Origin of the sequence: Pontibacter diazotrophicus (genome assembly GCF_003367245.1) — a bacterium.
Lineage (GTDB): Bacteria > Bacteroidota > Bacteroidia > Cytophagales > Hymenobacteraceae > Pontibacter > Pontibacter diazotrophicus.
Genome location: NZ_QRGR01000012.1, coordinates 1 through 57,120 on the forward strand (window position 1 = coordinate 1; position 57,120 = coordinate 57,120).

General features: G+C 48.2%; 55 protein-coding genes and 1 riboswitch (1 of these 56 only partly in view). Of the genes, 27 read left to right on the top strand and 28 right to left on the bottom strand.

Annotation, left to right across the window (positions count from 1 at the left end):
* Positions 1-215: 215 nt before the first annotated feature.
* Positions 216-2,294: an alpha-ketoacid dehydrogenase subunit alpha/beta gene (locus tag DXT99_RS12220; protein WP_115565847.1), complete on the bottom strand. Its 2,079-nt coding sequence runs from the start codon at positions 2,292-2,294 to the stop codon at positions 216-218.
* A 228-nt stretch (positions 2,295-2,522) separates the two neighbouring features.
* On the opposite strand from DXT99_RS12220, the gene hemF reads away from it, so the two are divergent.
* The 4 genes from hemF to DXT99_RS12240 are packed head-to-tail and all read left to right on the top strand — an operon-like array spanning position 2,523 to position 7,366.
* Complete coding sequence (gene hemF, locus DXT99_RS12225) at positions 2,523-3,422, top strand: oxygen-dependent coproporphyrinogen oxidase (RefSeq protein WP_115565848.1); 900 nt, start codon at positions 2,523-2,525, stop codon at positions 3,420-3,422.
* Between the two features lie 6 nt (positions 3,423-3,428).
* On the top strand, positions 3,429-4,001 hold the full coding sequence (locus DXT99_RS12230; RefSeq protein WP_115565849.1) for a phosphatase PAP2 family protein: 573 nt from the start codon (positions 3,429-3,431) through the stop codon (positions 3,999-4,001).
* Between the two features lie 9 nt (positions 4,002-4,010).
* Positions 4,011-6,428: a TonB-dependent receptor gene (locus tag DXT99_RS12235; RefSeq protein ID WP_115565850.1), complete on the top strand. Its 2,418-nt coding sequence runs from the start codon at positions 4,011-4,013 to the stop codon at positions 6,426-6,428.
* Positions 6,429-6,430: 2 nt separating this feature from the next.
* A complete protein-coding gene (locus DXT99_RS12240) occupies positions 6,431-7,366 on the top strand; it encodes a DUF4249 family protein (RefSeq protein WP_115565851.1) in 936 nt (311 codons plus the stop codon).
* Between the two features lie 77 nt (positions 7,367-7,443).
* Here the strand turns inward: DXT99_RS12240 and DXT99_RS12245 are convergent, their stop codons facing one another.
* Entirely contained in the window at positions 7,444-8,028 is a 585-nt protein-coding gene (locus DXT99_RS12245) for a riboflavin synthase (protein ID WP_115565852.1), read from the bottom strand.
* A 254-nt stretch (positions 8,029-8,282) separates the two neighbouring features.
* Here DXT99_RS12245 and DXT99_RS12250 point away from each other — a divergent pair, with 254 nt between their 5' ends.
* The 4 genes from DXT99_RS12250 (at position 8,283) to DXT99_RS12265 (ending at position 11,439) form a co-directional block, all read left to right on the top strand.
* Positions 8,283-8,942: a protein-L-isoaspartate(D-aspartate) O-methyltransferase gene (locus DXT99_RS12250; protein WP_115565992.1), complete on the top strand. Its 660-nt coding sequence runs from the start codon at positions 8,283-8,285 to the stop codon at positions 8,940-8,942.
* Positions 8,943-9,053: 111 nt separating this feature from the next.
* On the top strand, positions 9,054-9,995 hold the full coding sequence (locus DXT99_RS12255; RefSeq protein ID WP_115565853.1) for a gliding motility protein GldB-related protein: 942 nt from the start codon (positions 9,054-9,056) through the stop codon (positions 9,993-9,995).
* Positions 9,996-10,222: 227 nt separating this feature from the next.
* Complete coding sequence (locus tag DXT99_RS12260) at positions 10,223-10,774, top strand: acyl-CoA thioesterase (protein ID WP_115565854.1); 552 nt, start codon at positions 10,223-10,225, stop codon at positions 10,772-10,774.
* Positions 10,775-10,779: 5 nt separating this feature from the next.
* The gene (locus DXT99_RS12265; RefSeq protein WP_115565855.1) at positions 10,780-11,439 is read left to right on the top strand and encodes a hypothetical protein; all 660 of its coding nucleotides are present in this window, start codon (positions 10,780-10,782) and stop codon (positions 11,437-11,439) included.
* A gap of 352 nt (positions 11,440-11,791) precedes the next feature.
* Here DXT99_RS12265 and DXT99_RS12270 read toward each other — a convergent pair whose 3' ends face one another.
* From DXT99_RS12270 to alaS, 3 genes are read right to left on the bottom strand one after another with little or no spacing between them, the layout of a single operon-like run.
* The gene (locus DXT99_RS12270; RefSeq protein WP_115565856.1) at positions 11,792-12,910 is read right to left on the bottom strand and encodes a TlpA disulfide reductase family protein; all 1,119 of its coding nucleotides are present in this window, start codon (positions 12,908-12,910) and stop codon (positions 11,792-11,794) included.
* A gap of 12 nt (positions 12,911-12,922) precedes the next feature.
* A complete protein-coding gene (gene gatB / locus DXT99_RS12275; protein WP_115565857.1) occupies positions 12,923-14,380 on the bottom strand; it encodes an Asp-tRNA(Asn)/Glu-tRNA(Gln) amidotransferase subunit GatB in 1,458 nt (485 codons plus the stop codon).
* Between the two features lie 15 nt (positions 14,381-14,395).
* On the bottom strand, positions 14,396-17,032 hold the full coding sequence (alaS, locus tag DXT99_RS12280) for an alanine--tRNA ligase (RefSeq protein ID WP_115565858.1): 2,637 nt from the start codon (positions 17,030-17,032) through the stop codon (positions 14,396-14,398).
* Positions 17,033-17,235: 203 nt separating this feature from the next.
* On the opposite strand from alaS, the gene DXT99_RS12285 reads away from it, so the two are divergent.
* The gene (locus DXT99_RS12285) at positions 17,236-17,583 is read left to right on the top strand and encodes a MerR family transcriptional regulator (protein WP_115565859.1); all 348 of its coding nucleotides are present in this window, start codon (positions 17,236-17,238) and stop codon (positions 17,581-17,583) included.
* Between the two features lie 12 nt (positions 17,584-17,595).
* Positions 17,596-18,729 (top strand): DNA-processing protein DprA, encoded by a 1,134-nt coding sequence (gene dprA, locus DXT99_RS12290; protein ID WP_246000684.1) that lies wholly within the window; start codon positions 17,596-17,598, stop codon positions 18,727-18,729.
* 104 nt (positions 18,730-18,833) lie between these two features.
* Here dprA and DXT99_RS12295 read toward each other — a convergent pair whose 3' ends face one another.
* Both DXT99_RS12295 and DXT99_RS12300 read right to left on the bottom strand, forming a co-directional pair.
* Positions 18,834-19,835 carry a cation diffusion facilitator family transporter gene (locus tag DXT99_RS12295; RefSeq protein WP_115565860.1) on the bottom strand — a complete coding sequence of 334 codons (1,002 nt, stop codon included), beginning with the start codon at positions 19,833-19,835 and terminating at the stop codon, positions 18,834-18,836.
* A 282-nt stretch (positions 19,836-20,117) separates the two neighbouring features.
* Positions 20,118-20,414, bottom strand: coding sequence for a GIY-YIG nuclease family protein (locus DXT99_RS12300; protein WP_115565861.1), 297 nt, complete (start codon positions 20,412-20,414; stop codon positions 20,118-20,120).
* Positions 20,415-20,752: 338 nt separating this feature from the next.
* Between DXT99_RS12300 and DXT99_RS12305 the strand changes: the two genes are divergently transcribed.
* A complete protein-coding gene (locus DXT99_RS12305) occupies positions 20,753-21,013 on the top strand; it encodes a hypothetical protein (protein WP_115565862.1) in 261 nt (86 codons plus the stop codon).
* Between the two features lie 9 nt (positions 21,014-21,022).
* Here DXT99_RS12305 and DXT99_RS12310 read toward each other — a convergent pair whose 3' ends face one another.
* Positions 21,023-21,223 carry a hypothetical protein gene (locus tag DXT99_RS12310; RefSeq protein WP_115565994.1) on the bottom strand — a complete coding sequence of 67 codons (201 nt, stop codon included), beginning with the start codon at positions 21,221-21,223 and terminating at the stop codon, positions 21,023-21,025.
* A 158-nt stretch (positions 21,224-21,381) separates the two neighbouring features.
* Here DXT99_RS12310 and DXT99_RS12315 point away from each other — a divergent pair, with 158 nt between their 5' ends.
* A complete protein-coding gene (locus DXT99_RS12315; protein WP_115565863.1) occupies positions 21,382-22,128 on the top strand; it encodes a pseudouridine synthase in 747 nt (248 codons plus the stop codon).
* On the opposite strand, the gene DXT99_RS12320 is transcribed toward DXT99_RS12315, so the two are convergent.
* The 7 genes from DXT99_RS12320 to DXT99_RS12350 form a co-directional block, all read right to left on the bottom strand.
* Complete coding sequence (locus tag DXT99_RS12320; RefSeq protein ID WP_115565864.1) at positions 22,118-22,471, bottom strand: hypothetical protein; 354 nt, start codon at positions 22,469-22,471, stop codon at positions 22,118-22,120. The genes DXT99_RS12315 and DXT99_RS12320 overlap by 11 nt on opposite strands.
* 38 nt (positions 22,472-22,509) lie before the next feature.
* On the bottom strand, positions 22,510-23,436 hold the full coding sequence (locus DXT99_RS12325; protein WP_115565865.1) for a DnaJ C-terminal domain-containing protein: 927 nt from the start codon (positions 23,434-23,436) through the stop codon (positions 22,510-22,512).
* Between the two features lie 150 nt (positions 23,437-23,586).
* Positions 23,587-24,213, bottom strand: coding sequence for a YqaE/Pmp3 family membrane protein (locus DXT99_RS27545; RefSeq protein ID WP_246000686.1), 627 nt, complete (start codon positions 24,211-24,213; stop codon positions 23,587-23,589).
* A gap of 161 nt (positions 24,214-24,374) precedes the next feature.
* Positions 24,375-25,094 (bottom strand): N-formylglutamate amidohydrolase, encoded by a 720-nt coding sequence (locus tag DXT99_RS12335; protein ID WP_115565866.1) that lies wholly within the window; start codon positions 25,092-25,094, stop codon positions 24,375-24,377.
* The gene (locus tag DXT99_RS12340) at positions 25,088-26,344 is read right to left on the bottom strand and encodes a carboxylate-amine ligase (protein ID WP_115565867.1); all 1,257 of its coding nucleotides are present in this window, start codon (positions 26,342-26,344) and stop codon (positions 25,088-25,090) included. The genes DXT99_RS12335 and DXT99_RS12340 overlap by 7 nt, the downstream gene beginning before the upstream one ends.
* Positions 26,337-27,809, bottom strand: a complete 1,473-nt coding sequence (locus DXT99_RS12345; RefSeq protein WP_115565868.1) for a RimK family protein — start codon at positions 27,807-27,809, stop codon at positions 26,337-26,339. Before DXT99_RS12345 ends, DXT99_RS12340 begins: the two co-directional genes overlap by 8 nt.
* A gap of 3 nt (positions 27,810-27,812) precedes the next feature.
* Positions 27,813-28,535 carry a peptidase-C39 like family protein gene (locus DXT99_RS12350; RefSeq protein ID WP_115565869.1) on the bottom strand — a complete coding sequence of 241 codons (723 nt, stop codon included), beginning with the start codon at positions 28,533-28,535 and terminating at the stop codon, positions 27,813-27,815.
* Between the two features lie 180 nt (positions 28,536-28,715).
* Here DXT99_RS12350 and DXT99_RS12355 point away from each other — a divergent pair, with 180 nt between their 5' ends.
* The gene (locus DXT99_RS12355; protein WP_115565870.1) at positions 28,716-29,402 is read left to right on the top strand and encodes an MCP four helix bundle domain-containing protein; all 687 of its coding nucleotides are present in this window, start codon (positions 28,716-28,718) and stop codon (positions 29,400-29,402) included.
* Here DXT99_RS12355 and argH read toward each other — a convergent pair.
* From argH to DXT99_RS12400, 9 genes are all read right to left on the bottom strand, one after another.
* Positions 29,399-30,730: an argininosuccinate lyase gene (gene argH / locus DXT99_RS12360; RefSeq protein WP_115565871.1), complete on the bottom strand. Its 1,332-nt coding sequence runs from the start codon at positions 30,728-30,730 to the stop codon at positions 29,399-29,401. The two genes, DXT99_RS12355 and argH, sit on opposite strands and share 4 nt — an antisense overlap.
* Positions 30,731-30,986: 256 nt before the next feature.
* Entirely contained in the window at positions 30,987-32,048 is a 1,062-nt protein-coding gene (locus tag DXT99_RS12365; protein WP_115565872.1) for a M20 family metallo-hydrolase, read from the bottom strand.
* Between the two features lie 24 nt (positions 32,049-32,072).
* On the bottom strand, positions 32,073-32,897 hold the full coding sequence (proC, locus tag DXT99_RS12370; protein WP_115565873.1) for a pyrroline-5-carboxylate reductase: 825 nt from the start codon (positions 32,895-32,897) through the stop codon (positions 32,073-32,075).
* A 47-nt stretch (positions 32,898-32,944) separates the two neighbouring features.
* On the bottom strand, positions 32,945-33,739 hold the full coding sequence (argB, locus tag DXT99_RS12375) for an acetylglutamate kinase (protein WP_115565874.1): 795 nt from the start codon (positions 33,737-33,739) through the stop codon (positions 32,945-32,947).
* An 83-nt stretch (positions 33,740-33,822) separates the two neighbouring features.
* The gene (locus DXT99_RS12380) at positions 33,823-34,776 is read right to left on the bottom strand and encodes a Rossmann-fold NAD(P)-binding domain-containing protein (protein ID WP_115565875.1); all 954 of its coding nucleotides are present in this window, start codon (positions 34,774-34,776) and stop codon (positions 33,823-33,825) included.
* Complete coding sequence (locus tag DXT99_RS12385) at positions 34,776-35,930, bottom strand: aspartate aminotransferase family protein (protein ID WP_115565876.1); 1,155 nt, start codon at positions 35,928-35,930, stop codon at positions 34,776-34,778. Before DXT99_RS12385 ends, DXT99_RS12380 begins: the two co-directional genes overlap by 1 nt.
* Before the next feature lie 96 nt (positions 35,931-36,026).
* Positions 36,027-37,034 (bottom strand): N-acetyl-gamma-glutamyl-phosphate reductase, encoded by a 1,008-nt coding sequence (argC, locus tag DXT99_RS12390; protein WP_115565877.1) that lies wholly within the window; start codon positions 37,032-37,034, stop codon positions 36,027-36,029.
* On the bottom strand, positions 37,019-38,224 hold the full coding sequence (locus DXT99_RS12395) for an argininosuccinate synthase (RefSeq protein WP_115565878.1): 1,206 nt from the start codon (positions 38,222-38,224) through the stop codon (positions 37,019-37,021). The genes argC and DXT99_RS12395 overlap by 16 nt, the downstream gene beginning before the upstream one ends.
* A 29-nt stretch (positions 38,225-38,253) precedes the next feature.
* Complete coding sequence (locus tag DXT99_RS12400) at positions 38,254-38,931, bottom strand: GNAT family N-acetyltransferase (RefSeq protein ID WP_115565879.1); 678 nt, start codon at positions 38,929-38,931, stop codon at positions 38,254-38,256.
* Positions 38,932-39,512: 581 nt separating this feature from the next.
* Between DXT99_RS12400 and DXT99_RS12405 the strand changes: the two genes are divergently transcribed.
* A complete protein-coding gene (locus DXT99_RS12405) occupies positions 39,513-39,809 on the top strand; it encodes a hypothetical protein (RefSeq protein ID WP_115565880.1) in 297 nt (98 codons plus the stop codon).
* A gap of 6 nt (positions 39,810-39,815) precedes the next feature.
* On the opposite strand, the gene DXT99_RS12410 is transcribed toward DXT99_RS12405, so the two are convergent.
* A complete protein-coding gene (locus tag DXT99_RS12410) occupies positions 39,816-41,072 on the bottom strand; it encodes an aspartyl protease family protein (RefSeq protein WP_246000687.1) in 1,257 nt (418 codons plus the stop codon).
* A gap of 152 nt (positions 41,073-41,224) precedes the next feature.
* The gene (locus tag DXT99_RS12415) at positions 41,225-42,562 is read right to left on the bottom strand and encodes a voltage-gated chloride channel family protein (RefSeq protein ID WP_394851327.1); all 1,338 of its coding nucleotides are present in this window, start codon (positions 42,560-42,562) and stop codon (positions 41,225-41,227) included.
* 45 nt (positions 42,563-42,607) lie between these two features.
* A riboswitch (Fluoride riboswitch) is annotated at positions 42,608-42,680 on the bottom strand.
* A 403-nt stretch (positions 42,681-43,083) separates the two neighbouring features.
* On the opposite strand from DXT99_RS12415, the gene DXT99_RS12420 reads away from it, so the two are divergent.
* Genes DXT99_RS12420 through DXT99_RS12430 form a run of 3 tightly spaced genes read left to right on the top strand, consistent with a single transcriptional unit; the run spans position 43,084 to position 46,297 of the window.
* Positions 43,084-44,820: a sodium:solute symporter family protein gene (locus tag DXT99_RS12420; RefSeq protein WP_115565881.1), complete on the top strand. Its 1,737-nt coding sequence runs from the start codon at positions 43,084-43,086 to the stop codon at positions 44,818-44,820.
* Entirely contained in the window at positions 44,760-45,212 is a 453-nt protein-coding gene (locus DXT99_RS12425; protein WP_115565882.1) for a GNAT family N-acetyltransferase, read from the top strand. The genes DXT99_RS12420 and DXT99_RS12425 overlap by 61 nt, the downstream gene beginning before the upstream one ends.
* A gap of 2 nt (positions 45,213-45,214) precedes the next feature.
* Positions 45,215-46,297, top strand: coding sequence for an alanine racemase (locus DXT99_RS12430; RefSeq protein ID WP_115565883.1), 1,083 nt, complete (start codon positions 45,215-45,217; stop codon positions 46,295-46,297).
* 151 nt (positions 46,298-46,448) lie between these two features.
* Here the strand turns inward: DXT99_RS12430 and DXT99_RS12435 are convergent, their stop codons facing one another.
* Complete coding sequence (locus DXT99_RS12435) at positions 46,449-47,372, bottom strand: universal stress protein (protein WP_115565884.1); 924 nt, start codon at positions 47,370-47,372, stop codon at positions 46,449-46,451.
* A 147-nt stretch (positions 47,373-47,519) separates the two neighbouring features.
* Between DXT99_RS12435 and mbhE the strand changes: the two genes are divergently transcribed.
* The 7 genes from mbhE to mnhG are packed head-to-tail and all read left to right on the top strand — an operon-like array spanning position 47,520 to position 53,490.
* Positions 47,520-49,847 carry a hydrogen gas-evolving membrane-bound hydrogenase subunit E gene (gene mbhE / locus DXT99_RS12440; RefSeq protein WP_115565885.1) on the top strand — a complete coding sequence of 776 codons (2,328 nt, stop codon included), beginning with the start codon at positions 47,520-47,522 and terminating at the stop codon, positions 49,845-49,847.
* The gene (locus DXT99_RS27035) at positions 49,844-50,395 is read left to right on the top strand and encodes an MnhB domain-containing protein (RefSeq protein ID WP_181885117.1); all 552 of its coding nucleotides are present in this window, start codon (positions 49,844-49,846) and stop codon (positions 50,393-50,395) included. The genes mbhE and DXT99_RS27035 overlap by 4 nt, the downstream gene beginning before the upstream one ends.
* Positions 50,396-50,399: 4 nt before the next feature.
* Entirely contained in the window at positions 50,400-50,765 is a 366-nt protein-coding gene (locus DXT99_RS12450) for an NADH-quinone oxidoreductase subunit K (RefSeq protein ID WP_115565886.1), read from the top strand.
* A gap of 5 nt (positions 50,766-50,770) precedes the next feature.
* The gene (locus DXT99_RS12455; RefSeq protein WP_115565887.1) at positions 50,771-52,282 is read left to right on the top strand and encodes a proton-conducting transporter transmembrane domain-containing protein; all 1,512 of its coding nucleotides are present in this window, start codon (positions 50,771-50,773) and stop codon (positions 52,280-52,282) included.
* Positions 52,283-52,297: 15 nt separating this feature from the next.
* Positions 52,298-52,792, top strand: a complete 495-nt coding sequence (locus DXT99_RS12460; RefSeq protein WP_115565888.1) for a Na+/H+ antiporter subunit E — start codon at positions 52,298-52,300, stop codon at positions 52,790-52,792.
* Entirely contained in the window at positions 52,789-53,052 is a 264-nt protein-coding gene (locus DXT99_RS12465) for a monovalent cation/H+ antiporter complex subunit F (protein WP_115565889.1), read from the top strand. Before DXT99_RS12460 ends, DXT99_RS12465 begins: the two co-directional genes overlap by 4 nt.
* Positions 53,053-53,058: 6 nt before the next feature.
* Positions 53,059-53,490 carry a monovalent cation/H(+) antiporter subunit G gene (mnhG, locus tag DXT99_RS12470; RefSeq protein ID WP_115565890.1) on the top strand — a complete coding sequence of 144 codons (432 nt, stop codon included), beginning with the start codon at positions 53,059-53,061 and terminating at the stop codon, positions 53,488-53,490.
* Positions 53,491-53,595: 105 nt separating this feature from the next.
* On the opposite strand, the gene DXT99_RS27040 is transcribed toward mnhG, so the two are convergent.
* Entirely contained in the window at positions 53,596-53,766 is a 171-nt protein-coding gene (locus DXT99_RS27040) for a hypothetical protein (protein ID WP_181885118.1), read from the bottom strand.
* Positions 53,767-54,162: 396 nt separating this feature from the next.
* Here DXT99_RS27040 and DXT99_RS12475 point away from each other — a divergent pair, with 396 nt between their 5' ends.
* The 3 genes in view from DXT99_RS12475 to DXT99_RS12485 are tightly spaced (at most 2 nt apart) and all read left to right on the top strand, a layout consistent with a single transcriptional unit that may run on beyond the window.
* Positions 54,163-56,484, top strand: a complete 2,322-nt coding sequence (locus DXT99_RS12475; protein ID WP_115565891.1) for a putative monovalent cation/H+ antiporter subunit A — start codon at positions 54,163-54,165, stop codon at positions 56,482-56,484.
* Positions 56,481-57,023, top strand: a complete 543-nt coding sequence (locus tag DXT99_RS12480; protein WP_115565892.1) for an MnhB domain-containing protein — start codon at positions 56,481-56,483, stop codon at positions 57,021-57,023. Before DXT99_RS12475 ends, DXT99_RS12480 begins: the two co-directional genes overlap by 4 nt.
* A gap of 2 nt (positions 57,024-57,025) precedes the next feature.
* A protein-coding gene (locus DXT99_RS12485; RefSeq protein ID WP_115565893.1) for an NADH-quinone oxidoreductase subunit K crosses the window boundary here: on the top strand, positions 57,026-57,120 show its 5' portion. It continues 256 nt past the right edge of the window; the window shows 95 of its 351 coding nt (coding positions 1-95); its start codon is at positions 57,026-57,028; its stop codon lies beyond the right edge, outside the window.

Consider the following 57,120-nt stretch of genomic DNA (forward strand, 5'->3'; position numbering starts at 1 on the left):
TATCTTTTCTATACATTGCCATTGGGTGTCGGTTAAATCACTTAGGTAAGTCATAAGTCTGCAAACTTTTCTTACCCAACAACCGGCACCTACTTTTCTATTCAACTAAATCAAAACAGCCTCTAAGGGAAGGCTCTTTTATTTTAATTTTATGATGGCAGTAAAATTTTAAGTGAAATTACTTTAGGTTAACATGCTGATGGTTGACTTTGAACTTAGTAATTCAGCAAATCTTCCATAGCCGCAGCTACTTTATCCGGGTTCGGCAGCATCATCTTTTCCAGATCCACGTTCAACGGAATAGCCGGAAGATTAGCAGCTCCCAACGTATAGACAGGTGCGTCCAGCTTCTGAAAGCAGTCTTTTGACAAGCGCCCTGCCAGCGACTCTGCAAAGGAATTCATCAGCGGCTCCTCAGTCAGCACCAATGCTTTGCCATGCCGTTCTACAGATGCTTTCACAGTCTCATAATCAAGCGGGTTCAACGTACGGAGATCTACAATTTCTACACTTCCGGGATATTGTTTTGAAGCTGCTTTAGCCCAGTACACGCCCATGCCATACGTGATGACGGCCATACTGTTGCCCATGCGCAGCTCCTGCTCATCAGCCTGCTGAACAATGCTGGCCTTACCGAGTGGCAGGATATAGTCAGCGTCAGGTTCAAAGGTTTTCGCGTCCTCGGTGCCTGGCACTTTAGACCAGTAAATGCCCTTGTGCTCCAGCATTACCACGGGGTTCGGGTCCAGGAAAGCTGCTTTCATCAGGCCCTTCATGTCGGCGGCATTGCTCGGGAATACTACTTTAATGCCCCGGATATTGAGCAGGGTCGACTCTATACTGCCGGAATGATAAGGACCGCCGCCTCCGTAAGCACCTATCGGCACCCGGATAAGGGACTGTACAGGAAATTGGCCGTTAGAGAGGTAGCAGCTTTTGGACAGTTCCTCTACTAATTGATTGATGCCCGGCCAGATATAATCGGCAAATTGGATTTCCACTATCGCTTTAGCGCCAACTGCTGACATACCCGCCGTAGAACCAACTATGTAGGCTTCCTGTATCGGCGTATTAAATACGCGGGCATCGCCATATTTCTTCGCCAGCAGGGCTGCCTCCCGGAACACACCTCCCAACTCTCCCCCAACATCCTGCCCATAGAACAATGCTTCCGGATAAGTCTTCAGAATATCATCCACCGCATGCAGGGCTGCATCCACCATCGTTACTTTCTCAGCACCGACCGGTCTGCGCTCGCCCTTTTCTTCTGTAACAGGCGTAGGGGCAAATTCATGCTGATCATATGTAGCCGGATCAGGCGCAGGTGCCTCTAATGCACGTTTGTAATCCTGTGCCACTGTATCCTTTGCTTCCTGCTCCAGCGCCTCTATTTCATCTTCAGAAACTTCCGCATCCAGCAAGGTCTGGCGCATCTGAGGGATAGGATCATTTACTGCATGCTGTTGCAGGTTGTCGCCCCGGTACCACTCGCGGCGCACGCCGGAGGTATGATGGCCCAGGAGCGGCACTTTAGCATGAACGAGTATAGGCCGGCGCACCTTACGGGCATATTCAAAAGCCACACGCATGCCTTCATACGACTCCTCAAAGTCGGAGCCGTTTACGCGCAGGCGCTCCATTCCCTTGAAGCCAGCAGCAAACTCATAGGAATCCATGGCGCGCATTTCCTTTCCGGTAGCGGAGATACCCCAGTCATTGTCCTGCACGAGGTACACTATCGGCAATCCTTTCAGCACTGCCATCTGGAACGCCTCAGAGACTTCGCCCTCCGTTACAGCACCATCTCCAATGGAACATAACGCCACGGGTTTCTCCTCGCCCTGCAGCAGGCCCTGGCCTTCCAGGTAAGAAATAGCGTGTGCCATACCGGTAGCCGGAATTGCCTGCATGCCTGTGGCAGAACTCTGGTGCGGAATAATCGGAAAACCTTCACGCTTCAGTGAAGGATGGCCATAATAGGTGCGCCCGCCTGAGAAAGGGTCATCTGCTTTCGCCATAAGCTGCAGCATGAGCTCGTAAGGCTGCAGACCTATACCCAGCAGCATCGCATCATCCCGGTAGTAGAGAGAGGCGTAATCGTAAGGCTGAAGCTGGAAAGCTGCTGCTAACTGAATGGCTTCGTGTCCGCGCGAGGTACTGTGCACGTACTTGCTGCAGATTGCTTTATTTTCTTCATAGGTGTCTGCCAGCGTTTTGGCAGTTATCATGAGTTGGTAAGCCTTTTTTAACAGATCAACGTCCAGTTTTACAGCTTCCAAAGAATCTTTTACCATAATTTTGTATTGGTTTGCCCAAATTTACGAATTTCCGGCCTCTTCCTAAAATTTGCCACTTGCTTCGGTTGTACGCTTTTCATTTGGTAATTTTACTCCTGATATAGATATATTTTTTAAGTACCTGGTATTCATTCAGGATAAATTCCCCTCTGTTTATGTTTGTTCTTTAGCAAATATGAATACAGGAACAGTAAATAATTGTTTTAACCCCGCAGCCACACAATCATGTTCAGAGAAGAAGTAGAGGCGTTTATGCGCCAGTTTCAGAAAGACCTATTCCAAGCCCTGGAAGCCTGCGATGGCGGCGCTACCTTCAGTGCCGACGAGTGGCAGCATGAGAGTGGTGGAGGCGGCATCTCCCGCGTGATAGAAGGCGGGAATGTGCTGGAGAAAGGCGGCGTGAACTTTTCTGCCGTGGAGGGTGAACTCTCCCCTGCTTTCATGAAAATGCTGCTGATGCCAGACCCTAATTATTTTGCCACAGGTGTATCAGTTGTCATGCACCCGCACAGCCCGATGGTGCCCATCACGCACATGAACGTGCGCTACTTTGAGGCTGGAGACGGACAAGCCTGGTTCGGCGGCGGCATAGACCTCACCCCTATTTACCTGGACCTGAAACAGGCAAAGGAGTTTCATGAGCAGATGAAAGCGGTATGCGACAAGCACCACCCCTCCTACTACCCGGAGTTTAAAAAGTGGGCAGACGATTATTTTTTTAATGAGCACCGGGAAGAAACCCGGGGTGTAGGCGGCATTTTCTTTGACCGCTTATCAGCTAACGAGGAGTTTACTATAGAAGAGCGTTTTGCATTTGTGCGTGATGTGGCCTATGCCTTTATTCCCTTCTATACCTCCATCATGAACCAGAACCGCGACCTGCCTTATGGGGAGCGGGAGAAACAGTGGCAGTTGCTGCGCCGGGGCCGCTATGTGGAGTTTAACTTAGTGTATGACCGGGGTACTAAGTTTGGGCTGCTCACGAAAGGCCGAATCGAATCTATCCTGATGAGCCTACCTACGCACGCCTCCTGGATCTATAATTTTACACCGGAGCCAGGCAGCGCCGAGGAACAGACGCAGGCATACCTGAAAAAGGAGATTGACTGGCTACAGGTGCAATAGGGGAATATGGAAGAACTGGAGCAACTCGATCAAGACCTGTTCGTTTACCTCAACGACATGCAGAATCCTTTCTGGGATGCCGTGATGGTCTTTGTCTCAAATAAGTACGTCTGGATACCTTTTTACCTGGGCCTCATCGTTTACCTCGTGTGGCGCTACCGGAAGCAGAGCATCCCGATGCTGCTGTTGGCTATCGTTGCGGTTGGGCTGGCAGATTTTGTGGCCTCAGGAGTTTTCAAACCTTACTTCGCACGCCTGCGCCCTTGTCACGATCCGGAGCTTTCTGCTGTGGTGAACATTGTGCAAGGCTGTGGCGGCCGGTTTGGCTTTATGTCATCACACGCTTCCACAGGCTTTGCACTTGCTGTGTTCTTTAACCTGATTCTCTCTGACCGCTACCTGATTTTTAAGATTGTGCTGGTGGTCTGGGCGGTGGTGGTATCCTACAGCCGCATCTACCTGGGGGTGCATTATCCCGGCGATACGATTGGAGGGGCTTTACTGGGTTCTTTCTTTGCTTATTGTTGTTCGCTCGGTTATACTATACTTTTAAACAAATATCCCTCTCTTATACGTTAAACCTTTAGGATGAAAAGCTGTTCTTCCATCATCTATAAAACAGCCACTGGTTTGCGCATAAACAGCATCAAATCTCTATTTGCGATATTACTTTTTTTTGCTTTTGCCCCCGCATCAGCACAGGATAACTACAGGCTTTCCGGACGTGTGGTAGATGCCCTAACTGGTGAGGGACTGGCAGGAGCTTCCGTTTCCCTGCAGGAGCGCATTAGCATAGGTGCTATTACAGAAACAAATGGAAGCTTCTCTCTGACTGCTCCAGCCGGTACCTATACCGTTGTGGCCAAATACATCGGCTACGACGACGCAAAGCAGGTGCTTGAGTTAGATCAGAATCGCCAGGTTAACATAAAATTAGCACCAACAGCATATGGGGTTAAGGAGGTGGAAGTGGTGGCGGAACGGCAGCAGCCTATTACCCAAACAGCTACCCTGGGGCAACTGGAACTGCCAATGGAAACCATCAAAACACTTCCGGTTCTTTTTGGAGAGCTGGATATATTAAAAACAATTCAACTGCTACCGGGCGTGCAGTCGGGTGGCGAGGGCAACACGGGCTTTTATGTGCGTGGCGGAGGAGCCGACCAGAATCTGGTGCTGCTCGACAACGCCGTCGTTTATAATCCAGGGCACCTGCTGAACTTCTTTTCAGTGTTCAACAGCGATGCCATAGCAAACACCACCCTGATCAAAGGAAACATGCCTGCCCGTTACGGTGGGCGCCTCTCTTCTGTACTCGACATAGAAATGAGAGAAGGCGACATGTCTGATTTCAGTGCAGAGGGTGGCATTGGTTTGATCTCTTCGCGGCTTACGGTGCAGGGACCAATTGTAGAGGACAAGGCTTCTTTTATCTTTTCCGGTCGCCGTACTTATATTGATGCCATTCTGAACCCGTTCCTGAAAAACACAGAACAAGGCGGCGTGCCATTCCGGTTTTACGACCTGAACGGTAAACTCACTTATGCTTTGTCTGCAAAGGATAAATTGACTCTGAGCGGTTACTATGGGCGGGACATTGGGGACCTGCGCTTATCAGATGGTCGCTTTACCTCTGAGTTTTCATGGGGCAATGCCACGGCCACTGCCAGATGGAATCACCAGTTCAGCGACAAGCTGTTTATGGATGTATCAGGGGTGTTCAGCAACTATCAGTTTGAGTTTAACTGGGACTTTGGAGGCTATAATACTGTGCTGCAGACGGGTGTGGAGGATTATAGCCTGAATGTAGATTTTGATTTCACCCCGAATGTGCGGCATCACCTGCAGTATGGGGTGCAGTATACGTACCATACGCTTCGCCCCCGCACAGGCGAGGCGGAGGGCGAAGATGGAGAAACTTTTGGCACCAGCCAGGTTCTGCCCAAATATGCCCACGAAACGGCCCTCTATGTGTCGGATGATTGGAATGTGACGGACAAGCTGCTTGTTAGCTTGGGTTTGCGCAGCAGCCACTTTATGCAGGTGGGGCCATTCAGCTATTACCACTTTAATGAGAATAACATGGTTACAGACTCCACCAGGTATGGAAGCGGTGAGAAAGTGAAGTCTTTCCAGGCGCTGGAGCCAAGGGCATCTGCAAGGTATACACTCAGTGATCAGTCGTCTGTAAAAACTGGCTTTGCCCGTTCTGCACAATATCTTCATTTGGTCTCTAACGCTTATACTACCCTGCCACTGGATGTGTGGGTGCCGAGTTCTGCTATCGTAGAGCCACAACGCGCGACACAATATGCCCTGGGCTATTTCCGAAGCTTTGCTCAAAACCAGTATGAAGGTTCTGTGGAAGTATACTACAAAGACCTGGAAAACCAGTTAGAGTATAGAGAAGGCTTTGCCCCCGGCCCCAGCAACCGCGACCTGGAATACGAGTTTGTGAGTGGCAGTGGCGAATCGTACGGTGTGGAGCTTTTTATGCGCAAAAACTATGGTGATTTGCAGGGCTGGGTGGGCTATACGCTGTCTAAAACTACACGCCAGTTCCCGGAGCTAAACAATAGCAGAGAGTTTCCTGCCCGTTTCGACCGACGCCACGACCTCTCGCTGGTGGGCAGTTATAAGTATAACAACCGCTGGACCTTTGGTGGCAGCTTTATTTTTGGAACTGGCCAGGCGACTACTTTGCCTTTGCGGCGCTATTACCTGGAAGGCACCATTAATTACCAGTATGGCGACCGTAACAGCTTCAGGATGCAGCCCACGCACCGTCTCGATTTATCGGCAACGTTGGAAGGTAAAGACCGCGAACGCATTAAATCTAACTGGACATTCTCTATTTACAACGTGTATGGTCGGCGGAACCCATTCCTGTACTATGTCGATAACGAGGGCAGCCTGTCAAATCAGAACCTGAAACTGCAGGCGAAGAAAGTATCTATTATCCCGTTCCCGCTGCCTTCTGTTACCTGGAACTTTATCTGGAAATAGATATGAAAATACGACCTTCGATTTTTTGTTTGTTGATGTTTTTGCTACTCACTGGTTGTGAGGAGGACCTGAATTTGATCCTTCCTGAAGGAGAGGAAATGCTTGTGGTGGAGGGGCATATAGAACAAGGTACCCCACCAGTAATAGTGCTAACACGGTCAGTGCCTGTTTTCTCAGATCTATCTGTAGAAGCGCTGGAGCAAAGCTTTGTGCACGATGCACAGGTGACGGTAACAAGCAACGGGCAAGCGTATATGCTGCAGGAAGTAGCCTCACCGGCGTTTTCCGAAGAGCTGCGGCAGATCGTAAGCGTGCAACTAGGGATTCCGGCGGAGCAGCTAAGGCGCAACAGCGGCTTTTTATTCTATGTTTACACAACTGATGAGTTGATGGGTGAAGTGGGGCAAAGCTACCGGCTGCGCATCAGTCAGGAAGGCAGGTTGCTCACCGCAACTACTACCATACCGCAGCTCAACCCGCTCGATTCGCTCTGGACAGTACCCCACCCTGACCCGCAGGAGGATAGCCTGAGGATTCTCTATTATGGTTATACTGACCCGGACACGCTGGGTAACAGCATCCGCTACTTTACCAAGCGTAATAACGAGCCTTTTTTTCCCGGCCTGTTTACCTCTGTCTTCAACGACGAACTGGTCAACGGCAGCTCCATCAGCTTTCCGCTGGACCGTGGAGAGCCAAAGGGACAGGCAGAGATAAACGAGGAATTATATAGTTACTTCGGTGTAGGTGATACAGTTATCGTGCGTTGGTCCGCCATCGATTTGCCGCACTACCGCTTCTGGTATAGCCTGGAGAATGAACAGAACAGCAACGGCAGTCCCATTGGCACTCCTAACATTACACAATCTAACATAGAAGGAGGCCTCGGCATCTGGGGCGGCTACGGCGTTACTTACCACACCATTGTAGTTGAATAATAGAATAACCGAATTTTGAATAACTGAATAAACATAGATAATTTTCTCTGTGCTTAAATGCCGTTATTCAAAATAAATTACTTCCCCAGCAGGCGCGCTACGTACTTGCCAATAATATCAAATTCAAGATTAACCGTGTCGCCGGGCTTTACGTGCTGCAGGTTGGTGTGCTCGTAGGTATAGGGTATGATCGCCACAGAGAAAGAATCTTCTCTGGAGTTCACGACTGTCAGGCTGATACCATTCACACAGATGGAGCCTTTCTCTACTGTAACATTCCCTTTGGAGGCATCATACCGGAAGGTGAATACCCAGCTTCCGTTCTCATCTTCTACTGATTCGCAGACAGCGGTCTGATCTACGTGGCCTTGCACTACGTGCCCGTCGAAACGGCCATTGGCTTGCATGCAGCGCTCCAGGTTCACGATATCCCCCTCCTTCAAATTACTCAGGTTTGTTTTTTGCAGCGTCTCGTCAATGGCTGTCACCGTATAGGCATCACCTTCTATGTTTACCACCGTTAGGCAAACACCATTGTGAGCCACACTCTGGTCAATCTTCAGCTCATTTGTAAATGGGGCACTGAGGGTAAAATGCCTGTTCGTGTTTTCCTCACGGATTTTAGTGATACGTCCTAACGTCTCTATAATTCCTGTAAACATTTTCCTGCTTTATATGTGTAGTAGATGTTTGGCAGCAAACAAAAAGCAGCACGACTGTCTGCTAATACTACCTTCATTTCATTTACCAAAATTAACTTATTTCAACGGCTAATCTTCCAGCAACACCTTTTTAATAACAGTTAAAGTATGAAATAAGAAGCATATTTGAGCAGGTATGCTTAATTTCGCATAGCTACGGTACCTCATAAAGGCATTGTAGCATGTATGGTAATATCATAAAGAACAAACTAGAGATGGAAACAGATTCGTACAGACACAAAGGCATGCGCCGTGCATTAATCAAAATACTGCAGGAGAAAGGCATTCGCGATCCACGCGTGCTGGCTGCCATTGAGGCTGTACCAAGGCATTACTTTTTCGAGAAAGCGTTTCTGGAGCAGGCTTATCAGGACAAAGCATTCCCGATTGGGGAAGGTCAGACTATTTCACAGCCTTACACGGTCGCTTTTCAGACAGAGTTACTGAACCTGAAGCCAACAGACAAGGTACTGGAAATTGGCACCGGCTCTGGCTACCAGTGCTCTGTGCTGCTGCAACTGACACCGCATGTGTATACCATAGAATATAACCGTGTGCTGTATGAGAAGGCGCTTCTGTTCTTTAAGAAGTATGGGCTGAAGCCGCATACCTTTCATGGAGATGGCTCAGAAGGGCTGCCCGCCTATGCCCCCTACGATAAAATTATAGTGACTGCTGGTGCTCCCGGTGTGCCAAAGAGCCTGGTACGGCAGTTAAATGTGGGAGGCTCGCTGGTAATTCCTGTGGGAAATGAAAAGAGCCAGAAAATGATGCGGATTACGCAGGTGGAACAAAATGAATTTACCAAAGAGGCGTTCAGCAGCTTTAAATTTGTGCCGCTTTTAGGAAAATCTGGCTGGGAAAGGGAAATGTAGCGAGTCAGCATTTTTATATCAAAACAGCAGGTTTAAAGAGAGAGAACAATATCCTGCTAAGGATGCAACCCATTGACATAGTACTTCATCTTTGTAGGAAACTAAAAAACTATGAAAATGAGAGCATGTCTTTTGATGGTATTTGTCCTGGCGTATACGACCTGTTTCAGCCAGAACAACTTTGAAGTCATCACTTCTGATGTAGACCTTTTCTGGAAAGCCTTTGCAAAACTTGAAAGCGCTGCAAGCAAAGAAGATTCAATAAATATTCTGGAAGAGGAATATATAGCGAAAGGCTCACCGGGTGTCAGTCAATTTACGCCCGGACGCATTCGTAATGCTGCCTATTTGCAGAAAGTGATCAACACACATCCTGCCTATTATACACAGTTGCGTGAGCACTCCCACAAATTGAAGGAAGCTGTACCCAAAATGGAAGCAAGCTATAAACGCTTACAGCAGATTTACCCAGCCACCAGCATACCGAGGGTCTATTTTGTAATTGGAGCGATGAACTCAGCAGGTACCATTGCAGATGATCCGGTAATTGGGGTAGATATGTTTGGCTTATACCCTACCACACCGACGGAGGAACTTAGTAACTGGCATAAAGCAGTACTAAAGCCAATGGATCAGATAGACCTCGTAGTCATGCATGAAATTGTGCATATTCTGCAAAGTGGCAGTGCTGATAACAGTGAATCTTTATTAAGTAAAATTATCGGTGAGGGGGCAGCTGATTTTGTCTCAGCATTAGCAGCTAGTGGACACATCAACAAGCATTTTCACAGCTATGGAGACAAGCACGAGAAGGAACTGTGGGAAGAATTTAAGGTGCAAATGGCCCAGAAAGATTTAAGCAACTGGTTATACAATGGCGAAAAAATCAAAGACAGACCAGCAGATTTGGGATATTATATGGGCTACAAGATTTGTGAGGCCTACTATAACAGCACGAAGGATAAACAACAGGCAATTTATGACATCCTGAACATAAAGGACTACAACAGCTTTATGGAGAAGAGTGGTTACGCGCTGAAATTTAACCAGTAGTTGATGTTATCTTGCACCAGGGCATACGTTCAGAACCTTTAACTATTTCTGTAACCTATATATTCCCCATTTTTCGGGCACTTGCTGATGAAAGCAGTGCCCTTTTTCATTCTTCTGCGCGTAGGGCACACTGCTGTACTTCGGCTATTAAAGAGCAAGTTTGGAAACTATATTTTACCAATTAGGCACATAAGCGTATCTTTGCGGCATCAAACAAGCATAACAAAATGCGTAAATCCAAAAAAGTACAAGACTCTTACGTCATCATGACGGAGCTGGTGTTGCCAAACGACACAAACACGCTGCATAACCTGATGGGCGGCCGCATGATGCACTGGATGGACATCGTGTCTGCCATCTCAGCTCAAAGGCACTCCAACCGAATTGTAGTAACTGCCTCTGTAGATAATGTTTCTTTCTCTGAAAGTATAAAGCTGGGCAATGTGGTGACACTGGAGGCTAAGGTAACACGCGCCTTTAACTCCTCTATGGAAGTACACATTGTGGTGTATGCCGAGGATATACCAAGTGGCAAAAAGGTAATGTCGAACCAGGCATTTTTCACCTTTGTAGCCGTGGATCAGCTAGGAAACCCTATTGATGTGCCGGAGGCAATACCAGAAACAGAAGAAGAAATCAAGCTTTATGAAGGAGCACTCCGTAGGCGCCAGTTGCGCCTCGTACTGGCGGGCCGCATGAAACCAAGTGAAGCAAAGGAGCTTAAATCCATCTTCGAGATTAAGGAAGACGCACAGGGTGGCGTAGACAAAGTAAAGTAAAAATTATGGCAGGCTTACAGGCAGATAATATTAATCCGGAGTTCTTAAGAAACTTTATCACGGAAACCATTTATGTGGTGGAGGGTGATGTTGCCGCCGTGCCTTCCTTGCCGCCTGCTGTCTCAACAGCGCCTCCTGCTCCTGAGGAAGAAAGAACTGCAGCAGAAACCAAGCCTGAGACCGCCGTTAAGAACCTGATAACTGACCACGCGCCTGTAGCGACGCCACAAATTCCAAAGTCTCCTGATGCCGCTGCGGCAGTAGCAAAAGCTGTTGAAAAATATGATATAGCAGGCGCTAATGCCAAAGGAGTAGTTGTGCTGGTAACCTTGCCTGACGATGAATTTAATAAGCTGCCACAGTTGCAGTTTCTGCAGAAGATATTAGGGGCTATTGGACTTCAGCCTGCCGGCGTGGCTTATGTGAACAATAAAACAGGTGCTACTGCCCTGTTCGAAGACCTGCAGCAAGCGCTACAGGTAAACTATATTATCAGTTTCGCTAGCCGCCTGGACACAACGCTACCCCATGACAAGTTCACGCTTTACCATCCGGTGATGGTGGGTGATGTGCCGGTTGTTTTCTCTCAGGCCCTCTCCATGCTGGAGACGGATATGGAGCATAAGAAAAAGCTTTGGGGTGCCCTGCAACAGGTGTTTTTGTAGAGAGGCACCTTCCCAAGCTTTTCCTGATAAGGAAGAGAAGGATCTAAAGTAGATAGACTTTTACCAGGTTTTACACAAGACAACATCTACGCAGAAATTAGTCCCAGCGGGACGATCTGTCACTAGAGATCGATTCGCACTTGTTCTTTAGCTCCAGAGGAGCGACTTGTTTAGAATGCTTTCACAGAACGCTCCTCTGGAGCTAAGGTGACTCTTTGTTAAAGCCTATTAACAGATCGTCCCGCTGGGACTGTAGCATACCCATAAAAAGCAGCGGCCTTCCCATACAGGAAAGGCCGCTGCTTTTTATGATCATTAGCCTGTTGTTCTGAAGATAACAGACTATGATAATCTAGTCTAATAAAGAAGCTAACTTTTGCTCTAGCTCTGGTCCTCTCAATCCTTTTGCAATAATCTTTCCTTCCGGATCAATGAGTACTGTCTGTGGAATAGCTGTCACATTGTACAGGGTGGCGGCGCTGCTTTCCCAACCTTGCAGGTCAGAAACGTGCGGCCAGGTAAGTTTATCTTTCTCGATTGCCTGTAGCCATTTGTCCCTCGACTGGTCAAGAGACACACCAAAAATCTCAAAGCCTTCGCCTTTGTTTTTGTAGGCGTTGTACATCCTCACCACGTTCGGGTTCTCCTGGCGGCAAGGACCGCACCAGCTGGCCCAGAAGTCAATCAGAACATACTTTCCTCGCAGCGATGAAAGAGACTTAGAGCCTCCATCCGGCGTAGGGAGCGATATATCGGGAGCAGTCTGACCTACAGCCGTGTTACGGAAAGGCTTCAGTCGCTCATTCAGCAAAGTAGTGTACTTAGAATCTGGAATATTCTTGTTGAACAAGGTTGACATACTGTCTGCGAAAGCAAAGTCATTGGTTGGATCCACGAGGCTGGCAGTACCAAAAGCGGAAACAACAGAGTTTGGGTGCTGCGCGATAAAGTTTTTAACCTGGTTCTGCATTACAACAAAATCCTGACGGACCTGCTCCGCCTCTGCTGTTTTGCCTTCCTGCATCGCCTTTTTGAACTGCTCTTCCAGCTCCATCTGCTTTAGGCGCGTCTCATTTACCAGCTTGTTCAGTTCAAGGAAGAGCTTAGTGTCTTCGGAGCCCTCTACTTTTACTGTGCCATTCATGTCCTCCGCATCGGCCTCCACACTTATCTGGCCTTTATCCAATACCAGCATCAATCCGTTCTGCTGGTCCCTTGCAATGCGATAAAAAGTTGGCTCAGACACATTCCCTTCAAAGGTAAAGGTACCATCTGCGGAAATTTGTGCGGTATCGCGGGCCTCAAACTGCACCTCGCCTAACTCATAGAGGTAAATAGGGCCTGAGGCTGCATTGTTCAGCTTGCCTTTGATGGTATAACCCTCACCGCCGTTAGAGGCAGATTTATTTCCCTGGCAACCTGCAAGCACAACAACAGCTGAGGCAACTGCCGCTATATTCTTTAATCTCATATTAATGGGTATTTAAGCATTTAGACTTTCGCGAAGCAGCTTGTTTGCTACCTTAGGGTCAGCCTTTCCTTTCGTTTTCTTCATTATCTCTCCCATAAACATGCCAATTAGTGACTGTTTGCCTGCTTTATATTCTTCTACCTTCGCAGGGTTTTCAGATAACACACCTTGTACAATCTGTCCCAACTCGTCAGAGTCTGACTCCTGCAGCAGGTTCTGCTCCTCGGCCACTTGCTGTGCCGTAGTATCAGGGTGCTGCAACATGTATGGGTAAATCTGTTTGGAAGCGATGGAGTGGCTTACCTTATTCTCATCTACTAAAGCGATTATCTGGGCGATTTGTTCCGGAGCCAGCGGAAAGTCTCTCATGTGTAGCTGCAACTCGTTCAGGTAAGACTTTACCGGGCCCATCATCCAGTTGGAGGCTGCCTTGTAGTTCTTCGTATGGTTACAAAGCTCCTCAAAGTACAAAGCAATTCCCTTCTCATCGGTGAGCACGGTTGCATCATACTCCGGCAAGCCGAACTCACCCACAAAGCGTGCGTAAAGGTCCTGAGGCAGACTTGGCATTTCAACTTTAATCTGCTCCAGCCATTCTTTCTCAATTACCAGGGGCTGCAGGTCAGGCTCCGGGAAGTAGCGGTAGTCGTTCATGGTTTCTTTTGAACGCTGCGCTGTGGTGGTGCCGGTGTTAGCATCAAAGCCGCGTGTTTCGCCCTCTACCTTTTCACCGCGCTCCAGAATAGCAATCTGGCGCTCGATTTCATGTTCGATGGCACGCTGCACGTTGCGGAAAGAGTTCATGTTCTTCACCTCCACTTTGGTACCGTATATCTCCGCGCCTTTCAGCATCACTGATACGTTGGCATCGCAGCGCAAAGAACCTTCTTCCATGTTACCATCGCATATTTCGAGGTATTCTACCAGGCGCTTGATTTCGGTCAGGTAGTTATAGGCCTCAACAGAATCTCTGATATCAGGCTCTGATACAATTTCGATCAGCGGTACGCCGGCCCGATTAAGGTCTACAAGGGTTTCTATCTCTCCGGGTAAGTGCATGGACTTACCGGCATCTTCCTCCATATGGATGCGGGTGATGCCGATGCGCTTGTCCGTGTTCTCTGCATTTTTCACCACCAGGTGCCCGTGTGTGCAGACAGGGGTTTTGTCCTGCGTAATCTGGTATCCCTTTGGAAGGTCCGGGTAAAAATAATTTTTACGCGCAAACACATTATAGCGTGTGATTTCGCAGTTGGTGGCAAGGCCCATTTTGATGGCCATTTCCACTACTTTTTTATTGACGCGGGGTAAAGTTCCCGGGTGGCCTAGTGTAATCACACTCAGGTTGGTATTCGGCAGCATACCATATTCTGTTGAGTCTGCAGCGTAAGCTTTACTTTCCGTTAGGAGCTGCGCGTGCACTTCTAAACCAATAACTGCCTGATATTTATTTCTTATCTCTTTATCCATCTGTTTATGTACAGATTATATTTTTAACGAATTCTTTATCAATTCCAATGCTTTGGCTGGTACCGCCTGTAAACCAGCGGAGTCTTTACCTCCTGCTGTGGCATAAAACGGCTGACCGCCCCCGCCGCCTTTTATTTCTTTGGCCAGGTCACGCACCAGTTGGCTGGCGTTCAGGCTCTTTTCTGACACCAGGTTGTCTGACAGCATCACTGCAATCTGGGGTTTGCCGTCAATCTCAGCAGCCAGTACCAGCACCAGGTTATCTACCACCTGCCGCATATCAAAGGCCAGCTTCTTCAGGTGGTCAGAACTGCTTACCTCTACCTGTTCTGCCACAAAATTCACGCCATCCAGCTGTTGTGCCTGTTGCACCAGGCTGTCTTTCAGGCTGCTTAACTGCTTCAGCTCAAAATGCTCCAGTTGCTTCTGCAGCACCTTATAATCCTCCTGTAGCTTTTGCACGGCTCCTGAAAGGTTGCTTTGTGTGCCCACTACTTCCCGAACGGCATGCAGTTCGTTTAAGTGTTGCTGCACATAGTCTTCTGCCACTGTGGCGGTAACAGCCTCTATACGGCGTACACCTGCCGCTACGGAGCTTTCAGATACAATTTTAAAGTAGCCTATCTGGCCGGTATTGTACACGTGCGTTCCGCCGCACAACTCTACCGAATGCTCCCGGTCGAAAGCGATGACACGAACAAACTCACCATACTTTTCTCCGAACAAAGCCATAGCGCCCATGCCTTTTGCATCGGCAATAGGCGTGTTGCGCTGCTCTTCCAGCGGAATACTTTGGCGGATGCGCTCGTTCACGATATGCTCAATCTCGCGCAGCTGTGCTTCCTCCACCTTTGCAAAGTGAGAGAAGTCAAAGCGTAATAGCTTTTCGCTCACAAGAGATCCACGCTGCTGCACATGGTCACCTAATACTTTTCTTAAAGCAGCATGCAGTAAGTGCGTAGCAGAGTGGTTCTTACGGATAAAGTTGCGACGTTCTGCATCTACCTGGCTTTTAAACTCTGCTTCTACGTTTTGTGGCAGCTTGGCCGTAATGTGCAGTATCAGGTCGTTTTCCTTTTTCGTGTCCAGCACTTCAATCTGCTCCGTTTCAGAGATGAGGTAACCGGTGTCACCGATCTGTCCACCGCTCTCTGCATAGAAAGGTGTCTGATCCAGTACAAGATGGTACTCGCTTTTGTTCTTAGTTTTCACCTGGCGATAACGCACGATATGGGAAGTAGCCTCATCCCGGTCATAACCCACAAATTCTGTTGTCACATCCGGTTGCACCACTACCCAGTCGCTTTGCTCAGAGGCAGAGGCGTTGCGGGAGCGGTTTTTCTGCTGCTCCATTTCTACACTGAAGCCAGCTTCATCCACTTTCAGGCCTTTCTCACGGGCAATAAGGGCAGTCAGGTCCAGCGGGAAACCGAAGGTATCATATAGTTCGAAGGCTGTTTTGCCGTCGATGGTGTTGTTGTTCTCTTTAAACTTCTCTTCCAGGGCATCCAGGCGCTTCAGACCGTTGTCGAGGGTGCGCAGGAATGCATTTTCCTCCTCCTCTATCACACGCTGTACAAAGCTTAACTGCTGCTTCAGTTCAGGGAAAACGTGCGCCATCTGGTCCGCCAGTACCTCGGCCAACTTATACAGGAAGGGCTTCTTAAAGTCGAGGAAGGTAAAGCCATATCGTACAGCACGACGCAGGATACGGCGAATTACGTAACCCGCCTTGTTGTTGGAAGGCAACTGCCCATCCGTAATAGCAAAGGCAATGGCCCGGATATGGTCGGCCATCACGCGGATAGCAATATCTGCTTTCTCGTTCTCGCCGTACTTCAGCCCAGCTTCGCCTGCAATGAACTGAATCAATGGCTGGAAAACGTCGGTGTCGTAGTTCGAGCGTTTCTGCTGAATAGCCATACACAAACGCTCGAAGCCCATACCTGTATCTACATGCTGGGCAGGCAGTTTCACCAAAGATCCATCAGCCAGTCGGTTGAACTCCATGAATACGTTGTTCCAGATTTCCACTACCTGCGGGTGGTCGTTATTCACAAGGTCTTTCCCCGGCACCTGCGCGATCTCTTCTTCAGAGCGAAGGTCGATGTGGATTTCAGAGCAGGGGCCGCAGGGACCGGTATCGCCCATTTCCCAGAAATTGTCTTTCTTGGAACCGAACAGAATGCGGTCTTCCGCAATCATGGTCTTCCAAATATCATAAGCATCCTGGTCTTTCTCCAGATTGTCTTTCTCATCTCCCTGGAAAACAGAAACGTATAGCCTGTCTTTAGGCAGCTGGTATACTTCTGTTAAGAGCTCCCATGCCCAATGCAGCGCTTCCTTTTTAAAGTAATCGCCGAAAGACCAGTTGCCCAGCATCTCAAACATGGTGTGGTGATAGGTGTCGTAGCCTACTTCCTCCAGGTCGTTGTGCTTGCCACTTACGCGAAGGCACTTCTGCGTATCTGCGATTCGCTTGTAAGGTGCAGGTTTATTTCCTAGGAAATAATCTTTGAAAGGGGCCATACCGGAATTGATGAACATCAATGTCGGGTCGTCTTTTACCACAAGCGGTGCAGAAGGCACCACCTGATGTTGTTTAGAAGCAAAGAAGTCAAAAAACTTCTGTCTTATCTCAGCTGAATTCATGTATGAGTATTAAGCCTTTAGATACAAAGTGCTGTACTTGTTGTTTAATAACAAAAAATAACGAATTTTTGCCTTACAGAATCCCACCTGATGGGCCGTGTCTGGAAAGCTCATTAGAGGCAAAAGTAGCATAAATTAGCCGTAATCAGTAGCATCAGTGCAAAAATTAGTACTGGAACTACCCTAAATATAGAAGAAAAGCAATGCCTTATAAAGAAAAAGAAATCGAGAAACAGTACTACAGTATAGGTGAAGTAGCTGCCCAGTTTGACGTTGCCCCTTCCCTTATCCGCTTCTGGGAAACTGAATTTGAGCAACTGAAGCCTAAAAAAAATAAGAAAGGCAATCGGCAGTATACGCCCAAAGACATAGAGAACCTGCGCACTGTGTACCATCTTGTAAAAGAGCGTGGCTATACCATTCAGGGAGCCAAGGAGATGATGAAGAACAAGTCGGTGCAGACAAAAGATAAGATTGAGATCATTGAATCGCTTGAGAAAGTGAAAGCTTTCTTACAGGGCATCAAGAATCAGTTGAACACAAAAGCATAATCCCCTCGTACGATGCCTGTAATGGTGGATGAGCAGAACATTTACGAAGTAGCCTTAACCAAACTACCTGGAGTAGGTTCGCAGCTCATTCGCGTGCTGGTCAGTTACTGCGGTTCGCCGAGAGGTGTTTTTGAGGCTACTCCAGGCAAACTGCTCAAGATTCCCGGCCTCGGAAATACCAGGGTCAGGGGCCTGCTTGATGGAGCCAAAGGAGCCCTACTGGAAGCGGAACAAATACTAAAGCAAGCGGAAGAACTGGACGTGCAACCGCTCTTTTATACCTCTGCCAAATACCCTGATCGCCTGAAGCAAATTGCCGATGCGCCTGTGCTACTGTATTATCGTGGCAACGCCAACCTGAACCAGAAGCGCATCATCAGCATAGTAGGCACACGGCAGGTTACCTCCTACGGGCAAACGGTTACAGAGCGCATTGTAGATGAACTGAAGCAGTTCAGTGTAATGGTGGTCAGTGGCCTGGCCTATGGCGTGGATATTATCGCGCACAGGGCGGCCCTGCAGGCAGGAATTCCAACTATTGGCGTAATGGCGAGTGGCCTGGATATTGTGTATCCGGCCGCACACCGCAAGTATGCCGAACGCATGCTGACACAAGGAGGACTGCTGACCGAAAATGTCTTCGGCACAAAACCCGATGCCCCGCGGTTTCCGGCACGAAACCGCATCATCGCTGGTATGTCTGATTGCACCATTGTGATTGAGGCAGCTTTGAAGAGCGGAACTCTTATAACAGCCGACATTGCCCATAGCTACGACAAAGAAGTTCTGGCCGTACCCGGCAACATCACCTCTCCTGTTTCGGAGGGTACCAATTATCTCATCAAATCGCATAAAGCAGCCGCTTATACAACAGCACAGGACCTGGTAGAACTGCTGAATTGGGACTTAGAGGATGAAGCCGCGGCCAGAGCAAAGACAAACTCACCTTCTTTTGACGCTTCTGAATTTAACCCCGATGAACTGAAGGTGCTACAGGTACTGCAGCAATCAAAGGAAGAGCAGATGGATAATCTGAGCTGGAAGGCACAGGTGCCGGTAAGCCTTCTTGCTTCTGTGCTATTAAACCTGGAGTTCAGAGGAATTGTAAGAGCCTTACCTGGTAAACGCTTTAGACTGCTGACATAGCAATAAAACTGAACTTGCTGACTTATTGCTGGTCTTAATAATAGAAGCATAATTTTATCTTGTTAAACTGGTATGAAACGAGAGTTAGTAGTATCAGCCAGACGCTAGTCCAGCGTGTGCTTCCTGTCTGCAATCACCTTCTCAAATTCCCATTCTACCCGCGCTTTAAACGGGTGCCGCCGCACATCACAGCTATCTAGTTTAGTGCAGATAGAACAGGAAGGTTCTATACAGGGATCTGTGTGAATGAATAGCTCAATGCTGGGGTCAATTTTTTCGCGCACTACTTTTCCTACTGCCTCTACTTCGTCATGTGCTTCCAATACATTCAGGTACCAGGGCACGGTAAGGTGACAGTCAATGTGCAGTGTGGCGCCGTACTTGATGACACGGAGATTATGTATGTCAATCCAGTTCTCACGGCGGTTCTCATTAAGTACCTGTACGATATCCTTTAGTAGTTCATAATCTGCTTCATCCATGATGCCTGCCACAGAACTTCGCAATATACGGTAACCGGTCACGCAAATAATCACACCAAACAGGATAGCCACTACGCTGTCTATCCAGATTTGACCAGTCAAGTAAATAAGTACCAGACCCAGCAGAATACCAGCTGTTGAATAAGCATCTGACATCAGGTGCTTGCCTCCCGCTGTCAGCACCATCGACTTGGCATGCTTTCCTCTGCGGGTAGTGACATAGCCCACAATGTAATTGATGACACCTGATACAGCAATCAGGAGAATACCTATATCAAGCTGTTGCAGCGGAACAGGCTCAACTAAATTGTATATCGATTTGATGATGATGATACCACCGGCCACTAAAATCAGGGAGCCTTCGAGTGTAGCCGCAATGAATTCTATTTTGCCATGCCCATAAGGGTGGTTCTCGTCACGCGGAAGGGCAGACAGGATGAGGCTGTACAGCGAAAATCCTCCTGCTACCACATTGATAATTGACTCCAGCGCATCCGTCAGAATAGCATTGGAATTTGTCAGGAAGAAGGCGACAAACTTAGCCAGCAACAGAAGCACTCCTACTGCCACTACAAGTATCTGCAGCCTTACATTTTCACTTTTGTTTCTTAGTTTCCCGATCACTCTGCTGCTTTCTAATGAAATTCTTCTGATACGCGTAAGCCACACCAACAGGTATAGTTTAGGGGGCACAAAGGTAACAGAATAGCCTATTAATGTCTAACCACAGTTAAAGGAACATTTAAAAACGGATGTGGGTTTACAGGCTTGCAAACTTTGTATTATGAACCTGTGGCAGTTCATGGGAACAGCATGGAGGAAAGTGTTTGCACGCATTATATTACCTAATAAAACAAAAGCGATGGGTTTGTCCCATCGCTTTTGTTTTGTAGAGATATAATATTTTTAAACCAATGTATCGCTCAGATCGAGCCAGTTCGGATTCATGGATTCTACCAGGCGTAAAGTGAAGTCATCTCCGCCGTTCTTTATTTCCTGCTCCCGGTTGATTGCTATTTCTTCTCTTTCATAATGCTCATAGTAAACCAGCTTGGGCTGCTTTTCGGCTACGGCGGCATCTTTGGCATCACCCTGATTCACCTGCTTTATGTGGTGTTGCAGGTCTCCGGCTATCCCAACGCGTAAACTGCGTGACTGGTCGCCAAGGATGTAAACAAAATAATGTGGTTGTGGTGCTTGCATAAATATTCGCTTCTTCGGTTGTATACGGAGAAAAATTGACTGCGTTCAGTGGCCACCTCCCCCTCCTCCTCACACAACGCAGCCGGTCACATTCTTATTGCCAGGGAGCAGAAACACTGCCTTGAAGAGGTGTTTTATTCGCTGCACAGATAGCAGTTGCAGCATTGCCTGCTTTCCTGCTTCAATCTCATTCGCAAAAGGTATCTCGTGTTAGCGCAGAAGGATCTTTAAGGCATCTTTCCTGCTCAGTATAAAGTATATAGAGGGCAAGCGCAAAAGACTTATGAACATCCGCCACTAGATTAACAGATCCTATTTACAAATATAAAGCGAAAAAAATGGCTATAAACCCAAAGCTATTAAAGGTATTGGACAAGACTTATGCACCAGACGAGCGGTATGATCAGAAACTGCTGGGGAAGGATATTACCTATATCACAAATGAGCACGGTGAACCAATCACTTTGTTTATCGGCAGCCGCCGGGAAGATGGCAGTATAGCCGGAGAACGCTACGTGCGACGCATTGTAAGGAAGCCGGACACCCTGGAGATTCAGAAAAGCCACTGGGAGAATAAAGGGAAAGTGAGTCGCAGCTAAAATTCACGTCTATAGCTCATCCAGGTCATAGTCTTTGCCTTTGCCATACTTTACCAGTTCATTCAGCATATAAGTATCTAAGGTGGTGAGATCCTTTACTTTATATTCCCCATCTTCCGGCATCTCTATCACCTGAAACTCAAATTCCTCTCCGTAGTTTTTTAAGCGGTATTTCTTTCCCTTCCGGAGGTTGTCTATTGATATCGCCATCGCTGCTGCCCTTTCGTTGTTCTTTATAATCCTGTGTTTCCTGCAAATATACATTTCGCTTACGTTTAACTCTGCTCTATTGCCTTACTTTATAAAGTAAATACCAAAAGCATGTAAACTATGGCGGGAACAGTATCTTTGGGAAAAATTAAATTGAAGTGCTGGAGATTATTTACGAAGATGCGCAGTATGTAGCTGTCAATAAGCCGAATGGTTTATTAGTGCACCGGACGCGTATTGCCGAAGAAAAGAAGGAGTTTGCCCTACAGTTGCTCCGCGACCAATTAAGGTACCATCTGTTCACTGTTCACCGTCTTGACAGGGGCACCTCTGGTGTACTCTTGTTTGCCAAGTCTGCAGAAGCGGCCACTCCTATCGTGAAAGCCTTTGAGGAACGCCAGCCGGATAAAACTTACTTTGCCATTGTACGTGGCTACACTCCAGAGGCAGGCACAATAGACAGCCCCATTCGCCCGGACAAGGACCACCAGCATAAAGCGGCACAGGATGCTGTGACACATTACACTCGCCTTGCCACAATTGAATTGCCCATTCCTGTAGGCCCCTACAGTACCTCCCGCTATAGCCTTGTTAAAATAAAGCCTGAAACAGGCAGAATGCATCAGATAAGAAAGCATTTTGCCCACATCAGGCATTATATAATAGGAGACAAGCGCCACGGCGATTGGCGCCACAACCGGATGTTTCTGGAAGAAATGAACAGCCCTTTCCTCCTGCTGCATGCTGCTGAACTGCGCTTCAGGCACCCATATTCAGGAAAGCAGGTGGAAGTAAAAGCAGCTTTACCGGAAAACATGCTGCACTTGTGCCTGCAGTTTAACTGGGGTGATACTCTGGCAGCACAGGAGGCTTTGCCACAGCCTGTTCCGATTATTAAGAGTTAAGCACCCGCTTTACCATTTCAACCTGCATGCGCGCCACTACATCTTTATGAGAGTCTGAGTTGATGACCATGAGCAGGTATGCCATTGGAGAGAGCCGCCAATCCTGCACTACTTCTCCGTTTTGAGACCGGTACACGACCTTAAAGTTCTCCCGTAGCGGCAGGTGCATGGTATGGCATACTTCTGTGGCGCGCCTCACTGCTTGCCCCAATTCCTCAATGTTGTCACAACAACGCTTCTCCAGCAGGTCTGAAGCATAATAGGTAAGCTGTTGCTCAGCAAGGCTATCTAAAAATTCATCTAGGGGGCTATAAGTTCTGGTTTGTTCAAAAGTCACTAACATGGCAAAGGACCTTTAGCTTATGTTAACTACATTTACGATTATACTGCTTTCGCCTGCCGCATATCCCGTAGCTTCTCAAGCAGTTGGCGCTCTTCGGCAGACAAGTCTGTAGGCAGGTTTACTTCTATTTTTACGTAAAGGTCTCCAAACTGGTCAGGTTTACCGTAAACGGGCATCCCTTTTCCGCGGAGGCGTAGTGTTTTGCCTGCCTGTGTTCCGGCGGGTATCGTCAGTTTCAGCTGTCCATTCATGGTATTTACCTGCGCCTGCCCTCCCAATATAGCCGTAAACATGTCGAGCGGCAACGTTGTGTAAAGGTCATCGCCTCGGCGCTCAAACCGTGGATCAGGATGCACTCTGATGTCGATGTACAAATCTCCGGGTACGCCACCCCCAGCTGCCGGACCGCCTTTGCCTTTGATGCGCAGTTGCTGGCCGTCAGCCACCCCCGGCTTGGTAGTGATGCGAAGCTGTTGGTTGTTCAGGTTGATGAGCCTGGAGGTGCCAGTGTAGGCCTCGGTTAACGACAGCTCTAAATCAGCCTTATAGTCCTGCCCTTTGCGGGCTCTTGTTCTGCCGCCTGCCGCCTGGCCAAAGCCGCCTCCGCCGCCAAAAAACTGCTGGAAGAAATCAGAGAAGCCTCCTCCGCCTCCGCCGCCAAACATGTCACTAAAATCTGCTTCGTTGAAACCACCTGGCTGCCCGTAATACTGCCCGCCGCCTGCGCCTGCATTCTGGAACTGCCGCCAGTTGGCACCTAACTGGTCATACTGCTTACGTTTCGCTTCGTCGCCTAGTACTTCATAGGCTTCGCTTATATCTTTGAACTTGTCTTCTGCGACTTTGTCGCCTTTGTTTTTATCAGGGTGATATTTCTTGGCCAATGCGCGGTACGCCTTCTTTATATCGGCCTGTGAAGCAGATTTTTCTACCCCAAGTATAGTGTAGTAGTCCTTGTATTCCATTTGGTAGATGCTTTGAAAACAGTCTGGCTTAGCTGCCTTTTTATTTCTGTAACGATATCACATTATTGTGGTTAAATCAAATTTGCTTAAAAATGACAGGAGCACCGCTATTAACGGTGCTCCTGTTTGATAGATGTTGTATAAAGTAAGTTAAATCGTATCGGTTACCACTAAAAGGGCATATATAATTCCAGGTAAAAAGAAAAGCAACGTCAGGATTATGCTTATCCAGAAGCTGGTGCCAATGCCATCGTGCAGGAACACAGCCAATGGAGGCAGTAGTATAGCCAGAATAATCTCTATGATGTTAGCTCCTCCACCAGTCTGGCGGTATGCCTCCCTCACCTCTTTCTTTAGCTCTTTTTTCTCTGCTTTGGTCATGTTGGAGATACGCTCTTTGGCCATAGCCAACGCTTCTGCCTCTGTTACAGTTACCTCTCTTTTGTCAAGCGTTATAGTCTCATCTATAGCAGGCGTTTTAACGACTTCAGCAGTTTTATTTTTCTTTACAGCTGGTGCCGTTACGGCGGCATTTGCCTCTATATCAGGCGCTGTTTCAGAAGCGTTTGCTTCTTCATTGGCAGCAGCGAGTGCTATGTCAGTCATGGTTGGATCCGCTTCTACAGGCTCTGCAACCGGGATTGGTTTCTCTTTTATCTTATTATAAGCTTCGGGCTTCTGCGCCGAAAACTTGTAGTATTCAGCTGAACTACACGAAAAAAGGAACTGACCTGCGAACAGCACTACAACCAGATGTAGTAGACTTTTAATTTTCATAGTTTTAGGAATTTATGGTGAAAAAACAATTATTAAATTTATAACCTTATAGCCTGCTACACGATTTCTCTACCTCACTAAAGTTTTATATACTCCTGTACAATACTTCATATTCACCTTTTTTGTTATCAGATGTGCTTTATTTCCATTTTCAGAAAAATCTACTTCTCTATTTCCGGTAACTTGTAAAGACTCAGTAACCGCTGTAAACTCTCTTTAACGATACTTTTTAGCTCTTCCCATAGCAGTGTCTCTCCCAGCGGATATTTCTGATTAATCTCCAGTTCTATGCCTATATACTGCTGCGCCGGAAACTTGCGCCGCAGGTACGTCGGGAAACCGTCTGAGACACCGAGATAAGGATAGTTATACCGTACTTGCAAGCTGGGCTGCAACTGTAGCAGCTGCTCTTTTAATTGGCGGCAGAAGCTTTTCTCTATGCTGCGCTTTGGGTCATAGAGGAGCCCAATATTCGCCTGGCGTACTTCGCCCTCCAGCACCGGCGTAAAAGTGTGCACCGAGAGATGCAAGACCTGCCTGCCTGCTGTGATACAGCTTTGTATCTGTTTCTCCACGGCCTGCCGATACGGATGATAATACTCCTGCAGAACCTGCTGCTTTTCGGGTTCCGGTAAATTGTTTGTGACAGAAGAGAAAATGGACTTTGAATTTAGCGAACGGTTCAGCTCAACGAGTAGTCGGGTGGTATCTGCAAAAAAGGCCGCATGGGCATCGCCTTTCAGTTCTTCAAACAATTCCTTTGCCCCGATGTCGTAGCCTCGGTGCGAGGAGAGCAGCTCCTGCTGCCCCTTAAACAAATGCGCAAAGGCAGCGGGTACTTTGTTTCCGCCGTGCTCACAGGATAACACAAAGGCTAGCATGGTTCATCCGGAATAAACACACCTCCTTCCTGCAGGCACACTGCCAGCTGACGGTAAATTTCTCTTATTTTTTCTTCTGAAGGGTTTTTGCCAATAGCTTCTAAAATTCTGCTGGACAAATTTCCCCTGGACACGATGATGTTGAGGGCATGGGCCACTTCCGGCTCATCGTCAAGCACCAGAAGCTCCTGCACCAGATGCTGCCAGAGTTCACCCGCTGAGCAGCTTCCGCTGCAGTCGTATCCAAAGAGTCGTACGTACTCATGGTTAGTAATAATTGCCTCCTGCCCTTTTTGGATCACCTCCAGCAATATAGCTGCCATCTCATTCTCATCCCAAGTTTTCAAAACCTCCATAGGCACCCACCTTTCTGCCACCAATGCCTGCAGCACCGTTACGATGGCTTGTAGCACCGCAATATCCGCCACCGGACTCTCCTGAATGTCTATAACGCGGATTTCAATCGCATCCCGGACAAAGCGGGCGATGGCTCCACGGGAGTTAAGGAACTCCTCCTGTAATATTTCATCCGGGTCATAAGGTGAAATATCTTTATAAATTTTTTGCAGGATCTGCTCTTCATACTCTTTCTTCGAAAAGACAGCTTCAGGCACTATTTTCCCCGCTATAGCAGGAATCTTGTCCTGGTTGTGGCGGTATACCTCCAGCCGTGTATCCAGCAGGCCGCTCACTTTGCCATCTAGAATAGGAGAAGAGGCACTGATAGCGGGGATAATTGGCAGCAGGACACGGATAGCTGCATGTAGCTTCGCAAACTCCGCATCGTTGGCAAAAGGCAGGTTCAGGTGAGTACTCTGCAGGTTAGACCAGCCGTGGCCCTGGCAACCGAAAATGCGATCGTAAGCTTCATACACCGCATTATGCTCATGCGGCCACAATTTAGTATCTCTTTCGGGGTTCATGAGCGGGTGCGCTCCTGTAGGCAGCAGCATAGCGTTATGTTTCTCCAGCATCCCGTTAATTTTCTGAACATGCTCCTGAAATTTTCCTTGCAGGCCCAGAATACTTTTGGCCGGCTCCTGTGTTTTCAGTTCAATTACATGTAGCACCAGTTCATTGCTCCAGGCTATATCACCGAACTCCACATCAGAAAGATATTCCCCCACTTCCTCATAAATCAGCTTGTCTGTAATTGGAAGCACCTGCAGGCTATCTCGCTGCACAATCATGTACTCTAACTCTACCCCGAATCCTTCAAACAGGTGTAGGGGTTGTTTGACACTATTCATAATTCCTGCTGTTTTTGTGGGTGTCGATGCGCTTTTTAATTGATTTAATGATGGAGGCATACAGCTCCTTTTTCAGGATTTTGTCTTCCACTCCTGCATCGATGCTGGGGTTGTCATTCACCTCAATCACATAGGCCTTGCCGTTGATTTCCTTCACATCAACTCCATATAAGCCATTTCCTATCAAATTAGCGGCTTTGAGGGCAGTATGCAGCACATGAAAAGGCACCAGTTCGAAAGGAACTACTTCCCCGTCCCCCTCTTCATCCTGTTTTTTCTTGCCGTTCCAGTTATAGATCTGCCAGTGCCCTTTGGCCATAAAGTATTTGCAGGCATACAGCGGCTGTTTGTCCAGCACACCAATGCGCCAGTCGAAATCTGTCGGCTTGTATTCCTGACCAATAATCAGTTCAGAATCAGCCAGCATTTTATCCAGTTCCTCCTTCAAACCCTCTTTATCTTTCGCCTTCACCACACCCTGCGAGAAAGAACTGTCAGGTTTTTTGAGGACACAAGGCAAACCCAGAACAGACTCAACCTGTGTCCGGTTGTCTTTATGTATGATCATGGTTTTAGGTACAGGCACCTTTGCTTTCGTTAGTAGCTCCGCAAGGTATACCTTGTTTGTGCAGCGCAGTATCGACACCGGATCATCTATTACCACAAGGCCATCTGCGTGCGCTTTACGGGCAAACCGGTACGTATGGTGGTTAACAGCCGTAGTCTCCCGAATGAAAAGTGCATCAAACTCAGCCAGCCGACGATAGTCATCTTTGGTGATTAATTCTGTGTAAAATCCCTGGCCTTCTGCCGCTTCCACAAAATACTGTATGGCCTTTTCGTTGGAAGGCGGTGCCTTCTCATGCGGGTCTACTAAGATAGCCAGATCATAAATCTTTCGCGAAACGCGGACACTGGAAAAACGGTGCCTCGCAAAATAGGCCTTAGCAAAGCGTTTCAGGTCACTTCTGTGACTTTCCGGTACCTCATTTACAGGTATCGGAGAAATACTCTGCAGCACCCACTCCTCTTTGTAAACAAACTGAGCCCGCAGCAGGGGCGCCTTAAACAGATCATGCAGCTGCTTGCAAAGCTTTTCATACTTCAGGGCCACATTGTGCCCGAAATATATGCTGAGGGTAAAGTTTTTTGACCGCAGCCCCGCCAGGCTTTTCTGAATCAGATCGTTTAGCTCCACCGTAATTGCCCTGACGATGGTTGGGCTTTTCAGGTCCTGCATGGTCGTGACGCTTGGGATGGCTTTATGCCCTCTTGCCTCCGCCAGCAACGACACATAGTAACCTGCGCTCTGGTATCGGTAGGAACGGCTGAGATTAAATATCCTGGCGTTTTTTATATCGGTATAAGCAGCGTCTGTCAGGTAAGTCTGCGTATCCACTACTTCGGTGTCTTCCGTCGCCTCATCCCAATCCCTGGGGTAATCAACAACAACTATTTTTCGCATGTTTTATTCTTGCACAGTAACTTGAGTGGCAGGTTGTATGGCTAAAAGATTGGCATCGAAGGTGGCCATGCCCAGCATAATGGAATTTATCAGATGCGAGGCCTTCACTTCGTAATAATTGTCTCCGAAATAGGGGTTCTCGCGGTAAGGATCTGCCACCACAATGCATTTTGGATCATCGGCAAAGCCACAGAGTACTACAAAGTGGCCCATCGTAAATCCACGCACATCATGATAAATAGATTTCCCCAGTTCATCTTCCAGTTCCCGTGCGCTCTGATATAAATAGGTAGCGCTTAGCCCTGTCAGCAGCGGTATTCCCTGATCAAAGTACTCGCGTAGCATGGTTTTAGTGAGGTCGCGGCAGCGCAGTTCTCCTCCTAAGCGCAGGAATTCGATGTAAGCATGTGAAGCCCTGTGGAGTTTGCTTCCCTTTTTTACCTGCATCTGCTTTTCCAGCTTCATGATGATATCCTCATTGCTCAGCGTAAACCAGGTTGGATCAAAAATGTGCAGGTTATATGTATAGATGCGGGCACTGTATCCCCGCTGCAGGGCATGGCAGGCAAGTAAAACTTCCAGCGTACCCCCTTCATCCAGGTAAGGCACCTCTTTTATTACCTCGCTTAGCGAAATAGCATCTTTGAAGTAACGGTAGACAGCATGCAGGCTAGTCGGCCCACAGGTAGAATCATCCGGCTGCGTATGGATCTTGATTGGAATCACGTTGAAGGCTTACATTTTATGAACGTTAAAATCTGACTGTTATACGTACTAAATAAGTTTTGATATTTTATTATTTCAAGATTTAAAATAGCACTTTCTAAAGCTCTGCCAGCAATTATAAGGACAGTAGCTAAAGTGCATTATTTTGCTTATATTTAGTATAAGTTAACCGACAGTATTATGAACTGGACATACAGGATTCGGGAACGTAATAAAGTAGCTCTGGCCTTAGCGGCTGTTTTTATGATCATTGTGCTGGCAAACTGGTGGGTAAGCTATAGTATGAAAGAGGTGAGCACCCAATTTAAATCGGTGTACCAGGACAGGCTTATACCTGCTCTGGATATAGCGGCTATGCAGGAACGCTATTACCAAAATCTGATGCTGCTAGAGGAGCACATGCAGGCGCAGTCTGAGGAACAGGAGCTGCACCTGCAGGCAAAATTCAATCAGAATATAAAAGAAGTGGACTCACTCCTGGCCAAGTATGAAACTACTTACCTGACACAAAAGGAGGCAGAGGACCTGCAAGAGTTTAAAACTGCGCTGCGCCAGCTCACTGATTTACAGCATGCAGCCATGAACCTGAGCCAAAGCAGTGATAAGGCGGCGGCTGCCAACATGTATACAACAGAGGTGGTGCCTGCCTTTAACCAGATGCTCCTGCCCTTGCATGCACTCAGCCAGCTGCAGCAGGAAGTAGGGCACGAACTGTATGCCTCTGCGGAGAAGCAGCTGAGCTCTCTAAAGACACTTTCTTACTTAGTAATAGCGCTTGCTGTTATACTTGCCTTACTGGTAGGAGCACTGCTGCAAACCTCCCGCAGCATGAAGCGCATTAAAGCTCAGAAGTTTCATCTTAACTAACCCAGCAAATCGGCATACGCTTTCTCAACCCGCTCAAAATTAAACTGGCTTATAGCCTGCTGCATTTGGTTTGCTATTTCATTGTTACAAAGATTGCCGATACTGCCTTCATGGGTATGGGTTACAGTAGCTGCCGGGGAGAAAGTACCGGCCTCAATATCGGCTCCTACTTTTTTGTAAGCATCCCGGAAAGGCATTCCCTCCAATACCAGCGCATTCACGGCATCCACACTAAACAGGTACTGATACTTCTCGTCCTGCAGGATATTTTCCTTCACCTGTACCTGCTTCATCATAAAGGCCATCATCTGCAGGCAACGCTGAAGTTCCTCAAAAGCAGGAAAAAGATTCTCCTTCAGTAGCTGCAGGTCGCGGTGGTAGCCGGATGGCAGGTTAATGAGCAGCATGGAAATTTCCGTTGGCAAGGCCTGAAGCTTATTGCACTTTCCGCGCAGCAGCTCAAAAACATCGGGGTTCTTTTTATGGGGCATGATGCTGGAGCCGGTGGTGAGGCTGTCAGGCAGTGTGATAAAGCCGAAATTCTGGTTCATATACAGGCACAGGTCCATGGCCATTTTAGCAAGCGTAGCAGCCACCGAGGCCAAGGCTGTCGCCACTACCCTTTCTGATTTGCCACGGCCCATCTGTGCGTATACCACGTTATAGTTCATGCTCTCAAAACCCAACAAATCAGTTGTCATCTGGCGGTTGAGGGGAAAAGAAGAACCATAACCAGCGGCAGAACCTAAGGGGTTTTTATCTGCTATTTTATAGGCAGCCTGCAGCAAGTACATATCATCCACAAGGCTCTCAGCGTAGGCGCCGAACCACAGCCCAAAGGAAGAAGGCATGGCAATTTGCAGGTGAGTGTATCCGGGCAGCAGCACGTCTTTGTAATTTTCGCTTTGTTCTTGCAGCAAATCGAACAAGTCTTTTGTTTCTTCTACTACGGCCTGTAGCTGGTGACGGAAAAACAGTTTAAGGTCCAGCAGCACCTGGTCGTTTCTGGAACGGCCACTGTGAATCTTTTTACCAGCCTCCCCTACACGGCGTGTCAGCTCCAGTTCTACCTGCGAATGTATGTCCTCCACACCAGGTTCTATAGCAAAACTACCTGCTTCAATGTCTTTATAAATATTCTTCAGCTCTGCCTGCAGCACATCTAACTCTTCGGCTGCCAACAAGCCAATGCTTTGCAGCATCCGCGTGTGCGCCAGCGAACCCAGCACATCAAAAGGAGCCAACTGCATGTCCAGCTCAGCGTCTTTGCCGACAGTAAACTTCTCTATCTCCTTTTCTGTGCCCGTATTCTTTTGCCAAAGTTTCATATGTTAATGTGCTAATGAGTTATATGCTATTATAATTTTTGTCGCCGCTGTTGTGTGTTCTCACCAACAGCTTGATGGCAGATAGTAATCCTATTTATTTTAATTTGGAACAGTAGCGTGCTTGTGGGTGAGAACACACAACAAGGGCGAACGTAGCAGTTGTTTCTGTAACTTATTTTCACGACTACACAAACTTAGATCGATGTAAAGAAAAGAAGCACGTGCGGCTTTATAGCCACTGCACCATATAAAGATTTTATACCACCTGCTCCAGCAGTTCTATATACAGTTTGATTCCCTCCTCTATTTCTGACAAATAAATGAATTCATCAGCCATGTGAGAGCGGCCGGAAAAGCCTGGTCCCATTTTAAGCGAGGGAATTGGCAGCAGCGCCTGGTCTGAGGTTGTGGGAGAACCGTAGGTCTGACGGCCCATCCGGATACCCGCCTGCACCATAGGATGCTCTAAAGGTATAGATGAAGGTTTCAGACGCATGGAACGGGGCTTAACCTCCGCTTTTACATGCTGCTGTATTACCTCCATCACCTCCTCCATGGTATAAGCATCCGTTAAACGAACATCTACAGTAAAGCGGCAGCTGTCCGGTACCACGTTATGTTGTGTACCCGCCTGCACCATCGTCACGCTCATCTTTACAGGACCGAGGTACTCAGACTCCTTCTGGAATTTATACTGCTGAAACCACTGTATATCCGGCAGCGCTTCATAAATTGCATTCAATCCTTCTTCCCGGGCTGCATGCCCCGCCTTACCTTTTGCCTCACAATCCAGCACCAGCAAGCCTTTTTCTGCTATAGCAAGGTGCATTTCGGTCGGCTCGCCTACAATGGCGGCCTCTAATGTGCCCAGTTGCGGCAGGATGAACTCTATGCCATTCCTGCCGGAGATTTCTTCCTCGGCAGTCGCTGCTAATACAAGGTTGTACTTTAAATCCTTTCTTTCATAAAAATGCAGGAAAGCAGCTATAAGTGAGACAAGACATCCACCGGCGTCGTTGCTGCCAAGGCCAAACAACTTCCCCTCTTCCACGGCAGCCTCGAATGGGTTACGCGTCCAACTAGGGTTAGACTTTACCGTGTCGTGGTGCGAGTTTAGCAGGATAGTGGGTCTTGAAGCATCATAGTGCTTGTGAAAAGCCCATACATTATGCTGCTCCCGGTGGATATTGACCCCACGTTCTTCCAGGAAATGCGCGATAATAGCTGCTGTGTTGCTTTCTTCTTTGCTGAAGGATTGTGTTTGAATCAATTGTTTCAGCAGTTCAACAGCTTCTTCGTAAAGTGTCCGGGAAGTCATGAATTGGGTGATATCAGTATGATGTTACTTTTCTTTATGATAAAGCTGTTCGGCTTTAAGAGAGGAGGTTTTAATGCCTTTTATCAAAGCAGAGCTGAAACCGTTGTGCTCCATTTCGTTTAAGCCGGCAATGGTACAGCCTTTCGGAGATGTTACTTTGTCTATTTCGTTTTCAGGGTGACTCTGGAAATGCAGTAGCAGAGAGGCTGCGCCTTTTGCTGTCTGGGCAGCCATACGGAGCGCATCTGCCGCATGAAAACCGATTTCTGTGCCTCCCTGGGTGGCAGCCCGAATAGAGCGCAGGAAGAAGGCAATGCCACAGGCACAAAGGGCTGTAGCTGAAGTCATCAGTTCCTCCTCAATCTCCACAGTATCTCCCACCGCATCAAAAATATCCCTTACCAGGTTCAGGTTTTCTTCAGAGGCTTTATTGCCCGCGATGCACGTCATGGATTCGCGTATGGCAATAGCCGTATTCGGCATGGCGCGAATCACCTGCAGGCCCATTTTTCCTACCCGCTCCACAATGTCTGTTACCATCACGCCGGTTACGATGGAAATAAAGAGATGGCGCTGCACATCAACTTTTTCCGCCACGGAGTCTAACACAAAATCAAGTTGCTGTGGCAACATGCTCAGGATGATGATGTCGGCCTCTTCCACCGCACGCGCATTATCGCTGGTTACCTGGTAACCCTCTTTTTCTAAACTTTCAAGCGCCCGCAGGTTCCGGCGGGTCAGGGTAATAGCAGCAGGCTGGTATTTGCCGGATGCCACCATGCCTTTGGCCAGCGCAATTCCCATATTGCCTCCGCCAAGTATGGCTACTTTCTTTACTTCTGAACTCATGATGGTCTTTTTAAGGATGCATTAGGGTTTTATGCCCTAATAAAAAGCTAAAGCGTAAGCAGTGTTCCTGCCTTTCCGCCTGCCACAATATCATTAATTTCGGCAGCATCTCCAATCTGCACGGCTTTCACTCCCTGGCCCAGTGCAGCGAAGGCATTATCCAGTTTAGGTATCATTCCCTCTGAAACCACGCCTGTATCTTTCAGCTCAATAAATCTGGCCTGATTTATATGTGAAATCACAGAGGTATCGTCGGTAGGGTCCTGCAACACCCCCTTTTTCTCAAAGCAATACGTTAGCTTCACCTGGTAAAGGGAGGCCAAAGCGGTTGCCAGCATGGAGGCGATGGTATCGGCATTGGTATTTAAAAGGCTGCCATCACCATCATGTGTCAGGGGGGCAAAGACAGGCGTAATACCTAACGTCAACAGCCCATGCAGTACCTCCACATTGATGCTTCTGTTACCTGCCACATCACCAGCAAAGCCATAATCCACCTCCCGCACAGGCCTTTTAGAAGCGAGAATGGTATTGGCATCGGCTCCGGTCAAGCCGATAGCATTACAGCTTAATGCCTGCAGTTGCGCCACTACCTGCTTGTTTATCAGTCCGCCATAAACCATCGTCACTAAATCCAGTGTCTCCGAATCCGTAATCCGGCGGCCCTCATGATATTTTGGTATGATGCCAAGCCGCTGGCCTATGGTAGAGGCAATCTTACCGCCACCATGCACCAGTATTTTAGCACCGGGAAATGACGCAAAATCGCTTAGAAAGCGGTGCAGCTGCGTCGGTTTGTCCAGTATGTTGCCACCAATTTTGATGATGTTTAGCTCTTTCATAGGTTGTTTGCTTCGTAGCAGATAAGACACACACAGATCCCCCGCAATGATTCGGGAAAGTGTGAGGTGTGAGGGACTATTATTTATTTTAATCCTTCCAGCAGGCGCTTCAGAACTGTTTGCGCAGCGTAGGTGCGGTTGTTTGCCTGCTCCAGCACTAAAGAGTTTGGCCCGTCCAGTATTTCGTCGCTGAGCTCCACGTTGCGGCGCACCGGCAGGCAATGCATCACTTTAGCGTTGTTGGTTCCTTCCAACTTTTCATTAGTCATCATCCAACCTTCGCCATCCGTCAGCACTTTGCCATAATCAGTATAGCTCGACCAGCTTTTAACGTAAACGAAATCTGCATCCTGTAGCGCTTCCTGCTGGTTTGTCGTTACCTGCGCGTTTTGAGTGAATTCGTCTGCCAATTCATACCCCTCCGGGTGTGTGATGACAAGGTCTACATCTGCCTGTCCCATCCATTCGGAAAAAGAGTTGGCCACGCACTGTGGAATTGCTTTTACATGCGGCGCCCATGTCAGGACAACTTTAGGGCGTTTGCCTGCTGGTGTATTTTCTGTAATGGTCAGCAAATCGGCAAAGCTTTGCAGCGGGTGGCGCGTTGCTGACTCCAGGCTCACTACCGGCACTTTGCAATAAGAAATGAACTTGTGTAGCAGGTCTTCATTGTAATCCTCCTCCCGGTTCTGCAGCTTTGGAAAAGAACGTATACCGATGATGTCGCAATACTGCCCCAGCACAGCCGCTGCTTCTTTAATATGCTCGACGGTGCTGCCGTTCATCACAGCCCCGTCCTGCGTCTCCAGCGCCCAGCCTTCTTTGTCGAGGTTCATCACCATGACGTTCATGCCCAGGTTGGCACCAGCTATATGGGTGCTCATGCGGGTGCGCAGGCTTGGGTTCAGGAAGAGCAGTCCAAGGGTCTTGTTCTGCCCCAGTTCTTTATGCTGATAAGGATTTTGCTTCAGTTGCTGTGCTTCCTGTAGTAAATCTTTCAGATCAGCTACATCCTGCACAGAAGTAAATTTTTTCATTAGTTGGCTTGTATCGTAGAAGTGTGAAGAACAGATTCGAAAGCAGACAGGAAAGTGTCTACTTCACGGGCGCCGATGCACAGTGGCGGCAGGAGGCGCAGCGTGTTTTTGTCTGAGGAAGACCCGGTAAAAATGCCGTACTCCGTCAACAGTTGCTTCCGGATAGGTGCACAGGGCTCCTCCAGATCCACACCAATCATCAACCCTTCACCACGCACTTCGCGCACGCCCGGAAACTGACGAAGGGCTTCTATCAACCTCTTACCGATGCGCTGCGCGTTATCCAGTAGTTTCTCCTCCTCTATCACTTCCAGCACCGCCAGCGCAGCCACGCAGGCCAGGTAATTCCCACCAAAGGTGGTGCCCAGCATGCCATGCTTCGCTTTAATTCCCGGGTTAATCAACACTCCCGCCACCGGAAATCCATTTCCCATTCCCTTGGCAACTGTTATCAAATCAGGCTTTACGTCTGTGTACTGGTGGGCAAAGAACTTGCCTGTGCGGCCGTATCCTGTCTGCACCTCATCCAGAATCAACAACGCTCCTACGCGCTCACAGCCCGCGGCTACTTCCTTCAGAAAAGCTCCTTCCGGCGCACGTACACCGCCAACTCCCTGTATACCCTCTACGATGACTGCAGCCAGCTCCGGCCCATGCACCTCAAGGGCATAGTTGAAGGCTTCCGTATCATTTAAAGGAACAAATACGACGTTTTCCGTTTCGTTTATAGGCGCCTGTATAGCAGGGTTATCTGTTACAGCCACGGCAGCAGAGGTACGGCCATGGAAAGCTCCTTTAAACGCCAGCACCTTTCTACGACCTGTATGGAAGGAGGCAAGCTTCAGGGCATTCTCATTAGCCTCAGCACCGGAACTGCACAGGAACAGGTTATAGTCCTCGTAGCCACTCAGCCTTCCTAACTTCTCTGCAAGTTCCTGCTGAAGGGGCATTTGCACAGAGTTTGAATAAAAGCCGATGTTGTACAGTTGGCGTGCCATGCGCTTTATATAATGCGGATGGCTGTGACCGATGGAGATAACTGCGTGGCCGCCGTAAAGGTCGAGGTAGCGTCTGCCGTGCTCGTCCCAAAGATAGGCGCCTTGTGCTTTTACAGGTGTTATATCGAAGAGCGGATAAACGTCGAATAAATTCATAGAGATGAAGTTAGAGGTAAGAGGTTAAACAATAGAGGAAGTACTTGATGTACATGGCTTGTGTCGTTATGTGTTAATCGTTTATTGTTACTCGATTTAAAAAGCAGAGGCTTTCAGGTTCAGTCCCGCCCTTTCATTCAGGCCGAACAGCAGGTTCATGTTTTGTACCGCCTGGCCCGATGCTCCTTTCAGGAGATTGTCAATCATGCTGGTGATGACCAGGTTGTCGCCCTGCTTCTCAATGTATAGCAGGCATTTGTTCGTATTCACCACCTGCTTCAGGTCCGGTGTAGTAGAGCTGATGCTGACAAATGGGTGCTCCTTATAGTAGGCTTCGTACAAAGCTGTGGCTTCGCTCTGGCTCAGGCTGCTGCGTAGATAGGAAGTACACAGAATGCCGCGTGTAAACGGTCCCCGGTAAGGCACAAAGTTTATCTCCGGCAGTTTCTCTTGCTGGAGCCCTTGTAATGTACGGCGCAACTCGTGCAGGTGCTGATGGTTCAGTACCTTATAGTTTGAAATGTTGCTACTGCGCCAGCTGTAATGTGAGGTGGCACTCAGACTCTGGCCGGCACCGGTGCTACCTGTAATGCCGCTTACGTGCACGGCTTCCGTCAGTAGCTTTTCTGCCGCCAAAGGAAGCAGGGCCAGTTGTATGGCAGTAGCAAAACAGCCGGGGTTTGCGATGTTCTCTGCTTCCTTGATGGCATTACGCTGCAGCTCAGGCAAGCCGTATACAAAAGTACGACCTGCACCACTAACGGTGGCTTCTGTTATACTTTCATTCCAGCGGAAATCCTGGCTCAGGTCTATTACTTTGATATGCTGCGGCAGGTCACTGGCTTCTACAAACTTTTTCGCTTCGCCATGTCCCACACACAGGAATAGTACATCCACGTCCGCCTGTAGGGTATCGGTAAAGGAAAGCTCGGTATCTCCTAGCAAGTCTTTATGCACCGCATACACCGGCTTGCCCGCCTGGCTGTTGCTGTGTACAAAGACAATATCTACGTTTGGGTGGTGTACCAGGAGGCGCAGTAATTCTCCTCCGGTATAGCCTGCGCCGCCAACAATACCTGCTTTCATACTTATTCCGTCGCCCATGCCGCTTCGCTGTTGATGCTATGGTACATTTTGGTCTGGTTGCCGAAAATCTTCGCAAAGCCTTTCACATCGTCCGATGTCCAGGCGCGGTTCATTTCGCCATAGGTACCGAACTTGTTGCTCATCAGGTCGTGCGCACTCTCGATGCCCTCTACCTGTAAGCGGTAAGGCGCCAGCAGTACATGCACCTTGCCTGTCACGTTTTGCTGTGTGCTCTCCAGGAAAGCCTCTATGTCGCGCATGGTTGGGTCCAGCAGTTGCCCCTCGTGCAGCCAATTGCCATACCACACCGACAGCTGATCTTTCCAGTATAGTTGCCATTTTGTGAGCACGTGCTTCTCCAGGGTATGGTGCGCTTTGATGATAACCATCGGAGCGGCTGCCTCAAAGCCTACACGTCCCTTAATGCCGATGATGGTATCGCCCACGTGGATGTCGCGGCCAATAGCAAAAGGCGCCGCCAATTCCTGCAGGTGTTGTATGGCCTGCACCGGATGCTCAAACGTCTGGTCGTTAACGCCAGTTAATTCGCCTCTCTTAAAATGCAGGGTTACACGCTCCGGCTCCTGCTTGCTGAGTGGTGTCGGGTAGGCTTCCTCTGGTAATGGCAAATGAGATGTCAACGTTTCTTTCCCTCCCACCGAAGTTCCCCAGATACCTTTGTTTATGGAGTACTGCGCCTTTTGGAAATCCATCTCTACGCCGTTCTTCTTCAGGTATTCTATTTCCTCCTCGCGGGATAGCTTTTTGTCACGGATAGGCGTGATGATCTCTACCTCCGGTATGATGGCCTGGAAAATCATGTCAAAGCGCACCTGGTCGTTTCCGGCGCCGGTGCTGCCATGGGCTACATAATCAGCACCAATCGTCTTAGCATAGTTAGCGATAGCCAGCGCCTGCGTTACACGCTCTGCACTCACCGACAGCGGATATACATTGTTCTTGAGCACATTGCCGAATACCAGGTATCGGATACAGCTGTTATAGAAGTTTTCTGTTTCGTTCAGGTGCGTGTGCTTTTTAGAGCCCATGGCATAAGCACGGCGCTCAATATCTTCCAGCTCTTCCGCAGAAAAACCACCGGTGTCTACAATGGCAGTGTATACTTCCAGACCCAGTTCCTGGGCCAGGTAAATGGCACAATAAGAGGTATCTAATCCGCCACTAAAGGCTAAAACTACTTTTTTCATTCTGTTTGTTTTTTCAGATTAAGGATAAATTAAGCTGCCGATACTTTGTTAGCGTTCTCAGGTTGTTGGTTTGGGCGCTGGCGGTGGCGCATCCAACGCTCCTGCGCGCTGTTCGCTTTTGGCTGTGGCTGCTTCTCTACTACTGGCAGGGCCATGTAACTTTCTTCTTTTTCAGGATCATAGAGCATGGCTGTGCAAAGGCAGTTCGTGCGGTTCTTACTCTGCAGAATCTCAAAGTTCACACAGCTGCGGCAGCCCTTCCAGAACTCCTCGTCATCGGTGAGTTCAGAAAAAGTAACTGGTTTATATCCAAGACTGGAGTTGATGCGCATGACAGGCAAGGCAGTGGTCAAACCAAAGATCTTCGAGTCCGGGTATTTGGTGCGCGATAACTCGAATATCTTTTGCTTGATTTGACGGGCAAGGCCACTCTTGCGCAGCTCCGGCGATACAATAAGCCCGGAATTCGCCACATATTTACCGTGGCCCCAGGTTTCTATATAGCAGAACCCGGCCCAGGATCCATCCTGGTGCAGCGCGATGACCGCCTTGCCTTCCTGCATTTTCTGTGCGATGTAATCGGGGGATCGTTTGGCGATGCCTGTTCCCCTGGCTTTCGCCGATTCCTCCATTTCCTGGCATATCTGCAGTGCATGGACAATGTGTTGCTCTCCGGCAACGGTAACAATGAATACTGATTGATTCATCTTTTTAGAAAATAATATGCCCTTGCTGTGCTTAGCAGAGCGTATAGAAAATAAATAAAAAAATGGATAGCAGTAGCCCTGACCGGCAAGCGTTTCTGTGCCTGGTGTCTTTAGCTATTCGGGAAATGAATGAAAATATGACTACCACATAGGTAGTCGGTAAGCACGCCGGCCTAGGGCCTGTAGCGGACTACGGAGATGGAGGATGATAAAACTGCCCTTATGGGTAGGACAGAAAAAGTCGCACACTTCTGGTTTGAAGAGTGTTTTATCAAATTGGATGATAAAAACGCCTTTTTTTGCATTGACTTAATTAATCGTTTAAAATTGAGCACACTACTTATACCCAAATGAACAGGGCAAATGTTTCACAATATTTTTATTATTGCAAAATTTTAGAGCAATAATATTTACATATCAGGAAAAATAGGGTTACTATACCTTTGGGCAGCAGGTTTAGGAACCGCTAATGGGAAGACAATCTAAGTCAGGAGTAGGTTCAAAACAGAATTTTAAGGTAAATGCGCTATCTTGCCGCTTTATTTGCTGCTTCTCTGCAGCCATAAACGTGCTTGCATTACATGAGAAAACTTTCCATTTGGGTTATCGCCGGCATCCTCTTTTCTGCTATAGGTATGGTATCACTTTTCATGACCCGCGAAGCCCTGACAGCAGCTATCTGGTTGAGCTTTGGAAATGGTCTTATCCTGTCGGACCTGCGATTTTCGGCAACGGATGAAAAAGGAAAAACTTATGTAAAGCCTGTTCCAAAGGCGAGATATTACACCGCCATCTTTCTGATTGTATTTGCCATTTTACTACTGGCGCTGCAGGTTTACCTGGATGTGCAGGCTGCAGGTGCAAATAAAGTTAACTGAGAAAAGTTAGATACGGCTTTGCAACACCAAGTCTACATCCAGTATTTCCTGTTGGCGCTTCAGCCGCAGGCGGAGGGTACGACCAGGCTTGCTTTTCAAGATTTCAAGCAGCTCTGGCAACATCAGTTCATGGCATTTACGCCCATTAACGTTCAGCAGCTGATCTCCCGGCTCAAGCCCTAAGAGTTTGGCAGGAGAATCTTCTATTACATTGGAAATTACGTAAAAGTTGGTACCTGGCAAAGGCGTTACCACTTCAAAACCAGCCATGTTGTAATTGAATGGTTCCTTAAACCTGTGGTTAGGAATAAGCGTGAGGCGACTGTGCGGGTAATCAAAAATAACTGTAAATCGGGAGAGTACGTCTGAGCCCAGGTTTCCGTTCCGGCCACCCATATTAATAGCGAGTTTGATTGACTCCGCATCAGGGTAAGAAGCAGGCAGATCTTCCAGCTCATACTTCCCAAGTGCAAAAGCTTCAAGCCTGCCTATCTGGCCATGCAGGTCACCACTGAGCCCTCTGCCTAAATACGCTTTCATTACTTTAGGAGGCAGTGTCAGGCGTCCATCGGAAGGCAGATAAAGAGACAGGCTATGGCTTGCTCCTGTATCAATGACGAGCTTAACTTTTATTGTATCGCCGTTATGCTGCCGCACATTACCGTGCACATATGCTTTTGTTCCTTCTATGTGTAAGGGATATTCTTCCGCTTTCCGCTTTTTCTTTAGCGTAGCGTCCGGACGGTAAAGGGTCAGGTTTTTATTGCTATAGTTTATTTTTACAATAAAGTTTTTGAAGATATCGTACCCAATTATTCCATGCACCGGCATCCCCATATAACTGGAAAGATCAAACACATCTTCTAACAGCACATACACACGATGGTTGATCCCTTTAATTCCACGCATGAACATCTCATTGCCATCAGACTCATAGGCTTCTATAGAATGCCCCTCTCCTAAACCTTGAATCGTAATTTTATTTATCTCTTTCAGGTCAAGGGAATCATCATGGTACAGATGGGTAATGAGGGTGTTTTTTACGCCGGAGTCGAGGATGAAGTTGAGCGGCTGAGAACCATTGATGCGAACAGGAATAACGATGAGGTTGTGGACCAGGTCGAAGGGAATATTGATTTTCTTTCGCTTGGAAGTGAAAAAGACTGTGTCACTGTCTATATTCAGCTCCTCCTGGGCCTGTACCGGGTAATGCAGCAGGCAAAGGGAAAAGAAAATCAGCATCAGGAATTTTACTCGTGCCATAACCTGAGACTCTGTGTTGGAACAATAGTAAATACGCTATTCTTATATACGTATCAAGCCAGAGTAGAGGTAATTCGTTCCCTGACTATCAAAAGATTAACCTGATAATAATAGGAAAGTTTTGTAGGGGGTGTGTTTTATCTGTGACTGCTTTACTCTCTCTTTTTGCGCGAGGCTGCCACCGACGCTATATCCTGTCCTTTCTCGCGGCCGAAAAAGAGGTGCTTGGGAGTGCCGATGATCTGTGATCCATATACCCCGGAATGGCCGGAGAAAAGATATGCGGTAACGCAGGCTAAAGCCATAAAAACGCTGCTTTCCGCTCCAAACAACTCAATAGCCATAATGGTACAGGTAAGAGGGGTGTTAGTGGCACCGGAGAACACAGCAACAAAGCCCATGCCCGCCAGCAGAGCCATGGGCAGCGGAATAAAGCCTGATAAAGCATTGCCCAGCGTGGCGCCGGTAAAGAAAAGCGGCGTTACCTCTCCCCCTTTAAACCCGGCTCCAAGTGTGAAAGCTGTCAGCACAATTTTCACAATGGAAGCATACCAGGGTTGAGCCACTTCGAATGCCTGAAGAATCGTCGGGATGCCCAAGCCAATGTATTTGGTGGTGCCCATGCCCCACACAGCAATGGCAATAACAGCCCCACCCAGCAATGGACGGAAGGGTGAATACGAGACATGTTGCTTAAACTGCTGCGTAAAAAAGTGGGTGGATTTCGCAAAGGCCATACCAGCAATACCAAATACAGCTCCTGCTCCAAGGGCAGAAGCGATACCCGTTGCGTTAATCTCAGGTACAAAAGGAATGGTAAAATGCATATGACCTACACCCCAGGCCAGGCAGACATAATCTGCAATAACAGCCGCAAGAAAGCTTGGCAAGAGTGCTTCGTAGCGCAGACGGCCCAGTATAAATACCTCCAGCCCAAAAATGGCACCCGCTAAAGGTGTTCCGAACAGGGAGGCAAAACCGGCGCTTATACCTGTAATGATCAGTATTTTCCGATCTCGGGGGCGCAGGCGAAACAGGAAAGTAAACTGGTCGGCAATGGCCCCTCCCATTTGTACTGCCGTGCCTTCCCGTCCGGCAGAGCCTCCTAAAAGGTGCGTCACCAGCGTGCCCAGCAGTACCAGCGGCGCCATCCGGAAGGGTATTACTTTGCGGGGCCGGTGAATCTCCTCCAGCAGCAGGTTATTGCCTTTAGCCGCACGACCGGCATAGTAGTGGTAAAGCAAGCCAACTGCAAAACCGCCAATGGGCAACAGCCAGATGATCCAGGTATTCGCCTCCCGGTAATTTGTTACCCAATCCAGTGCTACCAGGAAAAAAGCAGAGGCAGAACCTGCCAGCACTCCCACCAGTACGCAAATGACCAGCCACTTGAGTGTATATAAAAGGGCTGTTGCCTGCTCACCGGCAGAAAGCATCTTGCTCAGGAGCTTTTTTAAGAAAGATTTTTGAGATGACGGGCGGTTTTTCATAATCAGCTGAAGACAAATATACAACAATGGCAATGTAATCCATGCCAATCTGTAGGAGTCATCAGCCTGTGCTGCGGGCGCAGGCGGTTCAAGGTGGTACCCCATCACCTTAAGGCTAAAGATAAGTATAAAATTTAAATTTTGATCAGCTTCAGGTGATATTGCCTTAAGTGTAGTGGCCTTGAGGCACTGTAGTGTGTGCAAGTTGGCCAGAAAGTCAACAATGACTTTATGTATGAAGCCACTCCCCCATCTCCGTTTCACCTCCGCTATTGTTGAGGCCTAGCTTTTCTGACTTAATAGGACTGAGCTAATATATTTCGTTCATGTCTTCAACCTGAGCATAACGGCAAGCTGACTGCCAGACTTATGTATTTGTACTATAGCAAACACACCAAACCCATACTATAACTTGTACAAGGCAGCAAAAGCAGCAAAAACAATGACTTTAGGGCATTTCTGGGTATCTTCAGGCATACCAGTAGCATTCATTTCTCACCTGAATTATATTTTACCAATAGATGCACTACATCGACTTAACCATTTTCGTGCTTTACATGCTGGCTATGCTAGGCGTAGGATTTTACTTCCTGAGAAAGAACGAAGGGGCTGATGATTACTATGTAGGAGGTCGTAATATGAGCAGCGGGCACATTGGCCTGTCTGTAGTGGCGACAGATGTGGGCGGTGGTTTTTCGATTGGCTTAGGTGGTCTTGGCTTTGCAATGGGGCTTTCCGGCTCCTGGATGCTTTTTACCGGATTGTTAGGTGCCTGGCTGGCAGCAGTTTTCCTTATTCCGAAGGTGAAGGATAACCCGGCCTTTGCGAAGTTCCTGACCTTCCCGCAAATATTCGGTTATTACTTTAACGCCCGTGTCGCACTGCTGGCCGGTATTATCTCCGCTATAGGCTATACCGGCTTCACCAGTTCACAGATTCTGGCTGGGGCTAAACTGGCCAGCGGCACCTTCATCAACCTCGACCTGAACACCGCCCTACTGATTATGGGCATCATTGCGGTGGTGTATACCGTGATGGGTGGCATGAAAGCAGTTATTTATACCGATACCGTACAATGGGCTATTCTCATGAGCGGGCTGGTTTTTATCGGCATACCCATCTCCTTTTTAGCCGTGGGTGGCGGCGTGGAGCAAATCAGCTTCTCACAACTCTTTAACCTGGAATGGCTTTCTGCCCAAAGTAGCAGAAGCATGGCTGCCATTCGAACGACTCTGCCCCCCGAATTCCTTAGCCTGACAAACATTACCTGGCAGCAACTGGTGAATTGGGCTATTACCATCATCCCGATATGGTTTGTAGGCATGACACTGTACCAGCGCATTTACGCCTGCCGCGACGCTAAAACCGCCAGAAGAGCCTGGTACCTGGCGGGCCTGTTCGAGTGGCCGATCATGGCGTTTATGGGTGTGAGCCTGGGTATACTGGCGCGTGTAGCCGCTGAGCAAGGCATGTTTGATGCCCTTGGCGCCGGTGCCGTGGTAGACCCCGAAACAGGTTTGCCGATGCTCCTGCGTACGGTGCTGCCGGTGGGGTTGATGGGGCTGATGCTCTCAGCCTACTTCTCGGCCATCCTTTCTACGGCAGACAGCTGCCTGATGGCCTCGTCCGGTAATATTGTATCTGATGTCATCAGTCACTTCTGGAAAATAGACCCGGACGCTCCTTCCACGCTGCGCCTCTCCCAAATTGTGACCCTGGCAGTTGGTGCCTTTGCCCTCTGGCTGGCCACCACCATGACAAACGTGCTCGACCTGATGCTGTACTCTTATGCCTTTATGGTGTCAGGGTTGTTTGTACCTGTTTTAGGCGCCTTGTTCTGGAAACGCCGCAGCAGTGTGGCTGCTTTCTGGGCCATGCTCATAGGTGGCGTGGTCACGGTAGTGCTGCAGGTAAGCATGCTTTCTGCCCCCGACACTGATTTGACAGGACTTGCCCAATCGTTGCACCCTTATTTTCCGGCCGAAGTGAGCAGCACCTGGGTAAGCCTGAGCGAGTTTGAATTGCAAGAGCTGTTGGAGCGTACACTTTCAGCGCACAGCATCGTACATATACCGTGGCTGAACCTGACGTTCCGGTTGCCGCTGAACCTGGACCCAAACCTGTTTGGCTTAACAGCTTCTCTCATACTTTATATCACCCTGACCTTTATATATCCCGATAAAAACAAAAATACAACATGGCAGAAAACAACAGTGTCCGCTACGACATTTACACCCCGACCAACCCACAAGGGTTAGACAAAGATGAGATAATAGACTTCCTTTTTCATCAACTTGATGAGTATGGAGACGAGCGGAAAGACATTGCCAAATGCATAGATTATGCACTTTCTGAAGCAGAAGGCAAAGGTGGTTCTGTGATGGTAGCGCGTGAAGGTGATGCCGTAGTGGGTGCTTTAATACTAAACAACACAGGTATGAGCGGGTTTATACCTGAGAATATATTGGTTTATATAGCCGTGCACAGCAGCCAGCGCGGCAAAGGCGTAGGTAAAAGATTGGTGCAAATGGCGGCCGATAACACCACAGGAAGCATTGCCCTGCACGTGGAGCCGCAAAATCCGGCCCGCCACCTGTATGAGAAAATGGGCTTCACAAATAAATATTTAGAGTATAGATTACTAAGATAAATATGGCAGTCCTAAAGCTGTACCGCGATAAATTAAAACATAATTACAATCACCTTGACAAGGTTTTTAAGGAACACAACATTGACTGGGGCGTTGTAACGAAGCTGCTCTGCGGGGAAGAGATTTTCCTGAAAGAGGTGCTTGCGCTTGGGGTGCGTGAAATCCATGACTCCCGCGTAACCAATCTGAAAGCCATTAAAAATGTGGCCCCCGATGTGCAGACCGTTTACATTAAACCATCTCCTAAAAAAAGCATTCCAGATATTATACAGTATGCAGATGTAAGTTTCGAGACGGAGCTGGATACCATCCGGATGCTGTCGGAGGAAGCTCTGCGCCAAAATAAGATCCATAAAATCATTATTATGATTGAAATGGGTGACCTGCGGGAGGGCGTGATGGGCGATGAGCTGGTGAACTTCTACGCAAAGGTATTTGAGCTGCCCGGTATATCCGTGATAGGATTAGGCGCCAATTTTAATTGCCTGCATGGGGTAATGCCCACTAGAGATAAGCTTATTCAGCTTAGCCTTTACAAGCAAATCATCGATGCAAAATTCGACAAGGAAATTCCCTGGGTATCTGGTGGCACGTCCGTCACCATCCCGCTGCTCTTCAACCACCAACTGCCTGGTGGCATTAACCACTTCCGAATTGGTGAAGCGCTGTTCTTTGGCCTGAACCTGTTTACAAGCGAGACTTTTGAGGGCATGCACGACGATATTTTTGAGCTGGAAACTGAAATTATTGAGTTGACGGAGAAGCCGATGATGCCCAGTGGCATGCTGGCAGAAAATCCCAGTGGCGAAAGCTTTGAGGTGGATGAAAGCCTTTTTGGCAAAACCTCGCACAGGGCTATTCTGGATGTCGGATTGCTTGATATAAACCCAAAATTCCTGATTCCTAAAAACTGGGAGCATGAGCAGCTCAGCGTTATCGGTGCCAGTTCCGACATGCTGGTGGTGGAACTAGGGGAAAACACGCAGCAGTACAAAGTCGGAGATATTTTGCGTTTTTCCCTCCGCTACATGGGAGCACTGAGTATTCTCAACTCCCGTTACATCTCCAAAGAAGTGGTGGTATAAAATCTGCAGGCATGCTATTTTCTCCTCACCTCACGAAAACAGCGTTCTTCCGCTGCGTTAGCTTTAGCGGAAGAACGCTGTTTTACTAATCCTAATAACATCTAAAGGGGAAATTTCCATACCGGCCGAAGATGCCCCTTAGGCAGCCAGTTTATTCGTTGCTGAGCAGGGCATCGAGGAAGCCCATTTCCTCTTTTGGCTTTCTGAAAATCGTAAGCGGGATATCAGTGTCATAACGCAGTACTTTTTCTGTTACACTGCCCAGGATAAACAAGGCAGCCGCTGTTTTCCCTTTTGCCCCTATCACCAGCATATCGGCATGCGCCCGCTTGGCTTCCATCACAATGAGTTCACCAATATTGTCCTCGTTGTCGCGGCGCACCATCTTAAATTCTCCCCGTTTTTGAAGCGCAGGGAATTGTTGTATAAGTTGGTTGTATTTTTCCTGTGCAAAGCCCCGCATACGCTCCTCAAATTTCTCAAAGCTCTCACCCAGGGTAATGTAGCCGCTTGGCACCTCATACACATGCAGGCAAACCACTTGTATATCAGGTGGAAGTAAGGTGGTATGCAGCACCCGCTCCAGGGCCATGATGCTATACTCAGAGAAGTCGATGCTTACGACTACCCGGCGCAGCACCGGTTCAGAAGTCTCCGGAATAAAGAGTACAGCCGTCCGGCCGCTGCGGACAAGCTTCTGCGCCAGCACACCGCTACCACTCAGACGCAGCTTGCGGCCCACCAGCACCAGGTTGGCTTTCTTCTCTTTGGTCCAACGCAGAAGTTCTTTCAGCGGAGAGCCCTCCTCTACCAGCACCGAAATTTGCACATTTGGCAGAGCTGCGAAGTAAGGCATTATTTTATCTTCAAGGGCCTTCCGAATCCGTACATCAGCCGGGGCTGCTTCGGGGAACCCCTTTCGCAGTTCATCCGGAATCTCCAGGCTTTTCTCTACATGTATAAAATAGACGCTTTCAATATTGGGGTTATTGCATAGATAGGCTGTATAGCGGATAAGTGTGTCGTCCATCGGGGTCATATCGAGCCCAACCATCAGTATATTAGGGTTTTCCATAGTATAAGGTTACTAATCTGTTGCTGTGTAGTTTCATTAATTACCTGCTGCTATTATTTCTTTATGAAACTAAATGTGCGTAAGCAGGTAAGTACAGTTTATCTCATACGGTAGATTCAAATTAAATTTACAAACCCTACTTAATAAATGATATTCATCATAATTGCCGGGTTAATCATCGCTTTCTTAGCACCCTTACTGCATCGCCTGCTAGGCAAGTTCATCGCAGTTCCTATGGTGCTGTTACCCTTAGGCATGTTTGCCTACTTCTGCACCTTCATTTCACCCGTACTGGCGGGCCAACCTGTCTTGCAGGAACATAGTTGGGTTCCTGCCCTGGGAGTAAACTTCCAGTTTCTACTGGATGGCCTGGGCTTGTTTTTCGCCTTACTGATTACCAGCTTTGGTGTGCTTGTAATGGGCTATGCCGGGTCATACCTGAAGGGAGATGAACAACTAGGGAGATTTTACCTTTACCTGACCCTGTTTATGACGGCGATGATCGGGGTCGTGATCTCCAACAACATACTGGGCCTGCTTGTTTTCTGGGAGCTGACCAGCATCAGTTCTTACCTGCTGATCAGTTACAAGCATAAGTACGAAGTGGCAAGGGCATCTGCTTTACAGGCTTTGCTGATCACGAATGGAGGTGGTCTTTGCCTGATGGCCGGCTTGATCCTGCTAGGTATAGCAGGGGATTCTTATGCCATAACGGAGTTAGTGCAGCTACGGCCGGAGTTGCTTGCGCATGATTTTTACCTTCCGGTCGTGCTGCTTATCATGCTAGGCGCATTCACCAAATCAGCTCAATTCCCGTTTCATGTCTGGCTGCCCAATGCCATGGCGGCTCCCACACCGGTTAGTGCTTACCTGCACTCTGCTACGATGGTAAAAGCCGGTGTATACCTGCTGGCGCGCTTCACTCCTATGCTGGGCGGCACCGAGGTATGGAACTATACCATTATGGCAGTAGGCGCCACTACGGCAGTGGTAGGCGCTTTCCTGGCCTTGCAGCAACTCGACCTGAAAGCCATTCTGGCCTATACCACCATCAGCGCCCTGGGCAGCCTGGTCACCTTAATTGGTATCGGCTCTACATTTGCCTTAGAGGCCATGATGGTCTTTCTGCTTGCGCACGCCCTTTACAAAGGTGCCCTGTTCATGATAGCCGGTACTGTTGACCACGCGACCGGCACCCGCGATACAACTAAACTGCACCTGCTGGGCAGGCGAATGCCGATGCTTGCCGCTGCCGCTGTGCTATCGTCGCTGTCTATGGCAGGCATTATTCCATTCTTCGGGTTTATTGGCAAAGAATTGCTCTATGAGGGTGCCTTTGAAGCCCCATCCTATGCCATGCCGCTTACAATCGGCATTGTGTTTTCAGGAATTGCTTTTGTGGCCGTGGCGATGCGCCTGGGGTATGGCATCTTTTTCCGGAAGTCAGCTCATGAAGCGACAGCTATCGGGCATGCACCAGAACCCGGTTTATGGCTTCCTCCCCTCCTGCTGGGTATTGCCGGCCTGGTCTTCGGGCTGCTCCCAAACCTAACCGTTACGCCTATCTTAAATGCAGCCGGTGTCTCTATAGCCGGTGCTGAGGCAGGGCAGCTGGAACTGGCGCTCTGGCACGGATTCAACCCAATTCTGCTCTTAACCATACTTACCATTCTCCTGGGAATTGTCGCTTACGTCTTCACCAATGTATTTACTACCTGGCCGGTGCACCTGGAAAGGCTCTATAACATTGGGCCGGGGCAACTCTATTATTTCTTCAAACGCATTTCAGCACGTGGTGCCAAAGGGTTAACTGGCTCTGTGCAGTCCGGTTATCTGCGGTACTATGTTGCTACGATCATCATCACTTTTATATTTCTGGTGATCGGGGCTATCTTGCAGGAGAACCTCTATGCCGTTATTACACGCGACACCTGGATTAAAGCCTTCAGTGAAATCAGGATATATGAATATATTCTGCTTATTCTTATGGTGCCAGCGACTATTTACGTGAGCCAAACAAACTCCAGGTTAATTGCAATCACCACCATGAGTTTGATCGGTTACGCCATTGCGCTGGCTTACATCTTCTTTGGTGCTCCGGACCTGGCGGCAACGCAGTTTCTGATAGAGACACTAACGGCCGTGCTTTTTGTGTTGGTGCTGCACAAATTGCCTACCCTCAGAACAATCAAAACATATAGGGCGAACCTGGCATCTATTACTTTATCGACGGTTTTTGGTGCCACTATGGCATATGTCATGGTCATGGTCCGGCAGTTTCCGCTGGATTCAGAACTGAAAGCGTATTACGGGGAAGCCAGTTGGTTAGAAGCCAAAGGAAGAAACATTGTAAACGTGATCCTGGTAGATTTCAGGGCTTTCGATACCTTGGGAGAAATTACGGTTTTAGCTGTTGCAGCCCTCGGTATTTTCTCCCTGCTCAATCTATATCCAGAGAAAGGAGACCAGCTATGAAAACCATCATACTTGCAGCAGCGCTTCGGCTGTTTTTCCCGCTGTTCATATTTTTCTCTTTTTATATACTCATCAGGGGGCACAACCACCCGGGCGGTGGATTTATAGGCGGCCTCATTTTAGTTATCCCATTCATCTTTCATGTGCTCATACACGGGGCAAAAGAGACGCAGGAGAAGCTTTTTCTGAAGCGCGTTTATTCCCTCAGGCGAAAAGAGCAGGAATCTGATCTGGGGTATAGTATCCGCAACATCGGATACCGGTTACGGGGATTAATCCCCTGGTATTCCCGGCAAGACAAAGACAGGGTGCTTGTGAAACAGTATGTCATCGAACCGCTTCATATCATACCCGTCGGTTTGTCGCTGTCTCTTATCGCCGGAATCCTCCCTTTATTCTTAGGAGAGGCTTTTCTGACAGGAGTCTGGGCAAAGGCAGCATTGCCCCTTATAGGCAAAATAGGTACTACTCTTCTTTTTGATATCGGGGTTTACATCCTGGTTTCTGCGGTGGTACTTAAAATCACAATGGAAATGTCCAAAAGTTAACACCATGGATTTAATTTTTACAATTGCAGTAGGCCTGCTTTTCGCGGCCTCTTTATACATGATCTTACACCGGCACCTCTTTAAACTGATTGTGGGCCTGATGGTATTCGGCCTGGCCAGTAACCTCTATGTATTTGCTATTGGCAGGCTGACGCGAGAGCAAAGCGCCATTATTCCCGGCGATGCCGATGTAGCCTTCGAACCTTTTGCAGATCCTGTGCCTCAGGCACTGATCTTAACAGCAATCGTGATCGGGTTCGGGCTGCAGGCTTTTGCCATTGTGTTAGTGAAGCGCCTCTACCAGGTATCAGATTCAGAAGACATAGACGAGCTCAAAAATACAGATAAAATTGATTCAACAGAAAAATAAACCAAATGCAGTTACAAGATAACCTGCTATTACTTCTACCCATGCTGGTGCCATTCATTGGTGCTGTTCTATGTATCTTCTGTTGGCGGGCGATTGTCATCCAGAAGATAATCGCGCTACTAACGCAAATAGGCCTGACGGGGTGTTCCATCTGGCTGCTACAGCATGTAGTGCAGCAGGGCATAGCGACTATACAGATAGGTGGCTGGCCTGCACCCTTTGGAATTACCATCATAGCCGACCTCTTCAGTTGCCTGCTGCTCACAGCTGGTGCGTTGGCAGGCCTGGCCGTCATCATCTATTCATTTTATGATTTAGATAAACCCCGCATCCGTTTTGGCTACTACCCTGTTGTAATGATCATGCAAATGGGCATAGGTGGCACCTTACTGACAGGTGATTTATTCAACCTGTATGTCTGGTTTGAGATTCTCTTGATTTGCGCTTTTGTACTGATCACGATTGGGGGCACAAAGCAGCAATTGGAAGGTGCCTTAAAGTATGTGACCATCAACCTGATTGCCTCGGGGCTTTTGCTGGTAGGTATTGGTACCATCTATGGGATGGTTGGCTCCCTTAATATGGCCCAGATAGCCGTTCAGGCGCAGAACCTGCCGCATATGCAAGGGCTATTTGTCGTGGCTAGTATGTTCTTTATTGTGAGTGTGGGAATAAAGGCAGCTGTTTTCCCTTTGTTTTTTTGGCTTCCTGCCTCCTATCATACGCCTCCCATAGCTATTTCAGCTATCATCGCAGGCCTTCTCACCAAGGTGGGGCTATATGTACTGGTCAGGCTGTTTACGCTTATCTTTAAAGTTGAGCCGGGATTCACGACAGATGTACTCCTGGTAATGGCTGGCTTAACAATGGTGGTAGGGGTTCTGGGGGCTGCTTCTCAGAATGACTATAGAAAAGTATTGTCCTTTAGTATTGTGAGCCAGATCGGGTACATGCTCATGGGGCTTGCTATTTTCACACCTCTGGCCATTGCAGGCTCTGTTTATTTCATCATGCACAATATGTTAGTAAAAACGAACCTGTTTCTGGTAGGTGGTGCTGTAGCGCAGGAACAGGGTTCTTTTAACTTCAGGTACCTGGGAGGTGTATACAAGAAGCGTCCGCTTCTGGCGATTATATTTTTCATTTCGGCTATGTCATTGGCTGGCATTCCGCCTTTCTCTGGCTTCTGGGGTAAATTTATGCTGGCCAAAGCAGGCTTTGAAAGTGGCTTTTACACCATTGCTGGCATCTCCCTTGGAGCCGGGGTTATCACCATCATTTACCTCACAAAGATATGGAACCAGGTTTTTCTGAAGGATAAGTCAAAGGACATTCCAGTAAACCTACTACACAAACAGCCATTCAAAAAGATGCTGCAGCTGCCTATGCTGCTGTTGTTAACTGTTATTCTGGCACTCGGTATTTTCGCAGAACCCTTTATTCACCTGACCATGCAGGCTGCCGAAGAACTGCTTCATAGCGAAATATACATTAACGCCGTATTAAAAGAGAACTAAGGACAGGAAAGCGCCATGAAAACATTCATTATTCATTTTATAATTGCCGCCTTTGTCGTGAACTGGATATTGGTGCAGCAGGAGTGGCTTGAGTTTACTGCCGCTATGAGTATTCTTATCTTTCTCGCCGTTTTTTCACTATTATGGCTGAGTGCTTTATTGTATGACAAGCGCTATTTCATTAAGATACCGAAGGTGGTCAGCTTGCTCTTTTTCTTCCTGAAAGAGCTCTTTATGGCAAACCTGAAAATTGCCTATGATATCATGACGCCTCGTTATTTTATGAATCCTGCCATAGTGGCCTTACCGCTCCAGGCTTCTACTGATTTTGAAATAAGTTTGCTCTCCAACATGATCACCCTTACCCCAGGCTCCCTGGGTGTAGATATTTCAGAAGATCGCTCGGTGCTTTATGTACACCTGCTGTATGCTGACGAGGGTAACGCAGAAAAACTGAAGCAGGAACTGAAAAACGGATTTGAACGAAGAATATTAGAAATAACCCGATGAACATATTTGAAAACACACTTCTGATAGCCTTTTTTGTTTTAGGAATTTGCCTGCTTCTGGCGGCTATCCGGTTTGCCATGGGGCCAAGCCTGCTCGATCGTATCACTGCTTTCGATTTGATTGTGGCGAACGTGATCGGCATTATTGTGATTTACAGCAAACTGACAGTAGATGCCGAATTGATCGATGTCGCCTTAATTTTATCGCTATTTGGGTTTTTAGGGTCGATTTCCTTTACCTACTACATGTTAAGAAGATAACAGCCGATGAATATAGATTTGCATTTTGTTAAGGAAATTATCAGTAGTGTGCTTATTCTGATGGGCGTGTTTTTTATGCTGGTGGCCGCTATCGGGCTGTTGCGGCTCCCGGACTTTTACACGCGTATGTCGGCCATCACCAAAGGGGCTACGCTGGGGATGGGCTTAATCGTTTTGGGGATTGGCGTCTATTTCAACGATCCTGAAATGATGTTTAAAATCCTGGCGATTCTTTTCTTTACCATCATCACTTCACCTGTAGCAGCTCATGCCATTACGCGCACTGCCATCCACAAAAAAGTTACCTTCTGGAAAAAAACAAATCTCGAGGAGTTTGAGGAGTACTTGCGTGAGAACAGGCTGAAAGAGTATGCCGGCCAGAAAAAATACCCGAAGGAACCGCACAATAGCATCAAACGTGCTGATGATACTGAATAAACGGTCGTGCCGGATCAGCATAGTTTTTAATAGCATTCACCGAAGTAATCTCATTGCCAGGGTAAGATAAGGCTGTCAGGCTACCCCAAAAAACGCAACCGGAATCTATGTTAAGGGTGTTGTTGCGCCAAACAGGCTCATCTCCGACCGGGAATTCATGCTTATCTCCAGTGTGCTGGTGGACCTCACAGCCGGGATGGCTGCGCGTGAAGACGACAGGAGCAGAATGTAATGTGATGCCGTAACCTTTTCTGCCGCGTTATGCAGGTTGAACATGCATACTCCTGTTGCCTCCGTCTCTTTTATATCAATACAGGATTAACTTATTTTATAGTGGCGATGGACATAAAGCCGTCCTTGATACAGTTGCTCCAGTAACTGAAAACTGATTTTGCGGATCATGCTCCACGGCAATTTCCCCTACCCGCGGCGCTTTGTTTCCATCCGGGTTGCTTTCCTTTACAGCAATATAAGTGTATCATCCATAGGTGTGAGATCCAGGCCGATGAGCAATCTTTTCAGTGTGTTCATGATAGGTGGGTGGTTGTTTTTCTTTGAATAAGTAATAAATACGTTAAGCTAACTTCAACAGCCTGTAACTTAATAAGCGCAGGCAGGTAAGTATCTTATCATACGGTTTATGCTAAAATATATAGATTAAGTAAAACTTTCATGCTCTACACCCTCCTCGCCGGCTTATTGGTTGCCTTTGCTGCGCCGCTTCTCTACAACTGGCTGGGCAGGTATACTGTTTTTCCGCTGGCGCTGCTGCCCCTGTGCCTCTTTCTTTACTTCTGTGCGCAGGTGCCGCAGGTGCTGGAAGGAGGCAGCATACTCCAGTCTGTTACCTGGGTGCCTGAATTGGGTATGAATCTCACTTTCCAGCTGGATGGGCTTAGTCTGCTGTTTGCGCTGCTGATCTCCTTTTTCGGCTTCCTGGTTGTGATTTACGCCTACGGCTACTTGGGTAAGCATCCGCTGCTGGGGCGCTTTTATATGTACCTCACGCTGTTCATGACGTCCATGCTGGGGGTGGTGATGGCAGACAATATCTTTTGCCTGTTCCTATTCTGGGAACTCACCAGCATCAGCTCTTACCTGCTTATCGGCTTTAACCACGATCAGAAAGAGTCCCGCACCTCTGCCTGGCAGGCGTTGCTGGTGACAGGTGGCGGAGGACTGGCACTGATGGGAGGACTTATCCTGTTAAGCATTGCCAGCGGCAGCTATACCTTCAGCGGCATGATACTCAGTGGCAGCGGCGAAGTAGTAACGCATGCCTTATACCTGCCAGCGGTGCTGCTTGTCCTGCTCGGGTGTTTCACCAAATCGGCACAGTTCCCGTTTCATTTCTGGTTGCCGAATGCCATGGCAGCCCCCACTCCGGTAAGTGCGTACCTGCATTCTGCCACCATGGTAAAAGCTGGCATTTACTTACTGGCCCGGCTCTCTCCGGTTTTAGGAGGCACAGAGCTCTGGATGACCGCTCTTCTTGTGGTAGGCGGCACAACCGCTGTGGCAGGCGCATTAATGGCCCTACAGCAAACAGATCTGAAAGCCATACTGGCCTATACCACCATCAGTGCCCTAGGGCTACTGGTGATGATGCTGGGCATCGGATCCGTGCTTGCAATTGAAGCGATGCTGGTATTTCTGCTGGCGCACGCCTTGTATAAAGGCACCTTGTTTTTAGTGGCCGGCGCAGTGGATCACAGCACCGGTACACGCCAGGTAAGTGAACTGAGGGGCTTAGGCAGGAACATGACATACACGGGTATAGCGGCCACTCTGGCAGCTTTGTCCATGGCAGGTGTTATTTCCTTCTTCGGTTTTGTCGGGAAGGAGCTGCTTTACGAGGCATCGCTGGAAAGCAAAGTCTTTAACTGGTTTATTTTAGGGGTGAACATACTGGCCGGGATTACTTTTGTAGCTGTGGCCACACTCATGAGTTACAGGTTGTTCTGGGCAAAAACCTGCCATCCTACTGCCTTACTACATCATGCTTCTCCAAATTTATACCTCCCTCCGCTGGTGTTGGGGCTGATAGGTTTGGTTTTCGGACTTATTGCCGGTCTGTTTCCGGCACCCCTTTTAGAACGTGCTGCAGTCAGCATCCTGCCCAGGCAGCACGTGCACTTCGAGCTGGCGCTGTGGCACGGTTTCACGCCCGTGTTCGGCCTGAGCATGCTGACGCTCTTGCTGGGTTACCTGCTGTACCGGTACCTGCCGGGGCTTTACAAAACAACCCCCAGACTGCAAAAGCTATACCGCTACGGACCTGACAGTTTGTACCAAGCAGGCTTCGAAGGATTTCTGAAAGAGGCGAAACAATTTATTAATACCCTGCAAAACGGGTACCTCCGCAACTACATCATTTATATTGTCCTCTTTTTCTGCGGGCTGATGCTCTTTGTCTTGTGGAGAGATGCCCCCCACGTAAATCTTTTGGGTAGAGCAGATATTTGGCAGGAACTCCAGCTATACGAAGTCATACTATTTGTGCTGGTAGTGGCGGCCCTGCTCTATATACTGGGTACCCGCTCCCGCCTCACTTCTATCGTGGTCATGGGCTTGGTGGGTTATTCCGCAGCCTTGGTTTACATTCTTTACGGAGCCCCGGATGTGGCCGCCACCCAGTTACTGATAGAAACGCTCACTGTCGTGATTTTTGTGCTCCTGCTGCACAAACTACCTGCTTTCTGGTACCTGTCGCACCAGTTCCGGAAATATAAATTCATTGCCATCTCCATCCTTTTTGGTGCTGTAATGACTTATACACTGCTGTTAGTGCAGGAACATGCTGTGGAATCAGAACTGAAGGAATTTTACGGCGAGGCCAGCTACCTGCAGGCGCATGGCAGGAATGTGGTGAATGTGATACTGGTCGACTTCCGGGGCCTGGATACACTAGGAGAGATAACGGTGCTGGCAGTGGCGGCCCTGGGGATATTTGCCTTGCTGCGCCTGAAACCGGAGAAAGGAGGTAAGCCTTGAGGACCATTATTTTTTCCACAGCCATCCGCCTGCTCACGCCCGTGTTCCTGCTTTTCTCGGTATACATCCTCTTCAGGGGGCATAACCATCCCGGGGGCGGTTTCATAGGCGGGCTAATTGGTTCTATCGCGTTTGTGTTTCATGTGCTGGCACACGGGGCGAATGCCACCGCCCGGGTCTTCTTCAGCCTGACACTTTACCATTACCCGCGCCAGGCCGGGCATAGCCGCACCCGCTATTTCATGCAAATTATGAACGCCAACTTAAGGGGCCGGCGCAAAGGCTATAAGGAAAACCGGTGGAATTATATATTTGTGCGGGTAAGGCCGGTATATATCATAGCCTTTGGGTTACTGCTGGCTGTTACCAGCGGCACTATCGGCTTGCTGGCGGGCCAGCCTTATATGGCTGCTTTCTGGATGGATGTGCACCTCCCGGTGCTGGGTTCGCTGGGAACACCGCTGCTCTTTGACGCGGGTGTTTATTTGCTGGTATTGGGCATGGTGCTCAAAATGATCTTTACAATGTCTAAAGAATAAATATGGAGGTTCTGTTACCCTTTCTCATCGGCACTTTGTTCTCGGTCAGCCTATATTTTATTTTGCACCGCCACCTGTTCAAGCTTATCCTTGGCCT

Coding starts and splice junctions, on each gene's coding strand:
- mbhE (WP_115565885.1), top strand. CDS start 47,520: ATGATATTCATCATAATTGCCGGGTTAATCATCGCTTTCTTAGCACCC.
- DXT99_RS12405 (WP_115565880.1), top strand. CDS start 39,513: ATGAGAAAACTTTCCATTTGGGTTATCGCCGGCATCCTCTTTTCTGCT.
- DXT99_RS27545 (WP_246000686.1), bottom strand. CDS start 24,213: ATGAAAATTAAAAGTCTACTACATCTGGTTGTAGTGCTGTTCGCAGGT.
- DXT99_RS12400 (WP_115565879.1), bottom strand. CDS start 38,931: ATGAATCAATCAGTATTCATTGTTACCGTTGCCGGAGAGCAACACATT.
- DXT99_RS12355 (WP_115565870.1), top strand. CDS start 28,716: ATGAACTGGACATACAGGATTCGGGAACGTAATAAAGTAGCTCTGGCC.
- DXT99_RS12340 (WP_115565867.1), bottom strand. CDS start 26,344: ATGAATAGTGTCAAACAACCCCTACACCTGTTTGAAGGATTCGGGGTA.
- DXT99_RS12300 (WP_115565861.1), bottom strand. CDS start 20,414: ATGCAAGCACCACAACCACATTATTTTGTTTACATCCTTGGCGACCAG.
- DXT99_RS12430 (WP_115565883.1), top strand. CDS start 45,215: ATGGCAGTCCTAAAGCTGTACCGCGATAAATTAAAACATAATTACAAT.
- DXT99_RS12260 (WP_115565854.1), top strand. CDS start 10,223: ATGCGTAAATCCAAAAAAGTACAAGACTCTTACGTCATCATGACGGAG.
- proC (WP_115565873.1), bottom strand. CDS start 32,897: ATGAGTTCAGAAGTAAAGAAAGTAGCCATACTTGGCGGAGGCAATATG.
- argC (WP_115565877.1), bottom strand. CDS start 37,034: ATGGGCGACGGAATAAGTATGAAAGCAGGTATTGTTGGCGGCGCAGGC.
- DXT99_RS12410 (WP_246000687.1), bottom strand. CDS start 41,072: ATGGCACGAGTAAAATTCCTGATGCTGATTTTCTTTTCCCTTTGCCTG.
- DXT99_RS12285 (WP_115565859.1), top strand. CDS start 17,236: ATGCCTTATAAAGAAAAAGAAATCGAGAAACAGTACTACAGTATAGGT.
- gatB (WP_115565857.1), bottom strand. CDS start 14,380: ATGGATAAAGAGATAAGAAATAAATATCAGGCAGTTATTGGTTTAGAA.
- DXT99_RS12325 (WP_115565865.1), bottom strand. CDS start 23,436: ATGGAATACAAGGACTACTACACTATACTTGGGGTAGAAAAATCTGCT.
- DXT99_RS12320 (WP_115565864.1), bottom strand. CDS start 22,471: ATGTTAGTGACTTTTGAACAAACCAGAACTTATAGCCCCCTAGATGAA.
- DXT99_RS12335 (WP_115565866.1), bottom strand. CDS start 25,094: ATGCTAGCCTTTGTGTTATCCTGTGAGCACGGCGGAAACAAAGTACCC.
- DXT99_RS12250 (WP_115565992.1), top strand. CDS start 8,283: ATGGAAACAGATTCGTACAGACACAAAGGCATGCGCCGTGCATTAATC.
- DXT99_RS12305 (WP_115565862.1), top strand. CDS start 20,753: ATGGCTATAAACCCAAAGCTATTAAAGGTATTGGACAAGACTTATGCA.
- DXT99_RS12425 (WP_115565882.1), top strand. CDS start 44,760: ATGGCAGAAAACAACAGTGTCCGCTACGACATTTACACCCCGACCAAC.
- DXT99_RS12265 (WP_115565855.1), top strand. CDS start 10,780: ATGGCAGGCTTACAGGCAGATAATATTAATCCGGAGTTCTTAAGAAAC.
- DXT99_RS12475 (WP_115565891.1), top strand. CDS start 54,163: ATGCTCTACACCCTCCTCGCCGGCTTATTGGTTGCCTTTGCTGCGCCG.
- alaS (WP_115565858.1), bottom strand. CDS start 17,032: ATGAATTCAGCTGAGATAAGACAGAAGTTTTTTGACTTCTTTGCTTCT.
- DXT99_RS12380 (WP_115565875.1), bottom strand. CDS start 34,776: ATGAAAAAATTTACTTCTGTGCAGGATGTAGCTGATCTGAAAGATTTA.
- DXT99_RS12230 (WP_115565849.1), top strand. CDS start 3,429: ATGGAAGAACTGGAGCAACTCGATCAAGACCTGTTCGTTTACCTCAAC.
- DXT99_RS12365 (WP_115565872.1), bottom strand. CDS start 32,048: ATGACTTCCCGGACACTTTACGAAGAAGCTGTTGAACTGCTGAAACAA.
- DXT99_RS12460 (WP_115565888.1), top strand. CDS start 52,298: ATGAAAACATTCATTATTCATTTTATAATTGCCGCCTTTGTCGTGAAC.
- DXT99_RS12345 (WP_115565868.1), bottom strand. CDS start 27,809: ATGCGAAAAATAGTTGTTGTTGATTACCCCAGGGATTGGGATGAGGCG.
- DXT99_RS12435 (WP_115565884.1), bottom strand. CDS start 47,372: ATGGAAAACCCTAATATACTGATGGTTGGGCTCGATATGACCCCGATG.
- DXT99_RS12415 (WP_394851327.1), bottom strand. CDS start 42,562: ATGAAAAACCGCCCGTCATCTCAAAAATCTTTCTTAAAAAAGCTCCTG.
- DXT99_RS12245 (WP_115565852.1), bottom strand. CDS start 8,028: ATGTTTACAGGAATTATAGAGACGTTAGGACGTATCACTAAAATCCGT.
- hemF (WP_115565848.1), top strand. CDS start 2,523: ATGTTCAGAGAAGAAGTAGAGGCGTTTATGCGCCAGTTTCAGAAAGAC.
- DXT99_RS12235 (WP_115565850.1), top strand. CDS start 4,011: ATGAAAAGCTGTTCTTCCATCATCTATAAAACAGCCACTGGTTTGCGC.
- DXT99_RS12420 (WP_115565881.1), top strand. CDS start 43,084: ATGCACTACATCGACTTAACCATTTTCGTGCTTTACATGCTGGCTATG.
- DXT99_RS12450 (WP_115565886.1), top strand. CDS start 50,400: ATGGATTTAATTTTTACAATTGCAGTAGGCCTGCTTTTCGCGGCCTCT.
- DXT99_RS12240 (WP_115565851.1), top strand. CDS start 6,431: ATGAAAATACGACCTTCGATTTTTTGTTTGTTGATGTTTTTGCTACTC.
- DXT99_RS27035 (WP_181885117.1), top strand. CDS start 49,844: ATGAAAACCATCATACTTGCAGCAGCGCTTCGGCTGTTTTTCCCGCTG.
- DXT99_RS12220 (WP_115565847.1), bottom strand. CDS start 2,294: ATGGTAAAAGATTCTTTGGAAGCTGTAAAACTGGACGTTGATCTGTTA.
- DXT99_RS12310 (WP_115565994.1), bottom strand. CDS start 21,223: ATGGCGATATCAATAGACAACCTCCGGAAGGGAAAGAAATACCGCTTA.
- DXT99_RS12255 (WP_115565853.1), top strand. CDS start 9,054: ATGAAAATGAGAGCATGTCTTTTGATGGTATTTGTCCTGGCGTATACG.
- argH (WP_115565871.1), bottom strand. CDS start 30,730: ATGAAACTTTGGCAAAAGAATACGGGCACAGAAAAGGAGATAGAGAAG.
- DXT99_RS12465 (WP_115565889.1), top strand. CDS start 52,789: ATGAACATATTTGAAAACACACTTCTGATAGCCTTTTTTGTTTTAGGA.
- DXT99_RS12385 (WP_115565876.1), bottom strand. CDS start 35,930: ATGAATTTATTCGACGTTTATCCGCTCTTCGATATAACACCTGTAAAA.
- DXT99_RS12395 (WP_115565878.1), bottom strand. CDS start 38,224: ATGAAAAAAGTAGTTTTAGCCTTTAGTGGCGGATTAGATACCTCTTAT.
- mnhG (WP_115565890.1), top strand. CDS start 53,059: ATGAATATAGATTTGCATTTTGTTAAGGAAATTATCAGTAGTGTGCTT.
- dprA (WP_246000684.1), top strand. CDS start 17,596: ATGCCTGTAATGGTGGATGAGCAGAACATTTACGAAGTAGCCTTAACC.
- argB (WP_115565874.1), bottom strand. CDS start 33,739: ATGAAAGAGCTAAACATCATCAAAATTGGTGGCAACATACTGGACAAA.
- DXT99_RS12455 (WP_115565887.1), top strand. CDS start 50,771: ATGCAGTTACAAGATAACCTGCTATTACTTCTACCCATGCTGGTGCCA.
- DXT99_RS12270 (WP_115565856.1), bottom strand. CDS start 12,910: ATGAGATTAAAGAATATAGCGGCAGTTGCCTCAGCTGTTGTTGTGCTT.
- DXT99_RS27040 (WP_181885118.1), bottom strand. CDS start 53,766: ATGTTCAACCTGCATAACGCGGCAGAAAAGGTTACGGCATCACATTAC.